52 protein-coding genes and 1 riboswitch (1 of these 53 running past the window's edge) are annotated in these 57,671 nt (G+C 57.4%); of the genes, 28 read left to right on the top strand and 24 right to left on the bottom strand.

Annotated elements, in window-relative coordinates:
- Positions 1–166: 166 nt before the first annotated feature.
- Together murI and btuB are read right to left on the bottom strand one after the other, a co-directional pair.
- The gene (murI, locus tag QLG07_RS17915; protein ID WP_282469820.1) at positions 167–1,018 is read right to left on the bottom strand and encodes a glutamate racemase; all 852 of its coding nucleotides are present in this window, start codon (positions 1,016–1,018) and stop codon (positions 167–169) included.
- Positions 963–2,852: a TonB-dependent vitamin B12 receptor BtuB gene (btuB, locus tag QLG07_RS17920; protein WP_282469821.1), complete on the bottom strand. Its 1,890-nt coding sequence runs from the start codon at positions 2,850–2,852 to the stop codon at positions 963–965. Before btuB ends, murI begins: the two co-directional genes overlap by 56 nt.
- Positions 2,853–2,918: 66 nt before the next feature.
- Positions 2,919–3,225, bottom strand: a riboswitch (cobalamin riboswitch).
- A 123-nt stretch (positions 3,226–3,348) separates the two neighbouring features.
- Here btuB and trmA point away from each other — a divergent pair.
- On the top strand, positions 3,349–4,449 hold the full coding sequence (gene trmA, locus QLG07_RS17925) for a tRNA (uridine(54)-C5)-methyltransferase TrmA (protein WP_282469822.1): 1,101 nt from the start codon (positions 3,349–3,351) through the stop codon (positions 4,447–4,449).
- A 38-nt stretch (positions 4,450–4,487) separates the two neighbouring features.
- On the opposite strand, the gene QLG07_RS17930 is transcribed toward trmA, so the two are convergent.
- Both QLG07_RS17930 and fabR read right to left on the bottom strand, forming a co-directional pair.
- The gene (locus QLG07_RS17930) at positions 4,488–4,841 is read right to left on the bottom strand and encodes a YijD family membrane protein (RefSeq protein ID WP_048914300.1); all 354 of its coding nucleotides are present in this window, start codon (positions 4,839–4,841) and stop codon (positions 4,488–4,490) included.
- Positions 4,842–4,853: 12 nt separating this feature from the next.
- Positions 4,854–5,495, bottom strand: coding sequence for an HTH-type transcriptional repressor FabR (fabR, locus tag QLG07_RS17935; protein ID WP_048914299.1), 642 nt, complete (start codon positions 5,493–5,495; stop codon positions 4,854–4,856).
- Positions 5,496–5,686: 191 nt separating this feature from the next.
- Between fabR and sthA the strand changes: the two genes are divergently transcribed.
- Positions 5,687–7,087 carry a Si-specific NAD(P)(+) transhydrogenase gene (gene sthA / locus QLG07_RS17940; RefSeq protein ID WP_048914295.1) on the top strand — a complete coding sequence of 467 codons (1,401 nt, stop codon included), beginning with the start codon at positions 5,687–5,689 and terminating at the stop codon, positions 7,085–7,087.
- On the opposite strand, the gene oxyR is transcribed toward sthA, so the two are convergent.
- A complete protein-coding gene (gene oxyR, locus QLG07_RS17945; RefSeq protein WP_048914294.1) occupies positions 7,070–7,990 on the bottom strand; it encodes a DNA-binding transcriptional regulator OxyR in 921 nt (306 codons plus the stop codon). The two genes, sthA and oxyR, sit on opposite strands and share 18 nt — an antisense overlap.
- Before the next feature lie 135 nt (positions 7,991–8,125).
- Between oxyR and QLG07_RS17950 the strand changes: the two genes are divergently transcribed.
- Positions 8,126–8,857, top strand: coding sequence for a glutathione peroxidase (locus QLG07_RS17950; protein WP_048914293.1), 732 nt, complete (start codon positions 8,126–8,128; stop codon positions 8,855–8,857).
- Between the two features lie 73 nt (positions 8,858–8,930).
- Here the strand turns inward: QLG07_RS17950 and argH are convergent, their stop codons facing one another.
- The 3 genes from argH to argB all read right to left on the bottom strand — a co-directional run bounded on the left by argH (position 8,931) and on the right by argB (position 12,412).
- Positions 8,931–10,304, bottom strand: a complete 1,374-nt coding sequence (argH, locus tag QLG07_RS17955) for an argininosuccinate lyase (protein ID WP_048914292.1) — start codon at positions 10,302–10,304, stop codon at positions 8,931–8,933.
- 90 nt (positions 10,305–10,394) lie between these two features.
- Positions 10,395–11,609: an argininosuccinate synthase gene (locus tag QLG07_RS17960; protein WP_282469823.1), complete on the bottom strand. Its 1,215-nt coding sequence runs from the start codon at positions 11,607–11,609 to the stop codon at positions 10,395–10,397.
- Between the two features lie 26 nt (positions 11,610–11,635).
- A complete protein-coding gene (argB, locus tag QLG07_RS17965; protein WP_282469824.1) occupies positions 11,636–12,412 on the bottom strand; it encodes an acetylglutamate kinase in 777 nt (258 codons plus the stop codon).
- Between the two features lie 122 nt (positions 12,413–12,534).
- Here argB and argE point away from each other — a divergent pair, with 122 nt between their 5' ends.
- Together argE and ppc are read left to right on the top strand one after the other, a co-directional pair.
- Positions 12,535–13,686 carry an acetylornithine deacetylase gene (argE, locus tag QLG07_RS17970; RefSeq protein WP_048914290.1) on the top strand — a complete coding sequence of 384 codons (1,152 nt, stop codon included), beginning with the start codon at positions 12,535–12,537 and terminating at the stop codon, positions 13,684–13,686.
- Between the two features lie 245 nt (positions 13,687–13,931).
- Positions 13,932–16,583 (top strand): phosphoenolpyruvate carboxylase, encoded by a 2,652-nt coding sequence (gene ppc / locus QLG07_RS17975; protein WP_282469825.1) that lies wholly within the window; start codon positions 13,932–13,934, stop codon positions 16,581–16,583.
- 198 nt (positions 16,584–16,781) lie between these two features.
- On the opposite strand, the gene metF is transcribed toward ppc, so the two are convergent.
- The 3 genes from metF to metB form a co-directional block, all read right to left on the bottom strand.
- Positions 16,782–17,684 (bottom strand): methylenetetrahydrofolate reductase, encoded by a 903-nt coding sequence (metF, locus tag QLG07_RS17980; RefSeq protein WP_048914288.1) that lies wholly within the window; start codon positions 17,682–17,684, stop codon positions 16,782–16,784.
- Positions 17,685–17,960: 276 nt separating this feature from the next.
- Positions 17,961–20,396: a bifunctional aspartate kinase/homoserine dehydrogenase II gene (locus QLG07_RS17985; RefSeq protein WP_133622282.1), complete on the bottom strand. Its 2,436-nt coding sequence runs from the start codon at positions 20,394–20,396 to the stop codon at positions 17,961–17,963.
- 2 nt (positions 20,397–20,398) lie between these two features.
- A complete protein-coding gene (gene metB / locus QLG07_RS17990) occupies positions 20,399–21,559 on the bottom strand; it encodes a cystathionine gamma-synthase (protein ID WP_282469826.1) in 1,161 nt (386 codons plus the stop codon).
- 241 nt (positions 21,560–21,800) lie between these two features.
- On the opposite strand from metB, the gene metJ reads away from it, so the two are divergent.
- Complete coding sequence (metJ, locus tag QLG07_RS17995; RefSeq protein WP_013200201.1) at positions 21,801–22,118, top strand: met regulon transcriptional regulator MetJ; 318 nt, start codon at positions 21,801–21,803, stop codon at positions 22,116–22,118.
- Between the two features lie 120 nt (positions 22,119–22,238).
- On the opposite strand, the gene rpmE is transcribed toward metJ, so the two are convergent.
- Positions 22,239–22,451, bottom strand: coding sequence for a 50S ribosomal protein L31 (gene rpmE, locus QLG07_RS18000; protein ID WP_048914285.1), 213 nt, complete (start codon positions 22,449–22,451; stop codon positions 22,239–22,241).
- Between the two features lie 217 nt (positions 22,452–22,668).
- Here rpmE and priA point away from each other — a divergent pair, with 217 nt between their 5' ends.
- From priA to rraA, 7 genes are all read left to right on the top strand, one after another.
- Entirely contained in the window at positions 22,669–24,870 is a 2,202-nt protein-coding gene (gene priA, locus QLG07_RS18005; RefSeq protein WP_048914284.1) for a primosomal protein N', read from the top strand.
- A 208-nt stretch (positions 24,871–25,078) separates the two neighbouring features.
- The gene (gene cytR, locus QLG07_RS18010; protein ID WP_187497028.1) at positions 25,079–26,116 is read left to right on the top strand and encodes a DNA-binding transcriptional regulator CytR; all 1,038 of its coding nucleotides are present in this window, start codon (positions 25,079–25,081) and stop codon (positions 26,114–26,116) included.
- 154 nt (positions 26,117–26,270) lie between these two features.
- Positions 26,271–27,188, top strand: a complete 918-nt coding sequence (gene ftsN, locus QLG07_RS18015) for a cell division protein FtsN (protein WP_133622284.1) — start codon at positions 26,271–26,273, stop codon at positions 27,186–27,188.
- Positions 27,189–27,278: 90 nt separating this feature from the next.
- On the top strand, positions 27,279–27,809 hold the full coding sequence (hslV, locus tag QLG07_RS18020; RefSeq protein ID WP_048914281.1) for an ATP-dependent protease subunit HslV: 531 nt from the start codon (positions 27,279–27,281) through the stop codon (positions 27,807–27,809).
- 12 nt (positions 27,810–27,821) lie between these two features.
- The gene (gene hslU / locus QLG07_RS18025) at positions 27,822–29,156 is read left to right on the top strand and encodes an HslU--HslV peptidase ATPase subunit (protein WP_048914280.1); all 1,335 of its coding nucleotides are present in this window, start codon (positions 27,822–27,824) and stop codon (positions 29,154–29,156) included.
- Positions 29,157–29,317: 161 nt separating this feature from the next.
- Positions 29,318–30,244, top strand: coding sequence for a 1,4-dihydroxy-2-naphthoate polyprenyltransferase (locus QLG07_RS18030; RefSeq protein ID WP_282469827.1), 927 nt, complete (start codon positions 29,318–29,320; stop codon positions 30,242–30,244).
- A 106-nt stretch (positions 30,245–30,350) separates the two neighbouring features.
- The gene (gene rraA, locus QLG07_RS18035) at positions 30,351–30,836 is read left to right on the top strand and encodes a ribonuclease E activity regulator RraA (RefSeq protein WP_048914278.1); all 486 of its coding nucleotides are present in this window, start codon (positions 30,351–30,353) and stop codon (positions 30,834–30,836) included.
- 65 nt (positions 30,837–30,901) lie between these two features.
- On the opposite strand, the gene zapB is transcribed toward rraA, so the two are convergent.
- Positions 30,902–31,141: a cell division protein ZapB gene (gene zapB, locus QLG07_RS18040; RefSeq protein WP_282469828.1), complete on the bottom strand. Its 240-nt coding sequence runs from the start codon at positions 31,139–31,141 to the stop codon at positions 30,902–30,904.
- Between the two features lie 445 nt (positions 31,142–31,586).
- On the opposite strand from zapB, the gene QLG07_RS18045 reads away from it, so the two are divergent.
- The 3 genes from QLG07_RS18045 to glpX all read left to right on the top strand — a co-directional run bounded on the left by QLG07_RS18045 (position 31,587) and on the right by glpX (position 35,084).
- The gene (locus QLG07_RS18045; protein ID WP_048914276.1) at positions 31,587–32,426 is read left to right on the top strand and encodes an MIP/aquaporin family protein; all 840 of its coding nucleotides are present in this window, start codon (positions 31,587–31,589) and stop codon (positions 32,424–32,426) included.
- A 34-nt stretch (positions 32,427–32,460) separates the two neighbouring features.
- The gene (glpK, locus tag QLG07_RS18050; RefSeq protein WP_048914275.1) at positions 32,461–33,975 is read left to right on the top strand and encodes a glycerol kinase GlpK; all 1,515 of its coding nucleotides are present in this window, start codon (positions 32,461–32,463) and stop codon (positions 33,973–33,975) included.
- A gap of 98 nt (positions 33,976–34,073) precedes the next feature.
- Positions 34,074–35,084, top strand: a complete 1,011-nt coding sequence (gene glpX / locus QLG07_RS18055) for a class II fructose-bisphosphatase (protein ID WP_282469829.1) — start codon at positions 34,074–34,076, stop codon at positions 35,082–35,084.
- Positions 35,085–35,151: 67 nt separating this feature from the next.
- Here the strand turns inward: glpX and emrD are convergent, their stop codons facing one another.
- Positions 35,152–36,330 carry a multidrug efflux MFS transporter EmrD gene (emrD, locus tag QLG07_RS18060; RefSeq protein WP_048914273.1) on the bottom strand — a complete coding sequence of 393 codons (1,179 nt, stop codon included), beginning with the start codon at positions 36,328–36,330 and terminating at the stop codon, positions 35,152–35,154.
- A 310-nt stretch (positions 36,331–36,640) separates the two neighbouring features.
- On the opposite strand from emrD, the gene fpr reads away from it, so the two are divergent.
- Entirely contained in the window at positions 36,641–37,387 is a 747-nt protein-coding gene (fpr, locus tag QLG07_RS18065) for a ferredoxin--NADP(+) reductase (protein WP_048914272.1), read from the top strand.
- On the opposite strand, the gene QLG07_RS18070 is transcribed toward fpr, so the two are convergent.
- Positions 37,378–37,821: a DUF805 domain-containing protein gene (locus tag QLG07_RS18070; protein WP_048914297.1), complete on the bottom strand. Its 444-nt coding sequence runs from the start codon at positions 37,819–37,821 to the stop codon at positions 37,378–37,380. The two genes, fpr and QLG07_RS18070, sit on opposite strands and share 10 nt — an antisense overlap.
- 91 nt (positions 37,822–37,912) lie before the next feature.
- Between QLG07_RS18070 and QLG07_RS18075 the strand changes: the two genes are divergently transcribed.
- Positions 37,913–38,506: a DUF1454 family protein gene (locus QLG07_RS18075; protein WP_048914296.1), complete on the top strand. Its 594-nt coding sequence runs from the start codon at positions 37,913–37,915 to the stop codon at positions 38,504–38,506.
- Between the two features lie 118 nt (positions 38,507–38,624).
- Positions 38,625–39,392, top strand: a complete 768-nt coding sequence (gene tpiA / locus QLG07_RS18080; RefSeq protein WP_048914271.1) for a triose-phosphate isomerase — start codon at positions 38,625–38,627, stop codon at positions 39,390–39,392.
- A gap of 31 nt (positions 39,393–39,423) precedes the next feature.
- Here tpiA and QLG07_RS18085 read toward each other — a convergent pair whose 3' ends face one another.
- The gene (locus tag QLG07_RS18085) at positions 39,424–40,860 is read right to left on the bottom strand and encodes a PLP-dependent aminotransferase family protein (RefSeq protein ID WP_133622289.1); all 1,437 of its coding nucleotides are present in this window, start codon (positions 40,858–40,860) and stop codon (positions 39,424–39,426) included.
- A 59-nt stretch (positions 40,861–40,919) separates the two neighbouring features.
- Between QLG07_RS18085 and QLG07_RS18090 the strand changes: the two genes are divergently transcribed.
- Complete coding sequence (locus QLG07_RS18090; protein WP_099753989.1) at positions 40,920–41,375, top strand: carboxymuconolactone decarboxylase family protein; 456 nt, start codon at positions 40,920–40,922, stop codon at positions 41,373–41,375.
- A gap of 286 nt (positions 41,376–41,661) precedes the next feature.
- Positions 41,662–43,257 carry a malate dehydrogenase (quinone) gene (mqo, locus tag QLG07_RS18095; protein ID WP_282469830.1) on the top strand — a complete coding sequence of 532 codons (1,596 nt, stop codon included), beginning with the start codon at positions 41,662–41,664 and terminating at the stop codon, positions 43,255–43,257.
- Between the two features lie 72 nt (positions 43,258–43,329).
- Here the strand turns inward: mqo and QLG07_RS18100 are convergent, their stop codons facing one another.
- Positions 43,330–43,917 carry a LysE family translocator gene (locus QLG07_RS18100; protein ID WP_048914266.1) on the bottom strand — a complete coding sequence of 196 codons (588 nt, stop codon included), beginning with the start codon at positions 43,915–43,917 and terminating at the stop codon, positions 43,330–43,332.
- 136 nt (positions 43,918–44,053) lie between these two features.
- On the opposite strand from QLG07_RS18100, the gene QLG07_RS18105 reads away from it, so the two are divergent.
- The gene (locus QLG07_RS18105) at positions 44,054–45,505 is read left to right on the top strand and encodes a PLP-dependent aminotransferase family protein (protein ID WP_282469831.1); all 1,452 of its coding nucleotides are present in this window, start codon (positions 44,054–44,056) and stop codon (positions 45,503–45,505) included.
- Between the two features lie 54 nt (positions 45,506–45,559).
- Here the strand turns inward: QLG07_RS18105 and QLG07_RS18110 are convergent, their stop codons facing one another.
- Complete coding sequence (locus tag QLG07_RS18110; RefSeq protein ID WP_048914264.1) at positions 45,560–46,183, bottom strand: glutathione S-transferase; 624 nt, start codon at positions 46,181–46,183, stop codon at positions 45,560–45,562.
- A gap of 111 nt (positions 46,184–46,294) precedes the next feature.
- Here QLG07_RS18110 and QLG07_RS18115 point away from each other — a divergent pair, with 111 nt between their 5' ends.
- Positions 46,295–47,146 carry a PhzF family phenazine biosynthesis protein gene (locus tag QLG07_RS18115; RefSeq protein ID WP_282469832.1) on the top strand — a complete coding sequence of 284 codons (852 nt, stop codon included), beginning with the start codon at positions 46,295–46,297 and terminating at the stop codon, positions 47,144–47,146.
- 228 nt (positions 47,147–47,374) lie between these two features.
- On the opposite strand, the gene QLG07_RS18120 is transcribed toward QLG07_RS18115, so the two are convergent.
- Positions 47,375–48,133, bottom strand: a complete 759-nt coding sequence (locus tag QLG07_RS18120) for an SDR family oxidoreductase (protein ID WP_282469833.1) — start codon at positions 48,131–48,133, stop codon at positions 47,375–47,377.
- A gap of 115 nt (positions 48,134–48,248) precedes the next feature.
- Between QLG07_RS18120 and QLG07_RS18125 the strand changes: the two genes are divergently transcribed.
- Both QLG07_RS18125 and yhjD read left to right on the top strand, forming a co-directional pair.
- Positions 48,249–49,148, top strand: coding sequence for a LysR family transcriptional regulator (locus QLG07_RS18125; RefSeq protein ID WP_048914261.1), 900 nt, complete (start codon positions 48,249–48,251; stop codon positions 49,146–49,148).
- Between the two features lie 53 nt (positions 49,149–49,201).
- Positions 49,202–50,215, top strand: a complete 1,014-nt coding sequence (yhjD, locus tag QLG07_RS18130; protein WP_048914260.1) for an inner membrane protein YhjD — start codon at positions 49,202–49,204, stop codon at positions 50,213–50,215.
- A 129-nt stretch (positions 50,216–50,344) separates the two neighbouring features.
- Here yhjD and QLG07_RS18135 read toward each other — a convergent pair whose 3' ends face one another.
- The 5 genes from QLG07_RS18135 to cpxP all read right to left on the bottom strand — a co-directional run bounded on the left by QLG07_RS18135 (position 50,345) and on the right by cpxP (position 55,143).
- Entirely contained in the window at positions 50,345–51,100 is a 756-nt protein-coding gene (locus QLG07_RS18135) for a CDP-diacylglycerol diphosphatase (protein WP_187497871.1), read from the bottom strand.
- 181 nt (positions 51,101–51,281) lie between these two features.
- On the bottom strand, positions 51,282–52,271 hold the full coding sequence (locus tag QLG07_RS18140; RefSeq protein WP_048914258.1) for a sulfate ABC transporter substrate-binding protein: 990 nt from the start codon (positions 52,269–52,271) through the stop codon (positions 51,282–51,284).
- Between the two features lie 153 nt (positions 52,272–52,424).
- Positions 52,425–53,387 (bottom strand): 6-phosphofructokinase, encoded by a 963-nt coding sequence (gene pfkA, locus QLG07_RS18145; RefSeq protein WP_048914257.1) that lies wholly within the window; start codon positions 53,385–53,387, stop codon positions 52,425–52,427.
- A gap of 210 nt (positions 53,388–53,597) precedes the next feature.
- Positions 53,598–54,500 (bottom strand): CDF family cation-efflux transporter FieF, encoded by a 903-nt coding sequence (gene fieF, locus QLG07_RS18150; protein ID WP_048914256.1) that lies wholly within the window; start codon positions 54,498–54,500, stop codon positions 53,598–53,600.
- 130 nt (positions 54,501–54,630) lie between these two features.
- The gene (gene cpxP / locus QLG07_RS18155) at positions 54,631–55,143 is read right to left on the bottom strand and encodes a cell-envelope stress modulator CpxP (RefSeq protein ID WP_048914255.1); all 513 of its coding nucleotides are present in this window, start codon (positions 55,141–55,143) and stop codon (positions 54,631–54,633) included.
- Between the two features lie 152 nt (positions 55,144–55,295).
- On the opposite strand from cpxP, the gene cpxR reads away from it, so the two are divergent.
- The 3 genes in view from cpxR to trmL are tightly spaced (at most 39 nt apart) and all read left to right on the top strand, a layout consistent with a single transcriptional unit that may run on beyond the window.
- Positions 55,296–55,994: an envelope stress response regulator transcription factor CpxR gene (cpxR, locus tag QLG07_RS18160; protein ID WP_048914254.1), complete on the top strand. Its 699-nt coding sequence runs from the start codon at positions 55,296–55,298 to the stop codon at positions 55,992–55,994.
- Positions 55,991–57,370, top strand: a complete 1,380-nt coding sequence (cpxA, locus tag QLG07_RS18165) for an envelope stress sensor histidine kinase CpxA (RefSeq protein ID WP_048914253.1) — start codon at positions 55,991–55,993, stop codon at positions 57,368–57,370. The genes cpxR and cpxA overlap by 4 nt, the downstream gene beginning before the upstream one ends.
- A 39-nt stretch (positions 57,371–57,409) precedes the next feature.
- Positions 57,410–57,671: the 5' portion of a tRNA (uridine(34)/cytosine(34)/5-carboxymethylaminomethyluridine(34)-2'-O)-methyltransferase TrmL gene (gene trmL / locus QLG07_RS18170; protein WP_099754397.1), read on the top strand. It continues 212 nt past the right edge of the window; the window shows 262 of its 474 coding nt (coding positions 1–262); it begins with the start codon at positions 57,410–57,412; its stop codon lies off the right edge, out of view.

A 57,671-nucleotide genomic window follows, 5' to 3' on the forward strand; every position in this document is an offset into this window, starting at 1 on the left:
TTTGAGAAGTTTTTCCGGCGGTTCAGAACTTCCTGAACCTCTTAACACGCTGGCCTGTAAGCCGTTGTTCCGTGTCAGTGGAGGCGCATTATAGGGAATTTCTGGAGGCTGACAAGGGCAAATCGCAAAAAACTTTTTGAGTGTTGTTTTTTTGCTCTAAACACCCTTAAACAGCCAGTTTTTCGAGCTTTTCGAAGCCATAACGCTGTAAAACGGGCATTAATTGCACAGCTTGTTCAGTAATATCCATACAAAAAGCGATATTGGCATCCGCGGAAACGGCATGCGGGGATACATTTTCCAGTAACCAGACGGTGCGTCGCGCAATCGCCGCACCAGAATCTATTAAACGCGTCCCTTCCGGCAGCACCTGTTGCAGCTCTTCACTAATAAGAGGGAAGTGGGTACAGCCCAGCACCACCGTATCCGGTGGCTCCTGCATCCGCAGCCACGGCTGCAGAACGCGCTTCACTTCTTCTATTGCTACCGGTTGCCCATGCAGTTTTGCTTCCGCCAGCGCCACCAGTTCTGACGAACCGATCATCTCCGTTTTACATTCGCTACCGAAGCGCGCCACCAGCTCATGAGTATAAGGGCGTTTAACGGTGCCGCGCGTTGCCAGCAGGCCAACGACACCGTTACGCGTCAGGCGTGCGGCAGGTTTAATGGCAGGTACGACGCCCACCACCGGAAATTCAAAGCGTGCGCGCAGGGCCGGCAGCGTCACGGTACTTGCCGAGTTACAGGCGATAACCACTAACGCAAGAGGATAGAGGCGGGTGACCGCTTCAACGATAGCGAGCACGCGCTCAACGATAAACTCTTCCGACTTCTCGCCATAAGGAAAGGCAACGTTGTCGAAAGCGTAGAGATAATGGAGGTCCGGCAGCAATTTGCGGATCTCATCATAGACTGAAAGCCCACCGACGCCGGAGTCAAACACCAGCACGGTGTGGCGTTCTTTAGAAGTTGTAGCTGCCGCTGAGGTAGTATTCCCGTCCAGGGGTTTCATAACCATACGCTGTCTCGTAATCTTTATCGAACAGGTTGGCAATTCTACCACGAACGGTGAGATGGGATGTGACCGGATACGAAACTGCAAGATCCCACAGGCTTACGCCGCCCATTTTTACACGCGGGCTTGGAGAAACGCTGTAGTCGGTATCATAGCGCTGACCGAGATACTGATAGCTCAGGGACCAGTCAAACTTCGCCACGGCCCAGTCCAGCTGATATTTAACCTGCTGTTTAGCACGGCGCGCAAGCACTTCATTGGTCACGGCATTACGCGGGTCAAGATAGTCGTAAGATAGGGTATGCGCCAGTGGACCGGTATCAAAGGACGCCGTCGCCTCCACACCTTTAATTCGCGCTTTCTTAATATTGCTGTAATGCGAGGTGGAATCGAAATCGATCAAATCATCGATATCGTTACGATAGCCGGAAAAACGCCAGTTTACCGGCCCGGTTAACCCTTCAAAGCCCCCTTCCCACTGCTTGCTTTTCTCAGGCTGCAGATCGCGATTACCGTAGCTTTCGCTGTAAACCTGATTGAGGTTAGGAGCCTTAAAAGCAGTACCGTAGGAAGCAAACACGCTGTAGCCATCGACAAACTCCCAGGCCGCGCTGCTCTGCCAGGTGTTATGCCAGCCAAAAGCATTATTGTCATCGCCGCGCACCGCGCCTTCCAGCGTCACGCTACCCAGTTTCTGCTGCGTGGTGGCGTAGATGCCGGTGTTACGCTGCTCCTGTCCCGCCGCAACATAATTAGTGCCAGGTTCTGATGTCTGCTTCTGCCAGTCAACGCCGCCGCTAACCGTACCATAACCGGCCGCCAGCGTATTACCCCACTGCAAGTTGTATTGCTGCACATCATCTAACGTCGAGGCCGGGCCATAGCGCCCTTTTGACGGGTCAAAGTTGAGATCTTTCGTGTGGCTGTAGCTGGCAATCAGCTGTGAGGAGTAAATCCCGCGGTTGAAACGCAGCCCGGTATCCCAGCTTTGGCTATAGAGCTGGCGGGTATCCGGCATGCCCAATAGAGCGAAGGAGGAACTGTCGTAGACCAGTGAACCATCATAGTCAGAGCGGTTGTCAAAGCCATAACCACGGAAAAATCCGCTGAACTCATCATTAAACTGATGCTCCACGTTCCCGTACAGGGATTTACTCATAAAGCCATCGCGATCCGGCTGGGCAGGGTCACCGAATGCATTCGGGTATCCAGCCACCACATCGTAGCCTTTGGTATAGGTGTAGCTGCCGGCCAGCGTCACCAGGGTATTTTCCCCCAGACGTTGCTGCGTGGAACCGTCATAGGACTGATAGCCATTTGAACCGATACCGGCGTTCAGCGTGGTACCCGGCTTGTCACGTCCGGTAATGATATTAATCACGCCACCAATCGCGTCCGAACCATAGACCGCTGAGCGCGCCCCGCGCACATATTCAATGCGCTGAACCAGAGAAACCGGGATCTGGCTAAGATCGGACGCACCGCTAATGCCCGCCTGATTCAGGCGAATACCATCAATCAGCACCAGCACGTGGTTAGAGTTGGTTCCGCGAATAAACAGCGAGCTTTGCTGGCCCATTCCGCCGTTTTGAGCGATATCAACGCCGGGCAAGCGGCGCATCACATCCGTCAGCGTTTTCGACTGCCAGCGGTCGATCTGCTCTTTTGTGACGACCGTCGTGGGTGCCAGCACGGAAGAGACGGGTTGCGCAAAACGATTCGCCGTCACCACCTGCGTCTCTTCATTACTGACTTGTGCAAAGCCGTTTTGCGCCCAGAGGGAAATCGCCGTAGCGCTAAACGCCAGCAGCGTGTTTTTGTTTTTTGTTGTAAACATGACCAAGCATCCAAAAGAAGTGCAGGATGCCGCAGGCATACGATCGATAGCACGCGATGATCGTAAGAAATGCGACGTTATTCCGGCAGGTCTTCGGGCTCAGAATCGGTTGCTCGTCATACTCCACGTTACATGTGCGTTGGCTTCACTCATTCACCCGAATCACTTACTACTGTAAGCTCATTGGGACTCACTTATTTGCCGCCTTCCTGTAACGCGAATTATTTTGAGCATTGGTGGCAATGACTTCCCGTCCTGAGACAGTGTCTGCGTTACGCTATTGTCACGACATTCTTTACCGCTGCGCGTCAGCTCCAGATTTGCACTGGATTCCCTTTTAACTCGCGGGGAGGCCGGAGCCGCAGTTTAAGTTCAATAAAATTAGAAATCCAGATATCCGGACATCCATAAATGATGATTTTTGCACAATGCTGGACATGAGTTAAAGAATCCCTACAATCGCCCGGCTATCACCGCCAAATATTCAGGAATAACCATGACGCCCGAACAGCTGCCTATTGAACAATACGATGACCAACTCGCCGAGAAAGTGACACGACTGACGTCGATGATGTCCGTGTTTAACGCTCCCGAGGTCGAGGTCTTCCGTTCACCGGTGAGCCACTATCGGATGCGCGCCGAATTCCGCGTCTGGCATGACGGTGATGACCTCTACCACATCATTTTCGATCAGGAGACGCGCGACCGCATTCGCGTCGACAGCTTCCCGGCAGCCAGCGAGCTGATTAACCGCCTGATGCCGCGTCTGATTGCCGCTGCCCGAGAGCAGCACGTTCTGCGCTATAAGCTGTTCCAGATTGACTATCTGTCAACGGTCAGCGGCCAGATCGTGGTCTCCCTGCTGTATCACCGCAAGCTGGATGAAGAGTGGCAGCAGGCCGCCAGCGCTCTGCGCGACGCGCTGCGTGCCGAAGGGTTTGATCTGCATCTGATTGGCCGCGCCACCAAAACTAAGATCTGCCTCGACCGCGACTATGTCGACGAGTGTCTGACTATCGACGGGCGGGAGATGATCTACCGCCAGGTGGAGAACAGCTTCACTCAGCCGAATGCGGCAATGAATGTGCAGATGCTGGAGTGGGCGCTGGATACCACGCGCAATTCAAGCGGTGACCTGCTGGAGCTGTACTGCGGCAACGGTAACTTCTCACTGGCGCTGGCGCGCAATTTCCGTCGGGTGCTGGCGACCGAGATCGCCAAGCCTTCCGTTGCCTCTGCGCAGTACAATATCGCGGTGAACCAGATCGATAACGTGCAGATCATTCGCATGGCGGCAGAAGAGTTTACCCAGGCGATGAACGGCGAAAGGAGCTTCAGAAGGTTGGAAGGGATCGATCTGACCAGCTACGAGTGCGAAACCATCTTCGTCGACCCACCTCGCAGCGGTCTGGATGAGGAAACGGTGAAGATGGTGCAGGCTTATCCACGCATCCTTTATATCTCCTGCAACCCGCAGACGCTGTGCGATAACCTCGCCACGCTGTCGGCTACGCATGAGGTTACGCGCCTGGCGCTGTTCGACCAGTTCCCGTATACCCATCATATGGAGTGCGGCGCGCTATTGACTCGCCGCTGATGAATGATTGTCGGGCGACGCCTGTCGCCCGGCTGTATTCAGCTAACTTTACGTGCTCGCCACTTCATCGCGATCCAGAACACCACTACCACCATCAGCACGGTCGGAACAAAATTCGAACCGATATCAGGGTATTCCGCCCGCACCATTGCGCTATACAGCAGAATACCAAGCAGGAAAAACGCAGCGGCCAGCGAAGGCATCCCGTCCGGCATTGCACGGTTCAGATAGCGCTGATGCAGGCACCAGGCAGCAAGGCACAGCGTGATGAGCGGGAAGATAGAAAATGGTACCAGTGAGCTGAACAGTACCGAAAATGAACCGTTGAGTGAAAGCCCGGCAATAAAGGTCAGCAGTAGCGTTCCCTTGTCCCGGCTCGTAGCTAAATTCATGTCACCACCCTTTTAGTCTTTGGATTCCAGCGTCACCGCCAGCCTCTCCTGTTCACGACGATACCAGTAGTACGCCCCTTTCGAGATCATCCGCAGCTGCAGCACCAGTCGTTCTTCCAGCTGGCGGCGCTGTTCAGCGTCAATATCCAGCGCTTCCGCACCGGCATTAAACACAATAATGACCATCGCTTCCGCCTGCGCTTCAGTAAAGCTGCGCGGCATGCGGTTTTCTATTTCCAGATAGTCGGCCAGTTCGGCGATAAAGTGCTGAATTTCACGCGCCACCGCAGCACGAAATGCAGCGGAGGTTCCTGAACGTTCACGCAGTAACAGGCGAAAGGCATTCGGGTTATCGCCGATAAATTCCATAAAGGTGGAGACGGAAGTGCGGATCACGCTGCCACCTTTGGCAATACGCTGACGCGCCTGACGCATCAACTGACGCAGCATCAGGCCGCTCTCATCCACCATGGTCAGCCCTAATTCATCTACATCACGAAAGTGACGATAAAATGACGTTGGGGCGATACCGGCTTCGCGGGCAACTTCCCTCAGGCTAAGGCTGGCGAAACTCCGCTCGGCGCTTAATTGACTAAACGCCGCTTCGATAAGTGTACGCCGTGTACGTTCTTTTTGCTGCGCTCTGACGCCCATATTAGTGCCTGTTTTGCCTGCAAGGGGGCACTATAGCAAAAATTTCAGCGTACAGTGGGTCAAACTTTGTGAACGCCTGTTAACCCTGTAATTTGGCAATTGATGGCAAAAAATACGGTTACAATTGGGAACTGCGCGCTGAGATGTTAGAATCTCGTTGTAAAATTGTATAAGAAATAGGACGTATTGGTATGCAACAGTCTTATGATTACGACGCCATTGTTATTGGTTCCGGTCCGGGCGGTGAAGGTGCCGCAATGGGGCTGGTGAAACAGGGAGCGCGCATAGCCGTTATCGAGCGCTACCACAATATCGGCGGCGGGTGTACACACTGGGGAACCATCCCTTCGAAAGCGCTGCGCCACGCCGTCAGCCGCATTATCGAGTTTAACCAGAACCCACTGTATAGCGACCACACACGTCTTCTGCGTTCTTCTTTTGCCGACATTCTGAATCACACCGAAAACGTTATCAGCCAGCAAACCCGCATGCGTCAGGGTTTCTACGAGCGTAATCACTGTGAGCTGTTCCAGGGTGATGCACGTTTTGTTGATGCCAACACCATCGAAGTTGAAAGCCATGACGGCACGATTGAACGCCTGACCGCCAGCAAATTCGTTATCGCCTGCGGTTCACGCCCTTATCATCCGCCGGATGTCGACTTTGCCCATCCACGCATCTACGACAGCGACTCTATCCTCAACCTGCACCACGAACCGGACCATGTGATTATCTATGGGGCCGGGGTGATCGGCTGTGAGTACGCGTCAATTTTCCGTGGCCTGTCGGTCAAGGTTGACCTGATCAACACCCGCGACCGCCTGCTGGCGTTCCTCGATCAGGAAATGTCAGACTCGCTTTCCTACCACTTCTGGAACAATGGCGTAGTTATTCGTCATAACGAAGAGTTTGAGAAAATTGAAGGGGTGGCAGATGGCGTGATTATGCATCTGAAATCCGGCAAAAAATTGAAAGCCGACTGCCTGCTTTACGCCAATGGCCGTACCGGTAACACCGACTCACTGTCGCTGGAAAACGTCGGTCTGGAGGCGGATGGTCGTGGTCTGTTGAAGGTTAACAGCATGTACCAGACGGCACAGCCGCATATCTACGCGGTGGGGGATGTGATTGGTTACCCAAGCCTGGCGTCTGCCGCCTACGATCAGGGCCGTATTGCTGCCCAGGCAATGGTAAAAGGCGAAGCGACCGCACACCTGATTGAAGATATCCCAACCGGTATCTATACCATCCCGGAAATCAGCTCCGTTGGTAAAACCGAGCAGCAGCTGACGGCGATGAAGGTGCCTTACGAAGTGGGCCGTGCGCAGTTTAAACACCTGGCGCGTGCGCAGATCGTTGGCATGAACGTCGGTAGCCTGAAAATCCTGTTCCACCGCGAGACCAAAGAGATCCTCGGCATTCACTGCTTCGGCGAGCGTGCTGCGGAGATCATTCACATCGGTCAGGCGATTATGGAGCAGAAAAACGGTGGCAACACGATTGAGTACTTCGTGAATACCACCTTTAACTACCCGACAATGGCGGAAGCCTACCGGGTGGCGGCGCTAAACGGCTTAAACCGCCTGTTTTAACGCGCCGCTGCTCATCACGCCCTGCATATGTTCACGGATCGCCTCAGCCAGCTGCTCATAGCGGCCGCGCAGAGGTGAACCGGGGCGATACACTAACGCGATGGTGCGCTGTGGAACCGGCTTATAACAGTCGAGATAACACACCCCATCGCGTACTCTCTCCTTAGGCACCGCCAGCGATGGCAACAGCGTAATCCCGCTGCCTGCCGCCACCATATTACGCAGCGTTTCCAGACTGGTTGCGCGGAAGTGCGTATCTTCATCGGCACCCGCCTGGAAGCAGAAGCCCATCGCCTGATCGCGCAGACAGTGTCCGTCTTCCAGCATCAGCAGCTTCTCACCGGCCAGATCCGACATCGGCACGCGATCGCGCTCATGCCATGGATGATCGGCATAGATTGCCAGCTTCATCGGTTCGTCAAACAGCGGGACTTCAATAAACGCTTCCGACTCTTTCACCAGCGCCAGAATGGCACAGTCCAGCTTGCCGCTATCGAGCTGCGCCAGCAGCTGCTGAGTCTGCGCTTCGTGCAGATACATCTCCAGCTTCGGGAAGGTCCGATGCAGCGAAGGAATAATCTGCGGCAGCAGATACGGGCCAACGGTTGGGATTAGGCCGATATGCAGCGGGCCGGACATCGCCTCGCCCTGCTGGCTGGCCATCTCTTTCAGCACTTTCACTTCGCGCAGCACGGTACGCGCCTGATCCACCAGCAGCAGCCCGGCTTGGGTGAATAACACTTTGCGGCTGGTGCGCTCCAGCAGCATCACGCCCAGCTCATCTTCCAGCTTGCGGATCTGCCCGCTCAGCGTTGGCTGGCTGACGTGGCAGGCATCGGCGGCACGGCGAAAATGGCGATGTTCCGCCAGCGAAACCAGATACTCCAGATCACGAATGTTCATCTCAATCCTCTATTCCACGATAGCCCGTGACGATAGATAGCATAGCAACCAACGATTATCCCTATCAAGCCTGAATGACAATAATGTGCCCCTGCAGAAATACAGCAGCCTTATCCGTTTATTAAGAGGTCTTTTATGTTTGCAAGTCAGGAAGGTAAATCAATCCCGCAGGTCACTTTTCACACGCGTCAGGGCGATAGCTGGGTCGACGTCACCACTGATGAGCTGTTTAAAGATAAAACGGTGATCGTCTTTTCACTGCCGGGCGCATTTACCCCAACCTGCTCCTCCAGCCATCTGCCGCGCTACAACGAGCTGTCCGACGTGTTCAAAAAACATGGCGTGGACAGCATCCTGTGCGTGTCGGTCAATGACACCTTTGTGATGAACGCCTGGAAAGCCGATCAGCGCGCCGGGAACATCACCTTTATTCCCGATGGCAACGGGGATTTCACCCGCGGTATGGAGATGCTGGTTGAGAAAGCCGACCTTGGCTTTGGTCCGCGCTCATGGCGCTACTCAATGCTGGTGCGCAACGGCGTGGTAGAGAAAATGTTTGTCGAACCAAACAAGCCGGGCGACCCGTTTGAAGTGTCCGATGCGGATACCATGCTGCGCTATGTTGCGCCGGAATATAAGGTGCAGGAGTCCGTTTCCCTGTTCAGCAAGCCGGGCTGCCCGTTCTGCGCCAAGGCAAAACAGATGCTGATTGACCGTGGGATTCAGTTTGAAGAGATCGTGCTGGGCCAGGATGCGACCACCGTCAGCCTGCGTGCCGTTAGCGGCCGCTCCACCGTGCCACAGGTGTTTATCGGCGGGCGCCACATCGGCGGCAGCGATGATTTAGAGCAGTTCTTCGCGGCGTAAAACAAAAAGGGGATGGGCATGCTCATCCCCTACAACTTTACCCAGGGGTCGGACTTGCCGACCCACAACGCGATTACGCCAGACGCTGCTTCGCTGCGGTAATCGCTTTCGATACCTGATGCGGTGAGACGCCGCCTTGCGCATTACGCTTGTCGAGGCAGGATTGCAGCGACAGGATCGGGTAAACATCCTCGCCAATCACGCTGCTGAACTTCTGCAAATCAGATAACTTCAGTGCTTCCAGCGCCACGCCCTGCTTGATCGCTTCCACCACGGTTTCACCGACAATATGGTGCGCTTCACGGAACGGTACGCCTTTGGCGACCAGATAATCCGCCAGCTCGGTGGAGTTAGCATAGCCCTGCTCGGCCGCTTCCTGGCAGCGCGGACGTTTCACCTGAATGCCATCCAGCACCAGTGCCGCCATATGCAGACAGTCAGACCAGGTATCGAGCGCGTCGAACAGCCCTTCTTTGTCTTCCTGCATATCTTTGTTGTACGCCAGCGGCAGGCCTTTCAGCGTCATGCTCATCGCGGTCAGGGCACCCTGTACGCGGCCCACTTTGCCACGGATCAACTCCAGCGCGTCCGGATTTTTCTTCTGCGGCATCAGGGAAGAGCCGGAAGTCACTTTATCAGACAGCTCAACAAAGCCCGCCTCACCGGTATTGAAGAAGATCAGATCTTCGGCAAAGCGCGACAGGTGCACCATACCGATAGACGCATCGGACAGCAGCTCCAGCACATGATCGCGGTCAGAAACGGTATCAAGGCTGTTGCGGGTGGCAGAGGCAAAGCCTAACCAGCCGGCCAGCTGCTCGCGGTCGATTTCATAGGCGGTTCCTGCCAGTGCGCCACAGCCCAGCGGGCTGACGTCAAGGCGCTTCAGCGTGTCCTGCAGGCGGCTTTCGTCGCGCGCCAGCATCTCAACATAGGCAAGGCACCAGTGTGCAAACGTCACCGGCTGGGCGCGCTGCAGGTGGGTATAACCCGGCATCACCGCGTCCTGATTAGCTTCCGCGGTGGCGATCAGCGCCTGCTGGAACTGACGTGTGGCGATCAGCAGCTCGCTGACCTGCGCCTTACACCACAGTTTCAGGTCGGTCGCGACCTGATCGTTACGGCTACGGCCGGTATGGAGCTTTTTGCCCAGCGAACCGACTTTGTCGATCAGCTTGCCTTCCACCCAGCTGTGAATATCTTCGGCGTCACTTTCCAAAATCTGCTGTGGATTCGCGCGCACTTCTTCCAAAAGAACATTCAGCGCGCCTTCCAGCTGCTGCTGCTCATCGGAGGTTAAAACATTGACGGTCACCAGCGCTTTGGACCAGGCAACGGAACCGGTGATGTCCTGCTCTGCCAGACGATAGTCGAAGCGCAGTGAGTCATTGAATAACTTGAAACGTTGATCTGCAGCCTGCGTAAACCGTCCACCCCAAAGTGCCATGATGCGTACTCCCTTCAAATAATGTAATAAGGGCGGCACATGTGCCGCCCCTACGAATGCCTGTAGGGGCGAGTTACCTCGCCCAAAATATTACTTCTTCTCGTTCAGCGCGCGGATGCGTGAAGAGAGCGAGAACAGACGGATAAAGCCGCCCGCGTGACGGTGATCGTACACTTCGTCTTCGCCGAAGGTGGCGAACTCTTCAGAATAGAGGCTGTTGGCCGATTTCTTCTGGATAGCGGTCACCTGGCCTTTGTACAGCTGCAGCACCACTTCGCCGTTCACATCTTCCGCCAGTGCAGCGGCAGAAGCCTGAATGGATTTACGCAGCGGTGCGAACCAGCGACCGTCATAAACGACATAGGACATTTCCAGGCCCAGCTGCTCACGCCATTTGAAGCTGTCACGGTCCAGAACCAGCTGCTCAACCGCGCGCAGCGCGTTAACCATGATGGTGCCGCCAGGCGTTTCGTAGCAGCCGCGGGACTTGATGCCCACCAGACGGTTTTCCACGATGTCGATACGGCCCACGCCGTGACGCGCACCAATGACATTCAGTTTGTCCAGGCAGCCGAACGGGCTAAGCGCTTCACCATTGACGGCAACCACGCGGCCTTTCTCTACGGAGACGGTAACCTGCTCAGGCTGATCCGGTGCTTCCAGCGGATCGACGGTCCACACCCAGCAATCTTTGTTCGGGGCATTCCACGGGCTTTCCAGCACGCCGCCTTCGGTAGAGATGTGCCACGCATTTTCGTCACGGCTGTAGATTTTCTCCAGCGACGCGGTGGTCGGGATATTACGCTCTTTCAGATAGTCCAGCAGCGCTTCACGGGAACGCAGGTTCCACTCACGCCATGGCGCGACCACTTTCAGCTGGGGAGCCAGCGCAGTGTAGGTGGTTTCGAAACGTACCTGGTCGTTACCTTTACCGGTTGCGCCGTGGCACAGGGCATCAGCCCCCACTTTCAGCGCCAGCTCAACCTGCGCTTTAGCAATGATTGGGCGCGCCATCGACGTCCCCAGCAGGTAAGTGCCTTCATACAGCGCACCGGTCTGCAGCACCGGATAAACGTACTCGCTGATGAACTCTTCACGCAGGTCCACCACGTGACATTCTGACGCACCGGACTGTAACGCTTTCTGCTCAACGCCTTCCAGATCGCCACGCTCCTGACCGATATCCGCCACGAACGCCACCACTTCACAACCGCCGTAGTTCTCTTTCAGCCATGGAATGATGGCCGAAGTGTCCAGACCGCCGGAGTAAGCCAGTACGATTTTTTTGATGCTTTTGTCTTGCATTGTCTTTTCCTTGAAAACGTTTCTGTTTAAGCGAGGATACGGGTGCCGATGGACACGCCGTTAAATAGGGTCGGCAGCTGTTCGGCATGGCGCCAGCTAGCGATGTCCACCGGGCGGCCCAGAGTACGGGCGGCTTCCAGTGCGGCATTCACTTTAACGATCATACCGTCGGTAATCACCCCGTCAGCGATCAGCTGCCCGGCTTTTTCCGCCGTCATCTCTTCGATGCGCTGCTTGTTAGCATCGAGAATACCGCTAACGTCCGAGAGCAGGACCAGATCGGCACCCAGCGTCGCGGCCAGTGCCGTCGCCGCCTGGTCAGCGTTGACGTTCATCAGCAGGCCATCAGCGGTGATGCCGATTGAGCTGACCACGGGCAGATAGTCCGCGCCCAGCAGCGTATTAATCAGGCGTGGGGAACCCGGCGTTGCCAGCCCCACGTGACCCAGTTCATCATCAAACTGTGCCACCTCAACACTGCCGCCGTCGCCGAGACACAGGCCAACGGCATCAATGCCATGTTTTTTCGACCAGGCCAGCAGGGTTTTGTTCGCTGTACCCGCCAGCGCCCCGGTGATAATGTCGATCTGATCGGCGGGAGTGACGCGCAAACCGTTTTTCTTCTTCACCGGCAGCGACAGCTTGCTCATCAGTTCATCGACCAGGCAGCCGCCACCGTGAACGATCAGCAGCGGTCGCTGATGCGTGGTACGGTAGCTAACCAGTGCAGTAAACAGACGCTCAAGCGCCTCTTCGCTGTCCAGCAGCACACCGCCTAACTTGATAATTAACGGATTGGTCATCAACTCAACTCGCTCTCTGTGATAGATAGAATTATCGGTTTCCATCTGGTCGCTGATATTGTATTTTTATTCACTATTAGTGCATGAATATTGATACTATCCTAACCCAAGGACTGTCAACAGTGAAGACAAAATTACCCCCTTTTATTGAGATTTACCGCCAACTGATTGCAACGCCATCAATCAGCGCCACCGACAGCGCGCTCGACCAGAGTAATGAAACTTTAATCAGTTTGCTGGCCGGCTGGTTCCGCGATCTGGGCTTCAGCGTGGAAGTGCAGCCGGTGCCCGGCACGCGCAATAAATTCAATATGCTGGCGAAGAGCGGCGAAGGCGCAGGTGGCCTGCTGTTGGCCGGTCACACCGACACGGTGCCGTTTGACGATGGCCGCTGGACGCGCGACCCGTTCACTCTGACCGAGCACGACAACAAACTTTACGGCCTCGGCACCGCCGACATGAAAGGTTTCTTCGCCTTTATTTTAGACACCCTGCGTGATATTGACGTGTCAGTGCTGAAAAAGCCGCTGTATATCCTCGCCACCGCCGATGAAGAGACCACCATGGCCGGGGCGAAATTCTTTTCTGAATCCACCACGCTACGCCCGGACTGCGCGATAATCGGTGAGCCTACCTCGCTGAAACCGGTGCGGGCGCATAAAGGCCATCTGTCTAACGTGATCCGCATTCAGGGCCAGTCCGGCCACTCCAGCGATCCGGGGCGCGGCGTCAATGCCATTGAGCTGATGCATGAGTCAATCACCCAGCTGATGGAGCTGCGCAACACGCTGAAGACACGCTTCCACCACGACGGCTTCGCCATTCCTTATCCGACCATGAACTTCGGCCACATCAGCGGCGGTGATGCGGCCAACCGTATCTGCGCCTGCTGCGAGCTGCATATGGATATCCGCCCGCTGCCGGGGCTGACGTTAAGCGATCTCGATGAGCTGCTGAATGACGCGCTGGCCCCGGTCAGTGCGCGCTGGCCGGGTCGACTGACCGTGGGTGAACTGCACCCGCCAATCCCGGGCTACGAATGCCCGCGTGAGCACCAGCTGGTGCAGGTGGTGGAGAAACTGCTGGGGACCGAAACCGAAGTGGTGAACTACTGCACCGAAGCACCGTTTATTCAGGAAATCTGCCCGACGCTGGTTTTAGGCCCGGGATCGATCAATCAGGCACACCAGCCGGATGAATTTATCGATACCGCATTTATTAAGCCGACTCGCGAACTGATCGCCCAGGTGGTGCATCATTTTTGCTATCACTAAGTGAAAATCGGGGCAATTGACTGTGAAAACAGCCGTTTGCCCCTGATTTCAATTATTCGGGATGATAAGAATAACTTATCTCACTCCGTCGCCATTAAATTTCATAAATTCCCGCAAGTTAGCACCACAATGGGGCAGATTTAAGTCAATTGACGAATGGTTCTTAACGTGGCTAGATAAAAGGCTGCGTTATGCCCATAAGGGTGAAATAAAGTAACAAATACAAGAAGGGTGTCAGGGGTCATATGAACGAACAATATTCCGCAATGCGAAGTAATGTCAGTATGCTCGGCAAACTGCTCGGGGATACAATTAAGGATGCTCTGGGAGAGAACATTCTCGATCGGGTTGAAACAATCCGTAAGCTCTCCAAGTCATCACGTGCGGGAAATGATGCCCACCGTCAGGAACTGCTGACCACGCTGCAAAATTTGTCCAACGATGAACTGCTGCCGGTCGCCCGCGCGTTCAGTCAGTTCCTCAATCTGACCAACGTGGCCGAGCAGTACCACACCATTTCACCAAAGGGCGAAGGCCCGAATCAGACAGAGCTGCTGGCGAAGACCTTTGAACGCCTGAAGCAGCAGCCGGACCTGACCGAAGCCGCCGTTCGTGAGGCCATTGAATCCCTGTCGCTGGAACTTGTTCTTACCGCGCACCCGACTGAAATTACCCGCCGTACCCTGATCCACAAACTGGTGGAAGTGAACAGCTGCCTCAAACAGTTGGATCACAACGACCTGTCTGACTATGACCGTGGGCAGATCATGCGCCGCCTGCGCCAGCTGGTCGCCCAGGCCTGGCACACCGATGAAATTCGCAAATACCGCCCTTCCCCGATTGATGAAGCGAAATGGGGCTTTGCTGTGGTTGAAAACAGCCTGTGGGAAGGGGTGCCTAACTTCCTGCGCGAGCTGAACGAGCAGGTTGAAGAGTCCTTTGGCTATCAGCTGCCGGTCGATTTTGTCCCGGTACAGTTCACCTCGTGGATGGGCGGCGACCGTGACGGCAACCCGAACGTCACCGCCGACATTACCCGCCATGTGCTGCAGCTCAGCCGCTGGAAAGCCACCGATCTGTTCCTGCGTGATATCGCCGTGCTGGTCTCTGAGCTGTCGATGTCGGAATGTACGCCAGAAGTGCGCGAGCTGTGCGGCAATCCGGAAGCGCTGGAGCCGTACCGCGAGATCATGAAAAACCTGCGCGGCCAGCTGATGAGCACCCAGGCCTATCTGGAGCGCCGTCTGAAGGGCGAGCGCCTGCCGCGTCCGGCCAACCTGCTGATCTCCAACGACCAGCTGTGGGACCCGCTCTATACCTGCTATCAGTCACTGCAAGCCTGTGGCATGGGCATTATCGCCAACGGCCAGCTGCTCGATACCCTGCGCCGCGTGAAGTGCTTCGGCGTACCGCTGGTGCGTATCGATATCCGTCAGGAGAGCACCCGCCACACCGAAGCCATTGCCGAAATTACCCGCTACCTTGGCCTTGGTGATTATGAGAGCTGGTCAGAAGCCGACAAACAGGCCTTCCTGATCCGCGAGCTAAGCTCTAAACGTCCGCTGCTGCCGCGCCAGTGGGAGCCAAGCGCCGACACCAAAGAGGTGCTGGAAACCTGCCGCGTGGCGGCAGAAGTGCCGAAAGGCTCGATCGCGGCCTACGTGATCTCCATGGCGAAAACGCCGTCGGACGTGCTGGCGGTTCACCTGCTGCTGAAAGAGTCCGGGATAAATTACGCGATGCCGGTAGCGCCGCTGTTTGAAACCCTCGATGACCTGAACAACGCCAACGACGTGATGAGCCAGCTGCTGAATATCGACTGGTATCGCGGCCTGATTCAGGGCAAACAGATGGTGATGATTGGCTATTCCGATTCGGCGAAAGATGCCGGGGTGATGGCAGCCAGCTGGGCGCAGTATCAGGCTCAGGATGCGCTGATCAAAACCTGCGAGAAAGCCGGTATCACCCTGACGCTGTTCCACGGGCGCGGCGGTTCTATTGGCCGTGGCGGCGCACCGGCACACGCCGCGCTGCTGTCGCAGCCTCCGGGCAGCCTGAAGGGCGGCCTGCGCGTCACCGAGCAGGGCGAGATGATCCGCTTTAAGTACGGCCTGCCGGAAGTGACCATCAGCAGCCTGTCGCTCTACACCGGGGCGATCCTCGAAGCCAACCTGCTGCCGCCACCGGAGCCAAAAGCGGAGTGGCGCGAGATCATGGACCAGCTGTCCGATGTCTCCTGCAGCATGTACCGCGGCTACGTGCGCGAGCATGCGGACTTCGTGCCGTACTTCCGCTCGGCAACGCCGGAGCTGGAGCTGGCCAAGCTGCCGCTGGGTTCACGCCCTGCCAAGCGCCGTCCGACCGGCGGCGTCGAGTCGCTGCGTGCTATCCCGTGGATCTTTGCCTGGACGCAGAACCGCCTGATGCTGCCCGCCTGGCTGGGTGCCGGTGCCGGCCTGCAGAAAGCAATGGAAGATGGCCACCAGGCAACGCTGGAAGCCATGTGTCGCGACTGGCCGTTCTTCTCTACTCGCCTCGGCATGCTGGAAATGGTGTTCTCGAAGGCTGACCTGTGGCTGGCGGAATATTACGATCAGCGCCTGGTCGACAAATCCCTGTGGTCGCTGGGTAAACAGCTGCGCGACCAGCTGGATTCCGATATTAAAGCGGTGCTGACCATCGCCAATGACTCGCATCTGATGGCCGACCAGCCGTGGATTGCCGAGTCGATTGCGCTGCGTAACGTCTATACCGACCCGCTGAACGTGCTGCAGGCAGAGCTGCTGCACCGTTCACGCCAGCAGGAAGCAGAAGGCGGCGAGCCGGATGCCCGCGTCGAGCAGGCGCTGATGGTCACTATCGCCGGGGTGGCGGCGGGGATGCGCAATACCGGTTAAGCCGGTAACGCGGGCCGATCGGAAAAAATCATCGTCATCGTGGCCGGTGGAAATCATCGGCACGGGCCGATCGGAAAAATGATCGTCATCCTGGCCGGTGGAAATCATCGGCACGGGCCGATCGGAAAAAATGATCGGCCCCTACGGGTTTTGTAGGGGCGGACCTTCTTTTTCGGTCCGCCCTGAAACGTTTAAACCTCAGGCATTTACCACCGTTTCCGGGCGCACGCCCAGCGTGTGGCAGATGGCGTAGCTCAGTTCGGCGCGGTTCAGGGTATAGAAATGGAAGTCCTTCACGCCTTCGCGGCTGAGGATCTTCACCATATCCATCGCCACGTTGGCACCGACCATTTTGCGGGTTTCCGGGTCGTTATCCAGCCCTTCAAACATGCTGGTCATCCAGCCCGGTACGCGCACGTTAGTCATGGCGGCGAAACGCTGCAGCTGCCTGAAGTTCGATACCGGCAGGATGCCAGGCACGATCTCGACATCAATGCCGGTCGACACGCAGCGGTCGCGAAAGCGCAGATAGCTCTCCACATCGAAGAAGAACTGGGTGATGGCACGGTTGGCGCCCGCATCGATTTTACGCTTGAGGTTAATCAGATCCGCCTGGGCGCTTTTCGCCTCCGGATGCACCTCCGGGTAAGCCGCCACGGAAATATCGAAATCACCCACCTCTTTCAGCAGCGCAACCAGATCCGCCCCGTACATTTCAGGCTTGCCAGCGCCAGGCGGCAGGTCACCGCGCAGCGCGACGATATGGCGAATCCCATTGTTCCAGTAATCCTGAGCAATATTGCGCAGCTCATCGCGGCTGGCATCGATGCAGGTCAGGTGCGGAGCGGCTTCCAGACCGGTGCGGTCCTTAATGCCTTTAATGATGCTGTGCGTACGGTCGCGCTCGCCGGAATTGGCCCCATAAGTCACCGAAACGAATTTCGGCTTCAGGCTGCTGAGGCGATCGATAGAGCTCCACAGGGTCTCTTCCATTTCACTGGTGCGCGGCGGAAAGAACTCGAATGAGACATTAATCTGCCCGTTAATCTCGGCCAGACTCTGATTCAGTGCTTCGCGCTGATTTGCATGGAAAAAACTCATACCCGCTTACCTCATCGATCGCTTTGGCTTATTTCTTCGCCGTCACACGTCTATCCGTTTAGACGTCCAGACATTCAAAATGACGGAATTTGCCTGGTCAGTCAACAGAAAAATCACGACCTGCGCTGACAGATACGCCATAAAGGTGAGGGAAATTCATACAGAGATTGTGCAGGGGCCAGGCATGCAGAGATGGTGTAGGGGCCAGGCATGTCTGGCCCAAATCAGCAGAGATAGTGTAGGGGCCAGGCATGCCTGGCCCAAATCAGGAAGGGATTACAGCAGCTGTGCCAGGCGATTCAGGTCAGACTGGATTGCCCCGGCAGTGACATCGCGCCCGGCGCCCGGGCCGCGGATCACCAGCGGATTATCGCGATACCAGCGGCTCTCAATGGCGAAGACGTTATCGCACGGCAGCAGCGCCGCCAGCGGATGATCGGGGCGCACCGCTTCCACGCCGACACGCGCTTTACCGTTGGCATCGAAACGCGCCACGTGGCGCAGCACCAGCCCCAGCTCCTGCGCCGCTTCAAAGCGCTGCACCATCTGCTCATTCAGCTCGTCGGCATTCTCAAAGAAGTCATCCACCGAGCCGGACTGATAGCTGGCAGGCACCAGCGACTCGACGCGCACCTGATCGGGTTCGATGTCATAGCCCGCTTCACGCGCGAGGATCACCAGCTTGCGCATCACATCCTGGCCGGAGAGATCGACGCGCGGATCGGGTTCCGTCAGCCCCTGCTGCCAAGCCTGATCCACCAGTTCGGTAAACGGCACGGTGCCGTCAAACTGCAGAAACAGCCAGGAGAGCGTTCCGGAGAAGACGCCGCTGATCGACAGAATGCTGTCGCCGCTTTCGCGCAGGTCGCGCACGGTGTGGTTAACCGGCAGTCCGGCACCGACGGTCGCGTTATACAGCCAGTGACGCCCGGTTTTAGCGAAGGCATCACGGATCTGGCGATAGCTGCCGCTGGTTGCCGCCCCCGCCACTTTGTTCGCGCCAATCACGTGGAAACCGTAGCTGGCGAAATCGAGGTACTGGGCGGCAAGGGTTTCGCTGGCGGTCACATCCAGCACCACCAGGTCATCAAACGGGTGCTCGCGCATCCACAGGAACAGCGACTCCTGATCCTGCTCAACCGCTTCATCCTCGAAGAACGCCAGCGCCCGGCTGGCATCCAGACCGTCATAGCTCAGCAGGCTGCGGCGGCTGTCCACCACCCCGGCCAGGATATATTCAAAACCGGTGCGCGCAGAAAGGGTCTTCTGCTCGCGCGCGAACAGCTCAAGCCAGCGTGAACCGATATTGCCTTTGCCAAACAGCACCAGGCCAATCTGCTTCTCAGCGCGGAACAGCGTCTGGTGCAGACCACGGATCAGATGTTCGGTTGGCCCCACGCGCAGCACCGCCACCAGGCTGATGCCCTCCTGCGACTGGCAGATAAACTCCACCGGCTGATCTTTCATCTGCTGCCAGAAACGATGGCTGTGCAGCGGGTTACGGCAGACGCCTGCGCCGACCATCGCCACCATTGCCATGCCATCGCGCAGCTGTAAACGACCCGGCAGCGCCGAATCCTCCAGCAGGGTCAGCGCGCTGTTCACGACTTCCGAGGTGTAGCAGAGCTGCAGCAGATTACGGTCCGGATGCACGCCGGTTGCCAGCGGGCGCATCTGCGCGCGCTTCAGCAAATGGTCGATCTCTTTGTGCATCGCGGCAAAATCATGCTGCGCCGGGACCTGGAACTCAATCAGGCAGACATCATCGTGGCTGGTAACAATACGCGCGCCGGTGCCGGAAGCCAGCACGCGTTCAATGCGGGTAGAGCCTTCGTCTGGCGTATAGCTGCAGCGCAGCTGTAGGTCGATATCGCTGCCGGAAACCGGCTGTAGCGTGCGGGTGTGCAGCACCGGGGCAGCAAGGCGCGCCAGCTCGCTGGCTTCATCCAGGCGCAGCAACGGCAGCAGGCAGGCATCTTTCACTTTGCGCGGGTCCGCGCTGTAAACCCCGGCGACATCGCTCCAGATGGTGACGCGCGACACGCCCGCCAGCGCACCGATCTGCGTGGCGGAGTAGTCACTGCCGTTGCGCCCCAACAGCACCGTTTCTCCGGCGTCATTGGCGCAGATAAATCCGGTAACGACCAGGCGCTGCGCTGCGCGTGGCGCCATCAGCTGTTGCAGCAGCGGGGCGGATTTCTCTTCATCCACCTGCGGCTGTGCGCCACGTTCAGCGCGCAGGAACTGGCGTGCATCCAGCCAGCTGGCGTCGATATCACGCCGGGCAAGGACGGCAGCCATCAGGCGCGCCGACCAGATCTCACCGTGCCCCACCACTTCAGCATAAACCGCCTCGGTGATGGGACCGTCCAGCAGCGCGGCCAGTTTTTCCAGGTCATGAATAAATTCAGCAATCATCGGGGCAGCCGTCTCGGGCGGCAGCAGGCTGCTAATCAGTTCGCTCTGATAGCGACGCAGCGCCTGCTGCACCTGATGCGCAGATAACCGGTCGCTCTGGCTAAGCTTCAGCCAGCTGATCAGCTGGTTAGTGGTGCTGCCCGCTGCCGAGACCACCATCAGGTCGCCCGGCTGGCTGTACTCCGCCATAATCCCGGCAACGCGCTGGTAGCATTTGGCATCGGCCAGACTACTGCCACCAAATTTATGCAACTGCCGTGTCCCCAATGCCCCTGCCACTGCTGAATAACTCATGCTTACCTCTTGGCCGCTACCTGGAATGCATTATCCAGATCGGCGATTAAATCTTCGTGATCTTCAATTCCCACCGAGATACGCAGCAGCGTTTCGGAAATGCCTGCCGCCGCACGCGCCTCTGCCGACATGCCCGCATGGGTCATGGTAGCCGTGTGGGAAATCAAGCTTTCCACGCCGCCCAGCGATTCCGCCAGGGTAAATAATTCCAGCGCTTTCAGGAAACGACGCAGCGTGGCTTCGTCACCGTCAAACTCAAAACTTAACATCGCGCCGAAACCTTTTTGCTGACGTACCGCAAACTGATGGCCTGCATTTTCCGGCAGTGACGGATGATACAACTTTTTCACCAGCGGTTGTTGCTTCAGATAATCAACAATCGCCAGCGCGTTACGCTGTGCGGCTGCCATGCGCGGTGCCAGAGTACGCAGACCGCGCAGCAGCAGATAGCTGTCAAAAGCCGCTCCGGTGACGCCAATATTGTTAGCCCACCAGGCGAGTTCGGTCACGTGCTGCGGATCTTTCGCAATGACCGCACCAGCCACCACATCCGAGTGGCCGTTAAGGTATTTGGTACAGGAGTGGATCACCAGATCCGCACCCAGCGCCAGCGGGTTCTGCAACGCCGGGCTGAGGAAGGTGTTATCCACGACACTCACCGCGCCCGCCGCAGAGGCAGCCTGACAGATAGCGGCAATATCCACCACGCGCAGCAGCGGGTTGCTTGGGCTTTCAATCAGCACCAGCTTTGGCTTCTCATCCAGTGCCGCCTGCAGCGCCGCTTCGTCCCCCTGGTCGACAAACTTCACCCGGTACGCGCCGCGCTTGCTCAGGCTGTCGAACAGGCGATAGCTGCCGCCGTAGCAGTCGTGCGGAGCCACCAGCAGGTCACCCGGCTTCAGGAACACGGTACACACCAGGTGGATCGCCGACATCCCGGTATTGGTCATCACCGCCCCGGCACCGCCTTCCAGCTCCGCCAGCGCACGCTGCACCACATCGCGGGTCGGATTGCCGCGCCGCGAGTAGTCATGCGCACGCGGCTCGTTGAAATCGGTAAAGTTATAGGTGCTGGAAAGGTGGATTGGGGGGACAACGCAGCCATATTGCTCGTCATCATTCAAACCGCTGCGTACTGCGATGGTTGCCTGTTTACGCGTCATGGTGCACAAGTTCCTGCTGGATAATAAGAGAAGTGCTATAGAGTAAAGCGGGTGGATATAGACGTCAATACATCTGGACATCTAAATGTCTTTGCGTATAGATTGAGCAATGCGGCAATAACCGTTAGAATTATGTCGATATCCCCCAGAGAAAGTTGTGCCATCTCTATGTGATGGCGACAAACTTCGGGCATAATTAGCCGAATTTCGGCATTTCCAATTTAATTGATTAAGGTAGCCCATGGCTGAGTGGAACGGCGAATATATCAGCCCTTACGCTGAACACGGTAAGAAGAGCGAGCAGGTCAAAAAAATTACGGTATCCATCCCGCTGAAGGTTCTGAAGATTTTGACCGATGAGCGCACGCGCCGTCAGGTTAATAACTTGCGTCACGCCACCAACAGCGAACTGCTGTGCGAGGCGTTTCTGCATGCGTTTACCGGACAGCCACTGCCGGATGATGTCGACCTGCGCAAAGAGCGCAGCGACGAAATTCCCGAAGAAGCGAAAGCCATCATGCGGGAAATGGGCGTCGATCCCGATACCTGGGAATACTAAGCGCCTGCAAGTTAATTAAAAAGCGGGCTGCCTTGAGTTGAAACACGTCAGCGCGGCCCGATCGTCAGGCACAAAAAAACCCAGCCGAAGCTGGGTTTTTTCTTACATCTTACCGGGTGCTTATTTAGCGCCTGGGATGCTGAAACGCTTGTTGAAGCGGTCAACACGACCACCGGTAGCAACATCACGCTGCTTGCCAGTGTAGAACGGGTGGCAGTTACCACACACGTCCAGGTTCAGGTCGTGACCCACGGTAGAGCGGGTTTTGATTTCGTTACCGCAAGAACATTTAGCAGTAACTTCAGCGTAATTAGGGTGAATACCTTTTTTCATGGGAAAACCTCAGTTAAGGCCGTGTCGCTCTCCCGCGCCAGGATAACTCCTGCACCGGCACCACACGAAGATTAATGTTTCAAGTGAAGTTGATACCAAAATGCCGTACCAACGGCGGCGAACTATACAGAAATTAACCACACACCGCAATCGGATCCGCACATTGAGGAAGACTCAGTGTACACTAACTGGCTTAATTTTTCACCCGGATGAATTCATGCCCGTTGTTCAGGTCGCGCTACCCGTTCCGCTTGCCCGCAACTTTGACTATCTGTTGCCACCTCACCTTATCAGCCACGCCGTGGTGGGTGGGCGAGTGACTGTGCCGTTCGGCAAGCGCAAAGCAACCGGCGTGGTGGTGGCGATTGTCGAACAGAGCGACTTCCCGCTCGACCAGATGAAGAACGTCATAGAGGTGCTGGACAGCGAATCGCTCTACCCGGCTTCGCTGTGGCGCATCCTACTGTGGGCGGCCGACTACTATCACTTTCCGCTGGGAGAGGTGCTGTTCCACGCCATGCCGGTGCTGCTGCGCCAGGGTAAAGCGGCGGAAGAAGCGCCGCTGTGGCAGTGGGTGATGACCGAAGAAGGCAAGGCCACCGCGCCGGAAAGCCTGAAGCGCGCGCCAAAGCAGCAGCAGGCACTGGCCGCCCTGCGCAACCGCCCGCTGTATCGTCACGAAGTCAGCCAGCACGACATCACCGAAGCGACGCTACAGGCGCTGCGTGCCAAAGGGCTGTGTGAACTGCGTCCGCAGCAGCGTGCCCGCGAGGACTGGCGCACCGGCTATGCCGTCAATGGCGAGCGCCTGCGCCTGAATACCGAGCAGGCCACGGCGGTCGGGGCGATTCGCAGCGCCGACGACTGCTTCTCCGCGTGGCTGCTGGCAGGCATCACCGGCTCCGGCAAAACCGAAGTCTACCTCAGCATGCTGGAAAATATTCTGGCCAGCGGCCGCCAGGCGCTGGTGATGGTGCCGGAAATCGGCCTGACGCCCCAGACTATTGCCCGCTTTCGTGAGCGCTTTAATGCCCCGGTCGACGTGCTGCACTCCGGCTTAAATGACAGCGAGCGCCTGGCCGTCTGGCTGCGCGCGCGCAGCGGCGAGACGGCGATCGTCATCGGCACCCGCTCATCGCTGTTCACGCCGTTTGCCCGCCTCGGCGCAATCATTATTGATGAGGAGCACGACAGCTCCTATAAGCAGCAGGAGGGCTGGCGCTACCATGCCCGTGACCTGGCGGTATTTCGCGCGCGTCAGGAAAATATTCCGATTGTGATGGGTTCCGCCACCCCGGCACTGGAAACCCTGCATAACGTTCAGCTGGGGAAATATCGCCAGCTTAGCCTCAGCAAGCGCGCCGGGAACGCCACCAAAGCCACTCAGCTTCTGGTCGACCTGAAGGGCGTGAAGCTGCAGGGTGGGCTGTCACCGATGCTGATCAAAAAAATCGGCCAGCATCTGAAAGCGGATAATCAGGTGCTGCTGTTCCTCAACCGGCGCGGCTTTTCCCCCACCCTGCTGTGCCACGAGTGCGGCTGGATAGCCGAATGCCAGCGCTGCGATCGCTATTACACTCTTCACCAGCATCAGCGCCAGCTGCGCTGCCACCACTGCGACAGCCAGCGCCCGGTGCCGCATCAGTGCCCACAGTGCGGCTCCACCCATCTGGTGCCGGTCGGATTAGGCACGGAACAGCTGGAGCATAATATCGGGGCGCTGTTCCCCGACGTGCCGCTGACGCGTATCGACCGCGACACCACCAGTCGTAAAGGTGCGCTGGAGCAGCAGCTGGCGGAGGTGCACCGCGGCGGTGCGCGTATTCTGGTCGGCACCCAGATGCTGGCGAAAGGCCACCACTTCCCGGACGTCACGCTGGTGTCGCTGCTCGACGTCGACGGCGCGCTGTTTTCCGCCGATTTCCGCTCGGCGGAGCGCTTCGCCCAGCTTTACGTGCAGGTCGCTGGCCGTGCCGGGCGCGCAGGCAAGCAGGGGGAGGTGCTGTTGCAGACCCACCACCCTGAGCACCCGCTGCTGCAAACCCTGCTGCATCAGGGCTACGATGCCTTTGCCCATCAGGCGCTGAGCGAGCGCAGCAGCGTGTTCCTGCCACCCTTTACCAGCCATGCGCTGTTCCGTGCTGAAGACCACGATAATCAGCAGGCCAGCCTGTTCCTCCAGCAGCTGCGTAACCTGCTGGAAGCCAGCCCGCTGAATGATGAATCGTTCTGGGTCATGGGCCCGGTGCCGGCACTGCAGGCAAAACGCAGCGGTCGCTACCGCTGGCAGCTGCTGTTACAACACCCTTCCCGCGCCGTATTGCAGCGGCTAATCAAATCCAGCCTGCCGCTGATTAACACCCTGCCGCAAGCGCGCAAAGTCAAATGGACGCTGGATATCGACCCGAGCGAAAGCTGAGAACGTAACCGGTTGCGTGGCAAAGTTATGCGGCAGATCGAAAAAAGTCGCACAAGTCACAATTTTTATGCAAATTAAGTAACAGCACGTCGTTAGATCTGTTAAGAATGCGGAGTTATCCGCTCGGCTCGCGGTAAACGTCATTATTGCCATAAAAAATCGTCATCAGTTGGTCAGGTCAGCTCAGGCTGGCGTGAGGAGAAAAGCGTTGGGGCACAATCAAGAGACAACAGCGGCGACCATGAAGGACGTGGCTGAACACGCAGGCGTATCGACGGCAACCGTCTCCCGCGCGCTGATGAATCCGGAAAAGGTCTCTGCGGCGACGCGTTATAAAGTAGAACAGGCAGTGATCGCCGTGGGTTACTCCCCCCACTCAATGACGCGCAGTTCGCGACGTAGCGAGTCACGTACCGTACTGGTGATCGTACCGGACATCTGCGACCCGTTCTTTAGTGAAATCATTCGCGGCATCGAAGTCGTGGCGGCTTCCGAAGGCTATCTGGTGCTGATTGGCGACTGCGCACACCAGAATCAGCAGGAAAAATCCTTCCTTAACCTGATGCTGACCCGGCAGATTGACGGCATGGTGCTGCTCGGTTCCAACGTGCCGTTTGAAACGGGCGTCGAGGAGCAGCGCAACCTGCCGCCGATGGTGATGGCCAACGAGTTCGCCCCGGAGCTGGAGCTGCCAACGGTACATATCGACAACCTTACCGCCGCCTTTGAAGCCGTCAACCATCTGCAAAAACTTGGCCATCGCCGTATCGCCTGCATTGCCGGGCCGGATGATATGCCGCTCTGCCAGTATCGCCTGCAGGGCTACATCCAGGCGCTGCGCCGTCACGGCATCCCGGTCGATCCGCAATATATCGTGCGCGGTGAATTCAGTTTCGACGCGGGTTCACAGGCGATGAAACATCTGATGAGCCTGCCGAAACCGCCCGACGCGCTGTTCTGCCACAGCGATATTATTGCGCTTGGCGCCATGGCGCAGGCGAAAACGATGGGCCTGCGCGTGCCGCAGGATATTTCTCTGATTGGCTTTGATGATATCGAACTGTCGCGCTACAGCGACCCGCAGCTCACTACCGTCGCGCAGCCACGCTTCAACATTGGTCGCGAAGCAATGCTACTGTTGCTGGAACAGTTACAGGGCAGAATGGTGAGCAATGGCTCGCGCCTGCTGGATTTTGAGCTGAAAATTCGCGGCAGCACCGCACCCTCACTGCGCGATGAGGAGTAACCCTGGTGCGGCGGGAGTAGAATCAGCATATTCTTAGACATATCGCTGCTGGTCAAACTTCCGACCCTTGAGTAACATGGCGGGCTATAACCGGGCGCCCGACCCCCCTGCTTTCTGCCCGGCCTTACCTTCATTGATTATTAGCGGAACGATAGTGGCACAAAAAGATTATGTAGGCCGCGGGCGTTCGACAGGGACGCGTCGCAAAAAGACCAACAGTCGCAGCAAGAAGCGCAGCAGTGGATCCGGTGTATCAAAAATCATGGTAGTGCTGGCAGTTGCCGTTCTGGTCACCTTTATTGGTGGGCTGTGGTTTATTGCACATCATAAAAAAGAAGATGTGCCGGTGATCCCCGATCATAAAGCCACCGGCAACGGCCTGCCGCCGAAGCCGGAAGAGCGCTGGCGCTATATCAAAGAGCTGGAAAATCGTCAGCTCGGTGTCCCGACGCCGACCGAGCCAACCTCCGGCGGCGAAGCGCACTCGCAAACGCAGTTAACCGACGAACAGCGCCAGCTGCTGGACCAGATGCAGGCCGATATGCGCCAGCAGCCGACCCAGCTCAACGAAGTGCCGTGGAATGAGCAAACCCCGGCGCAGCGCCAGCAGACGCTACAGCGCCAGCAGCAGCAAACCCAGCTGCAGCAGCAGTCGCGCATGCCACAGCAGCAAACTCAGCAGCCGGTTCGCACTCAGCCGCAGCAGGCACAGCAGCCCGCCACGCCGCGCCCGGCACCCATCACGCCGGTCACGCGTGAGCCGGTGCGCCAGCAGCCGAAGCAGGAAACTGCCGCCGCCGCGCCGAAAGTGGAAACTAAGCCGAAAGAGGCCGAAAAAACCAACGGTCAGCGCTGGATGGTGCAGTGTGGATCGTTCAAAGGGACCGACCAGGCGGAATCCATCCGCGCCCAGCTGGCCTTCGAAGGTTTTGAAAGCCGCATCACTACCGGCGGCGGCTGGAATCGCGTGGTGATTGGTCCGTATAACAACCGCAGCGGAGCCGACAGTACCCTGAAACGCCTGCGCGGTTCCGGCCACTCAAATTGTATTCCTCTCTCTGTGGGGGGTTGAAACCCTCTAATCTCGCCCCATATCTGATTGCATCAGTGCCCCGCACAAAGCGTGCGGGGTCATCTTCCGACTGCAACAAGGGGTCTGCCCGTGACAACAATAGTAAGTGTACGACGCAACGGCCAGGTAGTAATTGGCGGTGATGGCCAGGCTACCCTCGGCAATACCGTAATGAAAGGCAACGTCAAAAAAGTGCGTCGTCTCTACAATGACAAAGTCATTGCCGGTTTTGCTGGCGGTACCGCAGATGCCTTCACCCTGTTTGAACTTTTTGAACGCAAACTGGAAATGCACCAGGGCCACCTGGTGAAAGCAGCCGTTGAGCTGGCAAAAGACTGGCGCACCGACCGTATGCTGCGCAAGCTCGAAGCGCTGCTGGCCGTAGCCGACGAAAACGCCTCGCTGATCATTACCGGCAACGGTGACGTTATCCAGCCAGAAAATGACCTCATTGCCATCGGTTCGGGCGGTCCTTACGCTCAGGCAGCAGCCCGTGCGCTGCTGGAAAACACCGACATCGGCGCGCAGGATATTGTGGAAAAAGCGCTCGGTATTGCAGGTGATATCTGCATCTATACCAACCACAATCTCACCATCGAATCACTACCGTCTAAAGCGTAAGGATCCTAATTTATGTCTGCTATGACTCCGCGCGAGATTGTCAGCGAACTCAACAGATTTATCATCGGCCAGGATGGCGCAAAGCGTGCCGTGGCTATCGCCCTGCGTAACCGCTGGCGCCGCATGCAGCTTGATGAAGAGCTGCGTCATGAAGTGACCCCAAAAAACATTCTGATGATCGGCCCGACCGGCGTCGGTAAAACCGAAATTGCCCGCCGCCTGGCGAAGCTGGCTAACGCGCCGTTCATCAAGGTTGAAGCCACCAAGTTCACTGAAGTGGGCTATGTCGGTAAAGAAGTGGATTCGATTATCCGCGATTTGACTGACTCTGCGCTGAAAATGGTGCGTTCTCAGGCTATTGAGAAAAACCGCTACCGCGCCGAAGAGATGGCGGAAGAGCGTATTCTTGACGTGCTGATCCCACCGGCTAAAAACAACTGGGGCCAGAACGAAACGTCGGCGGAACCGTCTGCTGCTCGCCAGTCATTCCGCAAAAAGCTGCGCGAAGGCCAGCTGGATGACAAAGAGATTGAAATCGACCTGGCCGCCGTCTCCGCCAATGGCGTGGAGATCATGGCGCCTCCCGGTATGGAGGAGATGACCAGCCAGCTGCAGTCGATGTTCCAGAACCTCGGCGGCCAGAAGCAGAAACCGCGCAAGCTGAAAATCAAAGAGGCGATGAAGCTGCTGATTGAAGAAGAAGCGGCGAAGCTGGTCAACCCGGAAGAGCTGAAGCAGGAAGCCATCGATGCGGTCGAGCAGCACGGTATCGTGTTTATTGATGAGATCGATAAAGTCTGTAAGCGCGGCGAATCCTCCGGCCCGGACGTCTCTCGCGAAGGCGTACAGCGCGACCTGCTGCCGCTGGTAGAAGGCTGTACCGTATCGACCAAGCACGGCATGGTGAAAACTGACCATATTCTGTTTATCGCCTCCGGCGCATTCCAGGTAGCCAGCCCGTCTGACCTGATCCCTGAGCTGCAGGGCCGTCTGCCAATCCGCGTTGAGCTGCAGGCGCTGACCACGCACGATTTCGAGCGTATCCTCACCGAGCCAAGCGCCTCAATCACCGTGCAGTACAAAGCGCTGATGAATACCGAAGGCGTAGAGATTAACTTCACCGAAGACGGCATCAGCAAAATCGCCGCCGCCGCGTGGCAGGTTAATGAAACCGCTGAGAACATCGGTGCGCGCCGCCTGCACACCGTGCTGGAGCGTCTGATGGAGGAGATCTCCTATGACGCCAGCGACCTGACCGGGCAGTCGTTCACTATCGATGCCGAGTACGTCAGCAAGCACCTGGATGAACTGGTGGCCGACGAAGACCTCAGCCGCTTTATCCTGTAATCCCTGCTCCCCTCATCCCGGCACCTGCCGGGATTTTTTTATCCTGCCTGCACCTTGACCTGGATTAACACTTCCCGGCGCCGTCGCGCGTAAACTGCCCGCTGAACCCGCTCTGGCATTCGCCGGACTCGACCTGTCGCGGATCGGAGGCGCAACCCCCTATGGAAAACAGCCAACTGGCCCCCTTAATCAGTCAGCCACAGGCCTGGCTGGAGAGTTTGCGCCTGCGCACGCTGCCGCTGGCCTGCGCCTCCATTATTACTGGCAGTGCGCTGGCGTGGTGGCAGGGGCACTTCGACCTCACCACCGCGCTGCTGGCGCTGCTGACCACCGTACTGCTGCAGATCCTCTCTAATCTCGCCAATGATTATGGGGATACCGGGAAAGGCAGTGACAGTGCCGATCGCATCGGGCCGCTGCGCGGGATGCAGAAAGGGGCCATCAGCCGCTATCAGATGCGTATTGCGCTGGTCTTCACCGTGCTGCTGACGATGGCGAGCGGCATCGTACTGCTGTCACGCGCCTGCCGCTCGCTCAGCGATATGCTGGGCTTCCTTGCCCTGGGCGCGCTGGCGATCGTCGCGGCGATCGCCTATACCGTCGGGCGCAAGCCTTATGGATACCTGGGCCTTGGCGATCTCTCCGTGATGATATTTTTTGGCTGGCTGGGGGTGATTGGTAGCTGGTATCTGCAAACCCAGCAGCTCAGCACGCTGCCGCTGCTGCCTGCCAGCGCCTGCGGGCTGCTGGCGACCGCAGTGCTGAATATCAACAACCTGCGCGATATTGACAGCGACCGGCTGAACGGTAAATTCACCCTGGCCGTGCGCCTGGGCCCGCTGCGGGCGCGGCACTACCACCGGCTACTGCTCGCCGCAGCCTCACTCTGCCTGGCATGCTTCACGCTGCGGTATAACCCCCATCCCGCCGGCTGGCTGTTCCTGCTGAGCGTCCCGCTGTTGTGGCAGCAGGGCAGCAGGGTGCTGCGCGAAACCAGCCCCGCAGCGATGCGCCCGATGCTGGAAAAAACGGTGAAAATGGCCCTGCTGGTGAACGTGCTGTTTGCCGTTGGATTGCTGCTCAGCTAATTGCGATGTGCTTGACCCATCGCAATTTTTAACAATTGATGATTTTGCCAACAGCCGGGTTTAAGCGATATACTTACCCCCCCTGTAGCAAACAGACGAAAACCCTATGAAATACGATACTTCAGAACTGTGCGACATCTATCACGAGGACGTGAATGTCGTTGAACCGCTCTTCTCAAACTTTGGTGGGCGCACCTCGTTTGGCGGGCAAATCATCACGGTAAAATGTTTCGAGGACAACGGTCTGCTCTATGATTTGCTGGAGGAAAACGGTCGTGGCCGCATTCTGCTGGTTGATGGCGGCGGCTCGGTACGCCGGGCGCTGGTTGATGCTGCTCTTGCAAGGCTGGCAGTGGAAAACGAGTGGGAAGGCATCGTGGTGTACGGCTCGGTGCGCCAGGTCGACGACCTGGAAGAGCTGGATATCGGCATTCAGGCGATTGCGGCGATCCCGGCGGGTGCCGCGGGTGAAGGCATTGGTGAAAGCGACGTGCGGGTTAACTTCGGCGGCGTCACCTTCTTCTCCGGTGACCATCTGTACGCTGATAATACCGGTATGATCCTCTCGGAAGACCCGCTCGATATCGAATAAGCGAAAACGGGTGCCTGCGGCACCCGTTTCTCTCTACAGCTCTCTGTTTTAACGAGGGAGCAGCATTACACCTCTTCCATTTTTCCCAGCAGTGCACGCAGACGTTCCTGCCACACATGCTGCTCTTCCTTCAGGTGCTGGTTTTCGCACACCAGCGCATCAGTATTACCCGACGCCTGCTGAACCTGCTGGTTCAGATTACCGTTCTGCTCTTTCAGCTCTTCGATTTCCATCTGCAACAGCGTGATGGTATCAATCGCCTGCTGCACTTTCGCTTCCAGTTTCTCAAACACTTCAAATGACATTTCTTAACCTCTCCTATTCGCAGGGCGTTGATGATGCTAGCCGCAGGGGTGAGGAATGAACCGGCATTCCGCGGATAACAACGATGCCCCGATTGTAAGTAGAGCGGCACCCCAAGTCCAGCAGCGAACCCGCACGGGGCGCAGTCTGTAACAATTTTCGGTCTAGACCTGGTTTGTGCAACAACTCCCCAAGGGAAATGTAAGGTCAGGGTTAATTATTTGCGCATTTCACGCGCGATCAAACGCGCATCCAGGCGTTTCTGGAAAGGAAAAAGACGCGAAAACGCTCATTTTTATGACGCGCTACACAATTTTTGATTTCGCTATTTCTCGTTTATGCTCGTTAACGATAAATTCACAACAGCCCTACATAAGATTTGGGTGGTTCACGGATGAAGCAAAACTAAGATGGTAAACATTTAACCTCGCCTTCAGGAATTTCATCATGAGTCATACAAGCACACTTAAAGGGCAGTGCATCGCCGAGTTCCTTGGTACTGCTACGATCATCTTCTTTGGTGCTGGCTGTGTCGCAGCTATGAAACTCGCAGGTGCCAGTTTTGGCCAGTGGGAAATCAGCATCATCTGGGGTATTGCCGTTTCAATGGCGGTCTACCTTAGCGCCGGTATCTCCGGGGCGCACCTCAACCCTGCCGTCACCGTCGCACTGTGGTTATTCGCCAATTTCGAAGGCCGTAAAGTCATTCCCTACACCCTTGCGCAGGTCGCCGGAGCGTTTTGCTCTGCTGCACTGGTTTACGGTCTTTACTACAATTTATTCCTCGACTACGAACAGACGCATCAGATGGTACGCGGCAGCGTTGAAAGCCTCGACCTCGCGGGCATCTTCTCCACCTATCCCAACCCGCATATTGGCGTCGGCCAGGCCTTCCTGGTTGAGATGGTGATCACCGCGGTGATGATGGGGCTGATTATGGCGCTGACCGATGATGGCAACGGCCTGCCGCGTGGCCCAATGGCGCCGCTACTGATTGGCCTGCTGATCGCCGTTATCGGTGGTGCGATGGGTCCACTGACCGGATTTGCACTGAACCCGGCACGTGATTTCGGACCAAAACTGTTCGCCTGGGTTGCTGGCTGGGGTAATGTTGCCTTCACCGGCGCCCGTGATATCCCTTATTTCCTTGTTCCGATCTTTGGCCCACTGGTCGGCGCAAGTCTCGGTGCCTTTGGTTACCGCGCCCTGATTGCCAACAACCTGCCAGGCAAGGTTGCTGAAAAACAGGAAAAACCGGTGCCACGCGCTGCACAGCGTAAAGCATAATCCTGCTAACTGCCTACACCATCAGGAAATTATTATGACCGTAGAAAAAAAATACATTGTCGCGCTCGATCAGGGAACCACCAGTTCCCGTGCCGTGATTCTGGACCACGATTCCAACATCGTCGCCGTGTCGCAGCGTGAATTCCAGCAAATTTACCCGAAAGCGGGCTGGGTTGAGCATGACCCAATGGATATCTGGGCATCGCAGAGCTCTACGCTGGTTGAAGTGCTGGCACACGCAGACATTAACTCCGATGAGATTGCCGCCATTGGTATCACCAACCAGCGCGAAACCACCATCGTCTGGGAAAAAGAGACCGGCAAGCCGATCTACAACGCTATCGTCTGGCAGGACCCGCGTACCGCCGACTACTGCGCCAAACTGAAACGCGAAGGTCTGGAAGAGTACATCCGTCATACCACGGGCCTGGTGATTAACCCGTACTTCTCCGGGACCAAAGTGAAATGGATCCTCGACCACGTAGAGGGCTCACGCGAGCGCGCGCGCCGTGGCGAACTGCTGTTCGGTACCGTCGACTCCTGGCTGGTATGGAAAATGACGCAGGGACGGGTTCACATTACCGACTACACCAACGCCTCACGCACCATGATGTTCAACATTCACAAGCTGGAGTGGGATCAGCGCATGCTGGAGATCCTCGATATCCCGCGTGAGATGCTGCCGGAAGTGAAGTCCTCCTCCGAAGTTTACGGCCAGACCAACATTGGTGGTAAAGGCGGTACGCGTATTCCTATCGCCGGTATCGCCGGTGACCAGCAGGCAGCACTGTACGGCCAGCTGTGCGTACAGCCGGGCATGGCGAAAAATACCTACGGCACCGGCTGCTTTATGCTGATGAACACCGGTACCGAAGCGGTGACCTCTACCCACGGCCTGCTGACCACCATCGCCTGCGGCCCGCGCGGCGAGGTTAACTACGCGCTGGAAGGCGCCGTGTTTATCGGTGGCGCATCCATTCAGTGGCTGCGCGATGAGATGAAGCTGATTAACGACTCCACCGACTCCGAATACTTCGCCACCAAGGTAAACGACACCAACGGCGTGTATATGGTGCCTGCATTTACCGGTCTGGGCGCGCCCTACTGGGACCCGTATGCCCGTGGCGCGATCTTCGGCCTGACGCGCGGTGCCAACGCTAACCACATTATCCGCGCGACCCTGGAGTCGATTGCCTATCAGACCCGTGATGTACTGGAAGCGATGCAGAACGACGCCAACACCCGCCTGCAGTCGCTGCGCGTGGATGGGGGTGCCGTAGCCAACAACTTCCTGATGCAGTTCCAGTCCGATATTCTCGGCGCGCGCGTTGAGCGCCCGGAAGTGCGCGAAGTCACCGCGCTCGGCTCGGCTTACCTGGCCGGACTGGCGGTCGGGTTCTGGAAGGATCTGGACGAAGTGCGCGCCAAGTCAGTGATTGAACGTGAGTTCCGCCCAAGTATCGAAACCACCCAGCGTAACGTGCTGTACGCAGGCTGGAAGAAAGCGGTCGCCCGTGCGCAGGCATGGGAAGAGGCTGACGATAAGTAACTCCCCCTGCCCGCGGTCGCCAGATCGCGGGCATCCTCCTTCCCCTCCCTCTTCCCTGTGATAAACTTCCCGCCTCATTTGTTTCCTTAAGGCATGTCATGAAACGAGAACTGGCGATTGAATTTTCCCGCGTCACCGAAGCGGCAGCACTGGCTGGCTATAAGTGGCTGGGGCGCGGCGACAAGAACGCAGCCGATGGCGCTGCGGTACACGCGATGCGCATTATGCTCAATAAAGTCGATATCGATGGTCAGATCGTGATTGGCGAAGGGGAAATAGATGAAGCGCCGATGCTCTACATCGGTGAGAAAGTCGGTACTGGCCATGGCGATGCGGTGGATATCGCCGTCGATCCCATTGAAGGTACCCGCATGACCGCGCTTGGCCAGGCCAATGCGCTGGCGGTGATGGCGGTGGGTGACAAAGGCACCTTCCTGCACGCCCCGGATATGTACATGGAGAAACTGGTGGTCGGTCCCGGCGCCAAAGGTGCTATCAACCTCGATCTGCCGCTGGAAGAGAACCTGCGGCGCATTGCGCAGGCTCTGAAGAAACCGCTGGCAGAGCTGACCGTTACGCTGCTGGCGAAGCCGCGCCACGATGCGGTGATTGCCCGTCTGCAGCAGCTTGGCGTGCGCGTGTTTACCTTCCCGGATGGCGATGTCGCCGCGTCGATTCTGACCTGTATGCCGGACAGCGAAGTGGATGTGATGTACGGCATCGGCGGCGCGCCGGAGGGTGTGGTCTCAGCCGCGGTGATCCGCGCACTGGACGGCGATATGCAGGGCCGCCTGCTGGCACGTCACGACGTTAAGGGTGACACGCCAGAGAACCGCCGCCTGGGTGAAGAGGAGCTGGAGCGCTGCCGTGCGATGGGGATTGAAGCAGGCCAGGTGCTGGCGCTGGACCAAATGGCGCGCAACGATAACGTGGTGTTTTCCGCCACCGGCATCACCAGCGGCGATCTGCTAAAAGGCATCACGCGCAACGGCAATATGGCGACCACTGAAACCCTGCTGATCCGCGGTAAATCACGCACCATTCGCCGCATCCAGTCGATTCATTACCTCGACCTGAAAGACGAAAGTTTGCATCAGTATATTTTGTAAAACCCGGGGCGGGCATGCCCGCCCCCTACACGATCCTGCAGGGGCGACGGCATGCCTCGCCCTGCATTTACGCCGCATGCGGCTGCGGATGCTTCGACAGCGGCAGCCAGCACAGCAGGATCAGCAGCGCGGTGCCAAACATCAGCATCCCCAGGCTAAACTGACCGTTCTGCGGCAGCAGCGCCGACAGCCAGGCGGTGATGCCGGACCCCAGATTCTGTAACCCCCCCACCAGCGCCCCGGCGGTACCTGCCATATAGGGCCACGGCTCCATCGCACCGGTGGTCGCCAGCGGAAACAGCATCCCGGCACCAAAGAAGAACAGCGATGCCGGCACGATCAGCGTCCACAGATTCATCACCCCGAGCCAGCCCGGGATCCACATCATCACCCCCGCCAGCAGGCAGCTATTCACCGCGTACCACATCACGGTGGTAAACGAACGCTCGCTGCGCCCGGCAAACCACGCGCCGAAAAAGGCAGCGGGCAGCGGCAGAATAAACAGAACGCTCACCGCCAGGCTGCTGTAACCCAGTACGCCGCCCATCAGCACGCCGCAGCTGGCCTCAAATACCGCAATCCCAGACAGAGCACCGATCAGGATCAGCAGATAGCGCACAAAGCTGCTGTCACCGAGCAAGGGCCGGTAGCGCGAGAAGAACGGGCGAGGCGGTAGGCCACTCGGGCGGGTTTCCGGCAGCCAGCGCAGCATGACGGCAGCGACCATCAGGCACAGCAGCAGCAGGAAAGCAAAGCAGGCCTGCCAGCCAAACAGGTGCGTCAGCCCGGCCCCGATTACCGGCGCAATGAGCGGGCTGACCAGAATGCCCATGTTGAGCAGGCTGTTGGCATGGCGCAGCGCGCTGCCCGAATAGAGGTCGCGCGGCATAGTACGCGCCATCACGCCCGCCACGCCGGTGCCCATGCCCTGGATCGCCGCCCCCAGCACCAGTCCGTTCAGGCTGTGCGCCAGCAGCGCGGTCAGCGAACCGGCAATAAATACCGCCATGCCAAACAGGATCACCGGACGGCGGCCGATATTATCCGACAGCGGCCCGTAAAACAGCTGGGACGCGCCGTAGGTCATCAGGTAAGCCGCCATCACTCGCTGCACCGCGCCGTCGCCCACGTGAAACGCCTCGGCAATGGTCGACATCGCCGGAACGTAGATGGTTTGCGCCATCTGTCCCACGGCCAGCAGCGCTATCAGCATCACTAACAGATGCCCGTTTTCTAATTTTTTCATCGCTTAGCGTCATTATAAAGAGGGGAAAAGTTCACTCAGTGAAGAGTGATCTGCCAGATATCCCGGCATAATGGCGCTGAAAATATCAGGATTGCGTGACAAAGCGAGGGGTCAGCAGCAAATAGCGCACGCCGCGCTGTCAGCAAAAGCAGGCGCAGCTGTAAATCATTTTTTACGCTACGTTTATAGAGTGCTCATACTTTGTCGATACGAGCTTTCGCATCGGCCAGCGGCTGGAAAAAGTCGCGACAGCTGGCGAAGATAGCCGCAGAGACGCCAATGATGTCGCAAATGAATTAAGGAGTTTTTTATGGCCGTTTGGGTCAATGCCCGCGTCAGTAAAGTGATCGACTGGACCGACAGTTTATTTAGCCTGATCGTCAACGCCCCCATCGACCCCTTCACCGCCGGTCAGTACGCAAAACTGTCGCTGGAGATTGACGGTGAACGCGTGGTGCGCGCTTACTCCTTCGTCAATGCTCCCAGCAATGAGAACCTGGAGTTCTACCTGGTGACGGTGCCGGAAGGAAAGCTCAGCCCGCGTCTGCACGCGCTGAAACCGGGCGATGAAGTGATGATTACCCAGGACGCACAGGGCTTCTTCGTCATCGACGAAATTCCCGAGTGTAAGAACCTGTGGATGCTGGCAACCGGCACCGCTATCGGCCCGTATCTGTCAATTCTGGAGGAGGGTAAAGGGCTTGAGCGCTTCGAGAATATTGTGCTGCTGCACGCGGCACGCTATGCGCAGGACCTGAGCTATCTGCCGCAGATGCAGGAGCTGCAGCAGCGCTACAACGGCCAGCTGCAGATCCAGACCGTGGTCAGCCGCGAGGAGAGCCCGGGCTCACTGACCGGCCGCGTCCCGGCCCTGATTGAGAGCGGCCAGCTGGAAGCCGCTACCGGGCTGACCATTGATGCCGAAACCTGCCACGTCATGCTGTGCGGCAACCCGCAAATGGTGCGCGACACTCAGCTGGTGCTGAAGGAGACGCGCGGCATGCGTAAACATCTCAAGCGCAAGCCGGGCCATATGACCAGCGAGCACTACTGGTAATCAACCGCCCGCCGGCGCAGAAATGCCACCGACTGCGCCGGTTTGCCAAAGCGGTTATCGCCGGGCGTGCCGGCAAGGGCTCCCAGCTCCACCAGCATACTGACGAGGATCAGCGTCGGGATAAAGCGCCCCACCAGCCACTGCGCCTCACCGGGCAGCATGGCCCAGTGCCCGGCCATCAGCATCCAGCCCAGCACCAGCAGCAGCGCCCACTGCCCGCCTTTATTGCGGTCATGCAGCCGCTTGACCAGCACCGCACTGCTCGGCCACAGCAGCGCCACCACGCAGAACGCGGCGGTCTGCGTGTCGACCAGGCCTTGACCGGCAATCGTAAACAGCAATACCAGAAGCAGCAGCCAGGTGGCCTGCCATATCCAGAAGTCGCGCCGCCCCAGCCGGCCACGAAAAGAGAAACACCACTGTTGTAAGGTCATTATTTTTATCTCTGAGTTCCAGGTGCCTTTGACTTTACCGGTCATTGTCCGTTTTAATCTTGAGCTGAGTTTACTGGTTAGGGCCGATGAAATGAAGAATGCACGATGGGCAGGGATTGCACTGCTAACCACCATGACCTTCGCGGTGGCTCACGCAGCGCCTGAGCCCCAGGCGCGAACCGAACATCTGCCGGCAGCCCCGTATTTGCAGGCGGGTTCTCCCACCTTTGATATGACTATCGGCCAGTTTCGCGAAAAGTATAATGCTGCCAACACAACGTTACCGTTAAGTGAATATCGCGCCATTGACAGTAGCGGCGACAAAAGCAATTTGACGCGTGCTGCCAGCAAGATCAACGAAAATCTTTACTCCTCAACGGCACTGGAGCACGGCACCGGCAAAGTCAAAACGCTGCAGATCACCTGGCTACCGATCCCCGGGCCGGAGCAAAAAGCCTCGCGCGATAAAGCCCTGGCGTATATGGCCGCGTTTGTGCGCTATTTTGAACCGATGTTGAGCAATGAACAGTCCCTGAAGCGCGTCAATGACCTGCTGGCAAAGGGTAAAGGCTCCCGATATTTCCAGCAAACCGAAGGCGCACTGCGCTATATCGTTGCTGATAATGGCGAAAAAGGGCTGACGTTTGCCGTCGAGCCGCTGAAACTGGCGCTGGCTGCCCCCTGAGAGCGGATGCGCAAAGGATGACGAAAAGCAAAGCCTTTGCGATGTTTGATCTCTATACTGTCTGGCAGACAATGCTGCCCGTTGGCAGCTTTAATACTCTCAAAGCGTGGAGGATAGAATGCGACATCCATTAGTTATGGGTAACTGGAAACTGAACGGTAACAAACAGATGGTCAACGAGCTGATCGCCGGTCTGCGTACCGAGCTGAGCGGCGTTGATGGTTGTGGCGTAGCGATTGCTCCGCCTGTGATGTATCTGGATCAGGCTAAACACGCCATTTCCGGTAGCCACATCACTCTGGGTGCGCAGAACGTCGACGTTAACCTGTCTGGCGCCTTCACCGGTGAAGTTTCTGCTGACATGCTGAAAGATCTTGGCGCAGAGTACATCATCATTGGTCACTCTGAGCGCCGTACCTACCACGCGGAAAGCGACGAGCTGATCGCCAAAAAATTCGCCGTGCTGAAAGCGGCTGGCCTGACCCCGGTGCTGTGCATCGGCGAAACCGAAGCTGAAAACGAAGCGGGCAAAACCGAAGAAGTTTGCGCACGTCAGATCGACGCCGTGCTGAACAGCCAGGGCGCTGAGGCGTTCAACGGCGTGGTTGTGGCTTACGAGCCAGTCTGGGCCATCGGAACCGGTAAATCAGCGACTCCAGCGCAGGCTCAGGCCGTGCACAAGTTTATCCGCGACCATATCGCGAAGAAAGATGCTGCTGTGGCCGCTCAGGTCATCATCCAGTACGGCGGTTCCGTCAACGACAAAAACGCGGCAGAGCTGTTTGCTCAGCCAGATATCGACGGTGCCCTGGTGGGCGGCGCATCGCTGAAAGCTGACGCTTTCGCGGTGATCGTTAAAGCAGCTGCCGCTGCGAAAAAAGCCTGATGATCTCCCCCTGCCCCTCCCGGGGCAGGGTTTAAGCAAACGCGTCAACCAGCGCTTTCAGCCGCTCTGCACTCTGTACAAACCCCTCTCGTGGCATATTGGTCACGCTCAGCACCAGTCCGTTTTGACAGCGCGAACCTGCCTGATACCACACCGACAGCGGTGAGGGAGCCATACCGTATGCCAGCGCCTCGCGCGCGATGCGCGTATCCCGGCTGCCCGGCGGCAGTACAATCACCACGGCCAGCCCCGCTCGCTGCACCTGCGGGAACAGCGGCAGCAGTGCCGCCAGCATCAGCGCCAGCCGCTCGCTGTAGAGCCGCTTCATGCGGCGCAGATGGCGCATAAAGTGACCTTCGTGCATAAACTCCGCGACGGCATTGTGCAGCACGAACGAGGATGCCGGCGCCATCAGCGCCGCCGCCTCAGAGAAATGCGCCGCCTGCGCTGCCGGCACCACCAGATAGCCCAGCCGCAGCGCCGGGCTAAGGTTTTTACTAAAGGTGCCAATATGCAGCACCCGGCCGCCGTCCAGCGCAGCCAGCGCGGGGGCAGCACGCCCCTGCAGCTGTAACTCACCAAGGTAGTCATCCTCGATAATCCAGCTGTTATACTGCTGCGCCCAGCTCAGCAGCGCGCTGCGGCGCGCCAGCGACAGCGTCATTCCCAGCGGCGCCTGCTGTCCGGCCGTCACCAGCGCCGCCGCGGCATCGGGTGCCAGCCGCAGCCCCTCCGCCACTAAGATCCCCTGTTCATCCACCGGCAGCGGCACGTTCTCGACCCCGGCCAGCGTCAGCGCCTTACGCGCCAGCAGATAGCCCGGATCTTCCGTCCACACGCGCTGCCCGCGCAGCCCGAGGGCGAGAAAAATCAGCCCGAGCGCCCCGGCATAGCCATTGGTGATAATGATTTGCGCCGTATCGCAGCGGATGCCGCGCGCCATCGACAGATAGCTGACCAGCTGCTGGCGCAGCGCCAGGCTACCGCGCGGATCCGCATAGCCTGTCGGCTTACTGGCCATTTCACGCGCGTGGCGCGTCACAATGCGCGACCAGACCTTGGCCGGAAACGCATCATCGGCCGGCACGCCCATCTGAAAGGTCAGCGGCACGCTGTCGAAGGCATGCACGATATCCGCCAGCGGCGGCAGCACCGCCGATTCAGGCTGCGGGCTACGGGTTGCCAGCGGGCGCGTGACCTCCGCCACCCAGGTGCCCGCGGCGCCTTTCGCCACCAGCAGCTGGCTGTCGACCAGCATGTCATACGCCGCACGCACGGTGCCGCGCGCCACGCCAAGCTGCGCCGCCAGGTCACGACAGGAAGGCACCCGTGCGCCGGGCGTCAGCCGCCCCTCTTCCACCGCCTGGCCGATCGCATTGCGGATCTGCTCGCTGAGCGAGTGGGTAGAATCGCGCGTTAACGCAATATCCAGCCCCGATGGACCACTGTTTTTGTCAATTCCTGGCACTTTCGGCTACCCATAAAACCGGTAAAAATAACGCCCTGACCCGCTAAGAGGAAAAGACAATGAGTGAACGTATCGACTTTAATGCCACATCACCTGCAGGAATGAAAGCGCTGGCCGGCGTCTACGGCTACGTCGCACAGAGCGGCCTTTCACAAGAACTGATCGAGCTTATCTTCCTGCGCGTCTCGCAGATTAACGGCTGTGCTTACTGTATCGATATGCACACCAAAGCGTTACATAAAGCGGGCATGCCGTGGGACAAAATTGTGCTCACCCAGGTGTGGGAAGAGGCGGGGAACTGGTTCTCTAAGCGTGAAGGTGCCGCGCTGGCCTGGGCCGAATCTCTGACGCTGATTGCCACCACTCACGCGCCGGATGCGGTTTTTGCCGCAGTGCAAGCGGAATTTAGCGACAAAGAAATTAGCGACATGGTGATCGCCATAGGTTTGATGAATGCTTACAACCGGCTGGCCATCAGCCTGCGCAAATTACCTGACAGCGCCCCACGCGACTAACCCCTTCCTGTTCAGAGAGTTACCCCTCAAATTCCTGTGGAATTTTCAACATTGCAGCGGGCCGTTCAACGGCCCGTATAAATGTTACTTATTTTATTTTCCCTATCATTCTCATTTTTAATCTTTAAACACTTTTTTAATTAGCCCGTAACAATGGTATATTTCTGACGCTTTTGCATCGCGATTAAACCTGCATCAGATCGGTGGTTTTTCGCTATCTGCAATCCTGAAAGGGCGAGGCAGTCCGACTGATTCCAGAAGATTCAGCGCTGTTACTCTACTTAACATGTTGATTTCCTTCAATACACGGAGATGTCGTCTCATGCGCAAACTGGCAGTAGAGAAACACGTCGATGTATTACTAATCGGTGGTGGCGTCATGAGCGCCACGTTAGGTACCTACCTGCAAGAGCTGGAGCCACAGTGGCATATCAGCATGGTAGAGCGTCTGGACAGTGTGGCGGAAGAGAGCTCGAACGGCTGGAACAATGCCGGTACCGGGCACTCCGCGCTGATGGAGCTGAACTACACGCCAGAAAATGCCGACGGTTCGGTCGAGATCAAAAAAGCGGTGGAAATTAACGAAGCCTTCCAGATTTCCCGCCGTTTCTGGGCACACCAGGTGCAGCGTAACGTGCTGCGCAACCCAAAAAGCTTTGTTACCAGCGTCTCGCATATGAGCTTCGTCTGGGGCGAAGAGAACGTGAAGTTCCTGAAAAACCGCTACAGCGCCCTGCAAAACAGCACGCTGTTCCGCGGCATGGAATTTTCTGAGGACCCGGACCTGATCCGCCAGTGGGTGCCGCTGGTGATGGAAGGGCGCGACGTCAGCCAGAAAGTGGCGGCTACGCGCATCCCGACCGGTACCGACGTCAACTTCGGCGAGATTACCCGCCAGCTGATCGCCTCACTGCAAAAAAGCGAGTGCTTCGAGCGCCAGACCAGCCATGAAGTGCGGGCGATCAAACGCGCCGCCGACAATAGCTGGACGGTCAGCGTCTACGACCTGAAAAGCGGTGAGCAGCAGACGATCCATGCAAAATACGTGTTTATCGGTGCCGGCGGCGCAGCCCTGACGCTGCTGCAGGAATCCGGTATTCCGGAAGCGAAAAACTACGCGGGTTTCCCGGTGGGCGGCGAGTTTCTCGTCACCGACAATCCGGAAATTGTCGCCCGTCATCAGGCGAAGGTTTACGGCAAAGCGTCCGTGGGCGCGCCACCGATGTCGGTGCCGCACCTCGACAGCCGCACGCTGGACGGCAAGCAGGTGCTGCTGTTCGGGCCGTTCGCCACCTTCTCCACCAAATTCCTCAAGCAGGGTTCGCTGTGGGATATGTTCGGCTCCATCACCCCGTCGAATCTTTTGCCGATGATGCGCGTGGGGCTGGATAACTTTGACCTGGTGAAATACCTGGTCGGCCAGGTGATGCTGAGCGCGGACGACCGCATCAGCGCGCTGCGCGAATACTTCCCGGAGGCAGAGAAAGCCGACTGGCGCCTGGTGAAAGCCGGGCAGCGCGTGCAGATCATTCAGAAAGATGCCGATAAAGGCGGCGTGCTGAAGCTGGGTACTGAAGTGGTCACCTCCGAGGATGGCACCATCTCTGCCCTGCTGGGCGCATCTCCTGGCGCCTCAACGGCAGCGCCGATCATGCTGGATTTGATGAGCAAAGTGTTTAAGCAGCAGATGGCAACGCCTGAATGGCAGAGCAAGCTGAAGGCGATTATTCCTTTCTACGGACAGCGCCTGAACGGTAACGTCGCGGCGACCGAGAAAGAGCTGGCCGAGACCAGCCGCATTCTGCAGCTGGACTACACGCCAATGGCGCCAGCCGCTAACGACGAACCGGTCACTGCGGTAGATTCGGTAATCGGCAAGTAATCGGTTTACGGGCGCGGTATGCCACGCCCGTACGTAGGGGTCGGGCATGCCCGACCCGCTGCGCATTGATGATTACGCCATCTGAAACGCTTCGACTAACATCCACAGGGTCGTCACCAGCAGCGACAGCGCCATCAGGCTGTTAAACAGCTGCAATTTCCACGCTACCTGCAAATGCTTGCCCAGGCGATCGCCCATCGCTGCCCACAGTAAAATGCACGGCAGGTTCAGCGCCATAAAGCCGAGCATTACCGTCAGGATGGTGCTGTTAACGGTGTACATCAGCGCCACATTTATCGCCATCAGCCACGCTTTCGGGTTCACTGCCTGAAATAACACCCCGCCAATAAACGTCATCGGCCGCGCTTTCTCACGCATCTCCGGCGCGCCGGAGCGGTAGATTTTCCACGACAGCCACAGCAGGTAGACGCAGCCGACCAGCGTCAGCGGCAGGCGAATCGCCGACATCCACTGCAACAGTACCTCCAGTAGCCCTCCGGCCAGCGCCGTTTGCAGCGCACAGCCGACCAGAATGCCGCTGACCATTGGCAGCGTGCGGCGCATGCCGAAGTTAACCCCGGAAGTCGCCAGCAGCATATTGTTCGGGCCTGGCGTAATCGACATCACGGTGACGTAGCTGATAAATGAGGGATCGAGCATGTTAGGTATCCTGCTGTTCAGATGAGGAGACCAGTGTAATCAGCGTCTGGCAATGGTAACAGATGCAGAAACCCGCTATTGTAATGAGTACAAATTACAATATTTGCAACTGTACCCATTCCGCGAGGAGCATACTGTGTCCATTATCGAGCCGCAGGCCACGCTGTACCATCAGCTGGCGGAAACGCTTGCCGAGGCGATTCGTCAGGGCACCTTTATGCCGGGCAGCCGCCTGCCTGCCATTCGCCGCTGCGCCAGCATCCATCAGGTCAGCGTCAATACCGTACTCACCGCTTATGGCATCCTCGAAGATCGCGGTCTGATTGAAGCGCGCCCCCAGTCCGGCTACTACGTGCGCGATGCGCTACCGGCCCTGACGCGGCAATCCTTTCAGCACAGCAGCGTGCGTTCGCCAGGCCGTGAGAAGCTCGATCTGATCGATGCCGTGTTTGCCGCGCAGAATCACAGTGACTACACCAATATTTCGCTGGCCTGCCCGCAGAGCGGCGATTTCTTCCCGACGGCGAAAATCAGCCGCATTATGGCCTCGCTGCTGCGCCGGGAGCCGCAGCTGATTGGCCGCTATGCCCTGCCGCCCGGCAGCGTGCGCCTGCGCCGTGAGATAGCCCGGCGCTCGATGGACCTCGGCATCACCATCAGCGCGGAAGACGTCACGCTGACGCACGGCTGTATGGAGGCGCTGCAGCTCAGCCTGCGTGCCGTGACTCAGCCGGGCGACTGCGTCGGGGTGGAAACACCCACCTATTTTTATCTGTTTCCACTGCTGGCCAGCCTCGGGCTGAAGGTACTGGAGATCCCCACCGACCCGCAGTACGGGCTGTCGCTCGATGCGCTGGAGCTGCTGCTGCAGGAGAAGCGGATAAAGGCGCTGATTGCCATGCCGAATGCGCAGAACCCGCTCGGCAGCAGCATGACGCTGGCCGGGAAAAAACGCCTGGCGCGGCTGGTGAATCAGTATCAGGTGCCGCTGCTGGAAGACGGGCTGTATGCGGAGCTGCAGTTCTGCTGGCCGCTAACCCCGGCGGTAAAAGCCTTCGACGAAGGCGGCTGGGTGATGTACTGCACCAGCTTTACTAAAACCGTCGCGCCGGACTTCCACCTCGGCTGGATTGCCGCCGGGCGCTTTGCTCAGCAGCTGGCGCGCCTGAAGGCGGTCTCGTCGCTGGCCGAATCGCGCCTGCTGTCGGAAACGCTGGGGCACTTTCTGGAATCGGGTGGCTACGACCATCATCTGCGCTCGCTGCGCCGCCGCTATGCTGCGCAGCTGGAAGAGGCGCGTGGCATTATCGCCCGCCATTTCCCCCAGGGCACCCGCGCCACGCGGCCCAGCGGCGGGTTTGTTTTCTGGGTAGAGTTACCGGGCAATGTCGACAGCGTGGAGCTGTTCCACCGCCTGCTGCAGGAGAAGATCTGCCTGACGCCAGGCGCGCTCTACACGCTGTCCGAGCGCTGTAACCACGCGCTGCGCCTCTCCTGCTGCTATCCGTTTGACGAGCGTTATACCTGGGCTCTGAAACGTACCGGTGCGCTGGCCTGTGAGATGAGCGGGATTGCCGCCGGGATTTAACCGCGGGTCGACCGAAGAAGAAGGTCGACCCCTGCAGGATAAGGACGGTGCTGCCTATGGCGTACCGTTGCGGCCCCAGGTGGCATAGCCTTTGCGCGCCGTCAGCCGTTCGTAGTAGGCACGCACCGCAGGCAGCTCGGCGTGTTCGAGCGGGGTTTCATACCAGCGGTTGACCGACAGCCCAATGGGGATATCAGCCAGCGAGAATGACTCCCCGGCAACATAGGCGCCGGTGCGCTCCAGCTGCTGGTTAAGGATGCCCATGGTGTACGACCAGCCTTTACAGGCGGCGGCCAGCAGGCGCGGGTCCTGATGCGCCGCAGAGTGGCGTACCAGCGACATAAATGCGTAGCGCCAGGCGGTATTCAGCTCGGTGGCCTGCCAGTCAATCCACTGGTCAACGCGGGCGCGCTGCTGCGGATGCGTCGGGTAAAGCGCTTCGCCACCGTAGGCATTCGCCAGGTAGCGGATAATGGTGTTGGACTCCCACAGGATAAAGTCTCCGTCCATCACCACCGGGATCAGCGCGTTAGGGTTAAGCGCCTTAAATTCGGCCTCCTGTGGCGACTTGAAGCCTTCGCCCCACTCTTCGCGGCGAAAACTGATACCCAGTTCGTCGCAAACCCACAGCACTTTTCTGACGTTAATCGATGAGGCACGTCCCAGTATTTTAAGCATAAAATGGTCACTTTTTTAGCCAGCGTGCTTTATTAATACCATAATAACCGGCACTGACAACCGCCACCCGAATCGCAGACCCACGGTCTGAGAACTTGAACAGGTACAGTTATGACGCAATTACGCGCTTTTAAACAGGTTGATGTTTTTACTTCCTCTCCCTATAACGGCAACCCGCTGGCGGTAATCATGGAAGCCAGCGATCTCAGCGATGAGCAGATGCAAACCATCGCCCGCTGGACTCATCTCTCCGAAACCACCTTTGTTCTGCCGGCCACCGACCCAGCTGCCGACTACCGGGTGCGAATTTTTACCCCGGATTACGAACTGCCGTTTGCCGGGCACCCTACGCTGGGTACGGCTCACGCGCTGCTGGAAGCCGGCATCACGCTAAAAAATGCGGGTGAGATTGTGCAGCAGTGCGGGCTTGGGCGGGTGAAGGTAAAGATTAGCGACGACGGCGCGCTGGCCTTTGCCGCCCCGGAAGCCATTCTTACCCCGTTCAGCGATGCGCCCATCAGCAGCGCGCTGAACAGCGACAGCCTGGAGGATCAGCTGCCGGTCACCATCGCCGATATGGGTATTCGCTGGCTGCTGGTGCCGATGACCTCAGCAGACGCGGTGCTGGCGATTAAACCGGATGCGGTGGAGCTTGCCCGCTTGATAAAAAAGGCGCGGGTCAATGGCGTGATGCCGTTTGGCCCCATTCAGGGAGCAGAAGAGCAGTATGAAGTGCGCGGCCTGCTGATTGAACAGGGTGCAGTGACGGAAGATCCGGTTACCGGCAGCGCCAACGCCTGCCTTGCCCGCTATTTCCAGCAGCGCGGCGTGGAGCTGGACTACCGCGTGCGTCAGGGGACCGCGATGCAGCGTGCTGGCCGCCTGAGCGTCAGCTACGGCGCCGACGGCATCTGGATTGGTGGCCAGACCGTCACGGTGATTGATGGCACCATCCGCATATAACGGAACGACCAGTGCATCACTGCACACCCCGTAGTGGCTGACCCTCTTTTTCGGTCAGCCCGTTTAGCAGAGCGATCCGTGTATCACTGTACACCCCGTAGTGGCTGACCCTCTTTTTCGGTCAGCCAGTTTAGCAAAGCGATACGTCTATCACTGCACACCCAGTAGTGGCTGACCCTCTTTTTCGGTCAGCCAGATGGCGTTTTGCTCAGCCAGCCATTTCAGCAATTACAGGTACATCCCGCCCGACGCTTCAATACGCTGGCCGTTTATCCAGCGGCACTCTTCGCTGAACAGCGCGGCAACGGCATAACCGATATCATCCGGCAGCCCGGCGCGGCCCAGTGCGGTTTGCGAAGCGATCAAGGCGTTAATCTCCGCGTTATCCCGTACCCGGCCGCCGCCGAAGTCGGTTTCAATCGCTCCCGGTGCCAGCACATTAACGGCAATGCCGCGTGCACCCAGCTCTTTTGCCTGGTAGCGCGTCAGCACCTCAATCGCCCCTTTCACCGCCGCATAAGCAGCGGATCCCGGATGGGTAAAGCGCGCCAGGCCGCTCGACACATTGAGAATGCGCCCGCCGTCGGCGATCAGCGGCAGCAGCTTCTGCGTCAGGAAGAACGGCCCTTTAAAATGGATATCCACCAGCTGGTCAAACTGCTGTTCCGTGGTGTCGACAAACGGCTGGTAGAGCGCGGTTCCGGCATTGTTTAATAAATAATCAAAATTTTTACGCTGCCACACCGTTGCCAGCTGTTTTTCCACTTCTGCTGCAAAAGTTACGAACGTCGCGCTGTCGCCCACGTTCAGCGGCAGCGCCACCGCACGCGCTCCCAGCGCGCTGATGCGCTCAACAACCCCCTGCGCCTCCTGCTGCTGGTTGCGATACGTCAGAATGATATCAACACCTTTTTCCGCCAATTTCAGCGCCGCATTTTGGCCTAAACCGCGGCTACCGCCGGTGATCAATGCAATTTTATGGCTCATTTTCTTCTCCAGGGAGTTGGCTGTGGACAAAAAAGAGGATATTACCTGCTGGCTGATCTATAAATGTCCTGAGATACGCTTCACTGTTCCATTACTAACAACAATGAGCGCCACAATGGATAAAATTCACGCAATGCAGGTGTTTGTCAGAGTCGCAGAGATGCAGAGTTTTACCCGCGCTGCCGACAGCCTGGGCTTGCCGAAAGGCAGCCTGTCGCGCCAGATCCAGGCGCTGGAAAACAGCCTCGGTTCACGCCTGCTGCACCGCACCACGCGCCGGGTGCAGCTGACGCAGGATGGCCAGGTCTATTTCGAGCGCTGTCGCGACGTGCTGGCAACGCTGGAGGAGATGGATTCACTGTTTCAGCACGATCCAGCGACTCTGAGCGGCCGCCTGCGCGTGGATATGCCGGTCAGCCTTGCCAGTAATTACCTGATCCCACTGCTGCCTGAGTTTTTGCAGCACTATCCGGGCATTGAGCTGGAGCTGAGCAGCAGCGACCGCCGGGTGGATGTGATCCGCGAGGGATTTGACTGCGTGGTGCGCGTCGGGACGCTGGAGGACTCCGGCCTGATAGCGCGCCAGCTGGGGCATCTGCCGCTGATTAACTGCGCCAGCCCGGATTACCTGGCACGTTTCGGCACGCCAAATACGCTGGAGGCGCTATCCCAACACGCCATGGTGCACTACAGTCAACAGCTGGGCAGCCAGCCGGAAGGATTTGAGTATTTCGATGGCAAAACCGCCAGGCTGATTAAGACCGGCGGGGTGATCACCGTTAACAGCACCGAAACCTACCGTTCGGCCTGCATTGCCGGGCTGGGGATCATTCAGGTGCCGCGCGTGGGGGTGACTCAGGCGCTGAAGGAGAAAAAGCTGGTCGAAATCCTGCCGTATTTTCCGGCAAGGCCAATGCCGCTGTCGCTGCTTTACCCGCATCGCCGCAACCTGGCGCGCCGCGTACAGGTTTTCATTGAATGGCTTAGCCAGGTCCTGAAACGCTACGTTGCCTGATCAGCAGGCTATAATTCACTACGTCAGTTCATTAAAAGGATAGAGAAGAAGTTATGACGGATAATCAACAACGCGATCCCCGGAAGCCAGAGCAGCCTGCACAAAAGCCGCTGATCAACATTAAAACCGGCAATCACACGGTCGATAAATCCATTTCCCACGTTTCAAGACTGGTTAGCTGGTTCCAGGCTATTCCGGCGGTGGCGCACTTTATTCGCGCCGGTGAGCGCTTTAACGATCGTCTCGGCAGTCAGTTTGGCGCGGCAATCACCTATTTTTCCTTTCTCTCGCTGATCCCGATCCTGATGGTGTCATTTGCCGCCGTCGGTTTCGTGCTGGCCTCAAACCCGGATCTGCTGACCGGGCTGATCAACAAGATCGTCGGCAGCATCAGCGATCCCGCGCTGGCCGCCACGCTGAAAAGTACCGTTAATACCGCAATTCAGCAGCGCACCACCGTCGGGCTGACGGGTTTACTGGTGGCGCTCTACTCCGGGATTAGCTGGATGGGCAATCTGCGTGAAGCGATCCGCGCGCAGTCGCGTGACGTCTGGGAACGTACGCCACAGGATCAGGAGAAAATCTGGTTTAAATATACCCGTGACTTTATCTCGCTGACCGGGCTGGTTTTTGCGCTGATTATCACGCTGTCGCTGACCTCAATTGCCGGTTCAGCGCAGGCGTCGATTGTGCGGGCGCTGGGGCTGGAAGGTATCGAGTGGCTGCGTCCGGCGATGACGCTGATCGCCCTGTCGATCTCTATCTTCGCCAACTATCTGCTGTTTCTGTGGATTTTCTGGATACTGCCGCGCCATAAGCCGCGTAAAAAAGCGCTGTTTCGCGGCACGCTGCTGGCTGCGATCGGGTTTGAGGTGATTAAATTCATTATGACCCTGACGCTGCCGAAGCTGGCATCCTCACCTTCCGGTGCGGCGTTCGGTTCGGTGCTGGGGCTGATGGCGTTCTTCTATTTCTTTGCACGCCTGACGCTGTTCTGCGCCGCGTGGATTGCCACCGCGCAGTATAAAAATGACCCGGAACCGGAGCAGAATAAGCGGGTAGCCTGAATCGGAGCAGATAGCGGGTCGACCGCAAAAAGGTCGACCCTTGAAGTATACCCACAAAAATTGATGTGAATATTGACATCATTTCTGGGGATCCCTCAGCGGTCCCCACCTACAGAAAACCGCCAGAAGTTATTTCAATATCGCGCAGCTGTGATCCTGCAACTCTTCGGCAGAAGCGCGATTCAGCAGCAGCAGATTGCGCTTCACCACCATCAGCACCCTCTTACCATCGCCCAGTGCGGCAATCGCTACACCGTAGCTACCCATCTCTTCCCGGGCGCCAGGCAGCTCATTGGCAATGCGGATAAACGGGCTGGTGCGCTTAAACTCATCGCGGGTGATGATGCGCAGCTGGTACTGATGCTCCCCAAGCTGCTGGCTCTGCCACTGGGCGGTCAGCGTTTTACCCAGCGCGTCCAGCCGCTGCCGGATATCCGGGCGCAGGCAGGAGATGTGAATATGCAGCTGGTTCTGCGTGCGGCCCCAGCGTGAGTTGACCGTCAGCGCATAATTGCGGTCATCAATTATTGCGCCGCGCTTCTCCTCCATAAAATGCCGCGCCCGCCAGGCCTCGGCAAAATAGTTTGGCGTGGCGGGATTGAGTAATTTCTGGCTCTCTATACCACTCACTTTCGCCACCGGTATCAGCAAAAATTGCAGCGGGCCGTTGCGGTCTTTCAGCACCACATAGCCGTCCTGAATATTCACCTGTCGGCAGGGAGCCGGGTTATTTTTTTGTTCCTGACCGGGGACACACTGCTGGCTGACGATTTTCCATAACGCATCCGAATTTTTATGAAAATTCAGCGCCATAGAAGCACACCCGACGGTTACCAGTACCCCTAAAGCCACCAGCATAATTACAAGCCGCCTTCGTCCCGACATCTCTCTCACACCTCTGACCACTCATCGCTCACAATGTATTCTAAGCGGGGCAGGAAATCATGCGAATTTAATTGTAGAGCGCCGGTTAACTGAAATTATTTAATACCGTTAATGCCGTAAAACAAATAGAGAAAAAAAAGGGCCGACAATGTCGGCCCTCGTGGAATCGCGGTAATTACGCTTAGCGCTTCATCACCTGGTCATAAGTCCCACCTTCAGCAAAGTGGGTCTTCTGTGCCTGCGTCCAGCCACCAAACTTATTATCAATGGTAAACAGTTTCACCGGCTGGAAGGTGCTGGCATATTTCTTCGCCACGGCGGCATCGCGGGGACGGTAGAAGTTCTGCGCGGCGATATCCTGGCCTTCCGTAGAGTAGAGGTACTTCAGATATTCATCGGCCACTTTACGCGTATCGCGCTCATCCACCACTTTGTCGACCACGGAAACGGTCGGCTCGGCGAGGATCGATTCGCTTGGTGTGACAATTTCAAACTGGTCTTTGCCAAGCTTATTGACGGCCAGATAGGCTTCGTTTTCCCACGCAATCAGCACATCGCCAATGCCGCGCTCCACGAAAGTATTCGTCGCGCCGCGCGCGCCGGAATCCTGAACTTCTACGTTTTTAAACAGCGCCTTGACGTAATCCTGTGCTTTTGCCTGGTCGCCTTTGTTCTGATCCAGCGCCCAGCCCCAGGCCGCCAGATAGTTCCAGCGCGCACCGCCGGACGTTTTCGGGTTCGGGGTGATCACCGACACGCCAGGTTTGATTAAATCTGGCCAGTCGTGAATTTGTTTTGGGTTACCTTTGCGCACCAGGAAAACAATGGTGGAAGTGTAAGGCGCGGAGTTATCCGGCAGGCGTTTGATCCAGTTTTTATCAATGCGGCCGCGTTCGGCAATGGCATCCACGTCGGAGGCCAGCGCCAGCGTCACCACATCGGCCTTAATCCCGTTGATGACCGAGGTCGCCTGCTTACCTGAACCGCCGTGCGACTGGCGGATCACCACATTATCGCCGGTTTCCTGCTTGTAGTGCGCGCTAAAGGCTTTGTTGTACTGCTCGTAAAGCTCACGGGTCGGATCGTACGACACATTCAGCAGCTGAATATCCTTCGCCAGCACGCTGGTTGAGGCCAGTAACAGGGTAATTCCCACACTCCACTTATTCATTGCACGCACTCCCAAAGGTTTTTATCTGCGTGAAGCGTGACACAAAGCGAAGTATGTATTAAAGAATTAAAAATTAGCTGTAATAACTTTATGGAATAACGCTACGCATAAGAAAGGCGCTGACCTGCAGCGCCCTGCTTTGATACGGGAAAATCAGTAAAGCTTCTTGGCGGTTTCCAGCCAGTCGCCTTTAAACGGACGCTTCATATTCTCAATCGCATCGATAATGTCGTGATGCACCATCTTCTCATTCTGAATACCGACGCAGCGGCCACCGTAGCCCTGCAGCAGCAGCTCGATAGAGTAAGCGCCCATGCGGGAAGCCAGAATGCGGTCATAGGCAACCGGCGCACCGCCGCGCTGAATGTGGCCCAGCACCGTGGCACGGGTTTCGCGCTTGGTCTCTTCTTCGATATATTTCGCCAGTTCGTCGATATCGCAGATGTGCTCGGTAATCGCGACGATAGCGTGTTTTTTACCTTTAGCGATACCCGCTTTAATTTCGCTCACCAGCTCTTCACGGGTGTACGGATATTCCGGCAGCACGATGAACTCACAGCCACCGGCAATCGCCGCCGCCAGCGTCAGATCACCACAGTAGCGGCCCATAACTTCAACGATAGAGATACGCTGGTGTGATGAAGAGGTATCGCGCAGGCGGTCAATCGCTTCGACCACGGTTTCCAGCGCGGTAAAGTAACCGATGGTGTAGTCGGTACCGGCCACGTCATTGTCGATGGTGCCCGGCAGACCGATGCACGGGAAGCCCATCTCTGTCAGGCGCTTGGCACCCATGTAGGAGCCATCGCCGCCGATTACCACCAGCGCATCAATACCGCGCTTTTTCATGTTCTCAATTGCTACGGTACGCACGTCTTCATTACGGAATTCCGGGAAGCGTGCAGAGCCGAGGAAAGTGCCGCCGCGGTTGATCATATCGGACACGCTGTAGCGGTCGAGATTGATCATACGGTCTTCATACAAGCCCAGATAGCCGTCATAAATGCCACAAACTTCCAGTCCTTCACTGAGCGCGGCGCGAACCACACCGCGGATTGCAGCGTTCATCCCTGGGGCGTCACCGCCGCTTGTCAGTACACCGATTTTCTTAATCATGACAACCTCTGAACTTGTAGATGCAAATGTTAAATTCTGGACGCCGGAGCATAACGACGTACGCGAGCGAGATAAGCGACTCAATTAATGGCAATAGTATATCAAACCCTGCCAGCTGAATTGATTCAGGTCAGGCAACATTCGGCTATTTTTTTTGCGTTACGTCACGTTTTACGCAGTGCAGGCAGCAACTATTTCATTTAAAAAGTTTTATAGCTGAAAACTTCCCTGACGCCCTTCGGGCACCACGGAGCAGGGATCCTGATGAATAATCACGTCAGAACCTGGAAATTTTTGTAAAATCGCCTGTTCAACCTGTTCGGCTACCTGATGAGCCTGGTACAGTGGCAGGTGATCGTCCATTTCCAAATGCAGCTGAATAAAACGGGTGGGGCCAGACTGACGGGTGCGGATATCGTGGGCGCCCTGCACGCCAGGCCACGCGGCAACGATATCAATAATCGCCTGATGCTCTTCCTCGGGCAGCGCGCGATCGAGCAGCGCCTGCACGGCTTCATAACCCATGCGCAGAGCACTATACAAAATCCACACGCCAATCCCTAACGCAAAGAGCGCATCGGCGCGGTGGAAGCCGTACCAGCTCAATCCCAACGCCAGCAGGATCGCGCCATTCATCACTACGTCAGACTGGTAGTGCAGCATATCGGCACGGATCGCCTGGCTGCGGGTACGCCGCACCACCCAGCGCTGGAAAGTGACCAGCACCAGCGTCGAAAACAGGGCAATAAGCGTCACAATGATGCCGATAATCGGGGCTTTCATCGGTTCAGGAGAAGCGAGATGTTGCAGACCGGTGAGAAAAAGGAACAGGGCAGAACCGGAGATAAACATGCTTTGCGCCAGCGCCGCGAGAGATTCGGCTTTGCCGTGCCCGAAGGTATGCTCCGCATCGGCAGGCTGGAGCGAGTAGCGCACCACCAGCAGATTGGTGAGCGAAGCGGCGATATCCACCAGCGAGTCCACCAGCGCGGCCAATAAGCTGACCGATCCTGTGTACCACCAGGCAAAGATTTTAATCAGCAGCAGTAGCGAAGCCAACGCTGTGGCTGCCAGCGCCGCCGAGTTAACTAAGCGCGCATAGTTTGCATTCATAGCGTTTACCCACCCGATTCAGTGCCTTTGAGTATACTGGTTTTCGGGCAAAAAAAACCCCCACCATCATGGTGGGGGAAGACAGGGATATTGTCTATGGCAAGGAAAAACAGGGATACTATGTTACTGGTTACTGCGGGTTACTACCGGTACTGCTTGCTGCCTGCAGCGGTGATGACAGCTGCATATTCGTTAGCCTGCGCAATTCTTGAAGGCGCTGCTGATGTTTCTGTTGCAAAACGGCCTGCTGCTGTGGCGTTAACAGGTGGTACATCTGATTGCGTATCCGGGCCATCTCGACCTGGCGCGCCACTTCCGCCTGTGCAATCTTTTCCGCCTGAGCCTGGTAAGCCGCTTCGTCAAATTTTTCTGCAATAATCAGTTCGTGCAGTTGCTCTAAATCGTTAATACTTATGGGAGAACGATCGTGACGCGCTTGCTGCATCAGATCGCGCAGTTGCTGGCGCTGCTGCTCCGTCAAGTTGATGCCATCAAACATGTGACTTTGTGGAACCTGCCTCACTGGGCGGTTAGCCTGGTCATCCTGATGCATCTCGTCAGTCGTCGTGGCGTTGACAGACCAGGCAGCTGAGAGGCTAAGCATCAGTGCCGGAACGACAACGACGGCGGTAACTTTGCGCATCGTTTACTCCCGTGTTGGTTTCCGTATTTCGATTCAACGAGATTGAGTCTACGGGGACAGCTGCAAACATGCGTCAGGGGGTGTAAAACTACGTAAAGCCATGGAATGAGCGCATAAGTTCACGGTATTTTGCCTGCGGAGGGCAATAAAAAATGAATAAAATCCTGTTGGTTGACGATGACCGCGAATTGACTTCGCTGCTGAAAGAATTGCTTGAAATGGAAGGATTCAATGTGCTGGTTGCCGGTGACGGCGAGCAGGCACTGGCGCTACTGGACAGCTCTGTTGATCTGTTATTACTTGATGTGATGATGCCGAAGAAAAATGGCATCGATACTCTGAAGGAGCTGCGTCAACAACATCAGACGCCGGTAATCATGTTAACCGCACGCGGTAGCGAGCTGGACCGTGTTCTGGGCCTCGAACTGGGTGCTGATGATTATCTGCCGAAACCCTTTAACGACCGCGAACTGGTGGCACGTATTCGCGCCATCCTGCGTCGTTCCAACTGGAGCGAACAGCAGCAACAGCACGACAACAGCTCACCGACGCTGGAAGTGGACATGCTACGCCTGAACCCAGGCCGCCAGGAGGCTAGCTTTGAAGATATCACGCTGGATCTGACCGGCACGGAATTTACGCTGCTGTATCTGCTGGCCCAGCACCTCGGCCAGGTGGTATCGCGTGAGCACCTGAGCCAGGAAGTGCTTGGCAAGCGTCTGACACCGTTTGACCGGGCAATTGATATGCATATCTCCAACCTGCGGCGCAAGCTGCCGGAGCGCAAGGACGGCCATCCGTGGTTTAAAACCCTGCGTGGGCGCGGCTATCTGATGGTGTCCGCGACATGATATCCAGCCTGACCACCCGCATCTTTGCCATTTTCTGGCTGACCCTGGCACTGGTACTGATGCTGGTGTTAATGCTGCCCAAGCTTGATTCCCGTCAGATGACGCCGCTGCTGGATAACGAGCAGCGGCAGGGAACGATGATTGAGCAGCACGTTGAGGCGGAGCTGAGTCAGGACCCGCCCAATGATTTAATGTGGTGGCGCAGGCTATTCCGCGCCATCGATAAATGGGCGCCGCCCGGTCAACGCCTGCTGCTGGTGACCAGCGAAGGGCGCGTGATTGGCGCGCAGCATAACGAAATGCAGGTGATCCGTAACTTTATCGGCCAGTCCGATAACTCCGATCATCCGCAGAAGAAAAAGTACGGTCGGCTGGAGATGGTTGGCCCATTTTCGGTGCGCGATGGCGAAGATAACTATCAGCTGTATCTGATCCGTCCTGCGGGCAGTTCCCAGCTCGATTTTATCAACCTGCTGTTTGACCGCCCGCTGCTGCTGCTGATTGTTACCATGCTAATCAGCTCACCGCTGCTGCTGTGGCTGGCGTGGAGCCTGGCAAAACCGGCGCGCAAGCTGAAACATGCGGCGGATGACGTGGCGGCCGGTAATCTTCGCCAGCGGCCGGAGCTGGAATCGGGGCCGCAGGAGTTTCTTGCCGCCGGGGCCAGCTTCAACCAGATGGTCAGTGCGCTGGAACGAATGATGACCGGTCAGCAACGACTGCTGTCCGACATCTCTCACGAGTTGCGCACCCCGCTGACGCGCCTGCAGCTGGCGACCGCGCTGATGCGCCGCCGTCACGGAGAAGGTAAAGAGCTGGGGCGTATTGAGATGGAAGCACAGCGGCTGGACGGCATGATCAACGATCTGCTGGTGCTGTCGCGCACTCAGCATAAGAACGCGCTGGTGAGCGAAGCGATTAAGGCCAATCATCTGTGGTCCGACGTACTGGAAGATGCGCGCTTTGAAGCCGAGCAGATGGGCAAAACGCTGGAAGTGCCTTACCCACCGGGACCGTGGCCGCTTTACGGCAACCCGAACGCGCTGGAAAGTGCCTTTGAGAACATCGTGCGTAATGCCCTGCGCTACTCCCACAGCAAGATTGCCGTCAGCTTCGCGGTGGATAAAAAAGGCATCACTATCCACGTTGATGACGATGGCCCGGGCGTCAGCGCGGAAGATCGTGAGCAAATTTTCCGCCCGTTCTACCGCACCGATGAGGCGCGCGACAGGGAGTCCGGCGGCACGGGGCTGGGGCTGGCGATTGTCGATAACGCCATTCAGCAGCACCGCGGCTGGGCAAAAGCTGATGACAGCCCGCTCGGTGGCCTGCGCCTGACGATATGGCTGCCGCTGTATACCACCCACAGCGAATAATTTGCTATCCTTCGGCCCTCGTTCCTGAGGGCCGCTTTCATGCTTAATATCGTCTTGTTTGAACCCGAAATCCCGCCGAACACCGGCAATATCATTCGCCTGTGCGCCAATACCGGCTTTCAACTGCACTTAATCAAACCGCTCGGTTTCGCGTGGGATGATAAACGGCTGCGCCGCGCCGGGCTGGACTACCATGAATTCACCGCGATTAAGCATCACGATAGCTATGACGCTTTCGCCGCCTCAGAGGCCCCACAGCGGCTTTTTGCACTCACCACCAAGGGAACCCCTGCCCACAGCG

It is taken from the genome of Erwinia sp. V90_4, assembly GCF_029967685.1.
GTDB classification, from domain to species: Bacteria; Pseudomonadota; Gammaproteobacteria; order Enterobacterales; family Enterobacteriaceae; genus Erwinia; species Erwinia aphidicola.

Coding starts and splice junctions, on each gene's coding strand:
- murI (WP_282469820.1), bottom strand. CDS start 1,018: ATGGTTATGAAACCCCTGGACGGGAATACTACCTCAGCGGCAGCTACA.
- btuB (WP_282469821.1), bottom strand. CDS start 2,852: ATGTTTACAACAAAAAACAAAAACACGCTGCTGGCGTTTAGCGCTACG.
- trmA (WP_282469822.1), top strand. CDS start 3,349: ATGACGCCCGAACAGCTGCCTATTGAACAATACGATGACCAACTCGCC.
- QLG07_RS17930 (WP_048914300.1), bottom strand. CDS start 4,841: ATGAATTTAGCTACGAGCCGGGACAAGGGAACGCTACTGCTGACCTTT.
- fabR (WP_048914299.1), bottom strand. CDS start 5,495: ATGGGCGTCAGAGCGCAGCAAAAAGAACGTACACGGCGTACACTTATC.
- sthA (WP_048914295.1), top strand. CDS start 5,687: ATGCAACAGTCTTATGATTACGACGCCATTGTTATTGGTTCCGGTCCG.
- oxyR (WP_048914294.1), bottom strand. CDS start 7,990: ATGAACATTCGTGATCTGGAGTATCTGGTTTCGCTGGCGGAACATCGC.
- QLG07_RS17950 (WP_048914293.1), top strand. CDS start 8,126: ATGTTTGCAAGTCAGGAAGGTAAATCAATCCCGCAGGTCACTTTTCAC.
- argH (WP_048914292.1), bottom strand. CDS start 10,304: ATGGCACTTTGGGGTGGACGGTTTACGCAGGCTGCAGATCAACGTTTC.
- QLG07_RS17960 (WP_282469823.1), bottom strand. CDS start 11,609: ATGCAAGACAAAAGCATCAAAAAAATCGTACTGGCTTACTCCGGCGGT.
- argB (WP_282469824.1), bottom strand. CDS start 12,412: ATGACCAATCCGTTAATTATCAAGTTAGGCGGTGTGCTGCTGGACAGC.
- ppc (WP_282469825.1), top strand. CDS start 13,932: ATGAACGAACAATATTCCGCAATGCGAAGTAATGTCAGTATGCTCGGC.
- metF (WP_048914288.1), bottom strand. CDS start 17,684: ATGAGTTTTTTCCATGCAAATCAGCGCGAAGCACTGAATCAGAGTCTG.
- QLG07_RS17985 (WP_133622282.1), bottom strand. CDS start 20,396: ATGAGTTATTCAGCAGTGGCAGGGGCATTGGGGACACGGCAGTTGCAT.
- metB (WP_282469826.1), bottom strand. CDS start 21,559: ATGACGCGTAAACAGGCAACCATCGCAGTACGCAGCGGTTTGAATGAT.
- metJ (WP_013200201.1), top strand. CDS start 21,801: ATGGCTGAGTGGAACGGCGAATATATCAGCCCTTACGCTGAACACGGT.
- rpmE (WP_048914285.1), bottom strand. CDS start 22,451: ATGAAAAAAGGTATTCACCCTAATTACGCTGAAGTTACTGCTAAATGT.
- priA (WP_048914284.1), top strand. CDS start 22,669: ATGCCCGTTGTTCAGGTCGCGCTACCCGTTCCGCTTGCCCGCAACTTT.
- hslU (WP_048914280.1), top strand. CDS start 27,822: ATGTCTGCTATGACTCCGCGCGAGATTGTCAGCGAACTCAACAGATTT.
- QLG07_RS18030 (WP_282469827.1), top strand. CDS start 29,318: ATGGAAAACAGCCAACTGGCCCCCTTAATCAGTCAGCCACAGGCCTGG.
- rraA (WP_048914278.1), top strand. CDS start 30,351: ATGAAATACGATACTTCAGAACTGTGCGACATCTATCACGAGGACGTG.
- zapB (WP_282469828.1), bottom strand. CDS start 31,141: ATGTCATTTGAAGTGTTTGAGAAACTGGAAGCGAAAGTGCAGCAGGCG.
- QLG07_RS18045 (WP_048914276.1), top strand. CDS start 31,587: ATGAGTCATACAAGCACACTTAAAGGGCAGTGCATCGCCGAGTTCCTT.
- glpK (WP_048914275.1), top strand. CDS start 32,461: ATGACCGTAGAAAAAAAATACATTGTCGCGCTCGATCAGGGAACCACC.
- glpX (WP_282469829.1), top strand. CDS start 34,074: ATGAAACGAGAACTGGCGATTGAATTTTCCCGCGTCACCGAAGCGGCA.
- emrD (WP_048914273.1), bottom strand. CDS start 36,330: ATGAAAAAATTAGAAAACGGGCATCTGTTAGTGATGCTGATAGCGCTG.
- fpr (WP_048914272.1), top strand. CDS start 36,641: ATGGCCGTTTGGGTCAATGCCCGCGTCAGTAAAGTGATCGACTGGACC.
- QLG07_RS18070 (WP_048914297.1), bottom strand. CDS start 37,821: ATGACCTTACAACAGTGGTGTTTCTCTTTTCGTGGCCGGCTGGGGCGG.
- QLG07_RS18075 (WP_048914296.1), top strand. CDS start 37,913: ATGAAGAATGCACGATGGGCAGGGATTGCACTGCTAACCACCATGACC.
- tpiA (WP_048914271.1), top strand. CDS start 38,625: ATGCGACATCCATTAGTTATGGGTAACTGGAAACTGAACGGTAACAAA.
- QLG07_RS18090 (WP_099753989.1), top strand. CDS start 40,920: ATGAGTGAACGTATCGACTTTAATGCCACATCACCTGCAGGAATGAAA.
- mqo (WP_282469830.1), top strand. CDS start 41,662: ATGTTGATTTCCTTCAATACACGGAGATGTCGTCTCATGCGCAAACTG.
- QLG07_RS18100 (WP_048914266.1), bottom strand. CDS start 43,917: ATGCTCGATCCCTCATTTATCAGCTACGTCACCGTGATGTCGATTACG.
- QLG07_RS18110 (WP_048914264.1), bottom strand. CDS start 46,183: ATGCTTAAAATACTGGGACGTGCCTCATCGATTAACGTCAGAAAAGTG.
- QLG07_RS18115 (WP_282469832.1), top strand. CDS start 46,295: ATGACGCAATTACGCGCTTTTAAACAGGTTGATGTTTTTACTTCCTCT.
- QLG07_RS18120 (WP_282469833.1), bottom strand. CDS start 48,133: ATGAGCCATAAAATTGCATTGATCACCGGCGGTAGCCGCGGTTTAGGC.
- QLG07_RS18125 (WP_048914261.1), top strand. CDS start 48,249: ATGGATAAAATTCACGCAATGCAGGTGTTTGTCAGAGTCGCAGAGATG.
- yhjD (WP_048914260.1), top strand. CDS start 49,202: ATGACGGATAATCAACAACGCGATCCCCGGAAGCCAGAGCAGCCTGCA.
- QLG07_RS18135 (WP_187497871.1), bottom strand. CDS start 51,100: ATGTCGGGACGAAGGCGGCTTGTAATTATGCTGGTGGCTTTAGGGGTA.
- QLG07_RS18140 (WP_048914258.1), bottom strand. CDS start 52,271: ATGAATAAGTGGAGTGTGGGAATTACCCTGTTACTGGCCTCAACCAGC.
- pfkA (WP_048914257.1), bottom strand. CDS start 53,387: ATGATTAAGAAAATCGGTGTACTGACAAGCGGCGGTGACGCCCCAGGG.
- fieF (WP_048914256.1), bottom strand. CDS start 54,500: ATGAATGCAAACTATGCGCGCTTAGTTAACTCGGCGGCGCTGGCAGCC.
- cpxP (WP_048914255.1), bottom strand. CDS start 55,143: ATGCGCAAAGTTACCGCCGTCGTTGTCGTTCCGGCACTGATGCTTAGC.
- cpxR (WP_048914254.1), top strand. CDS start 55,296: ATGAATAAAATCCTGTTGGTTGACGATGACCGCGAATTGACTTCGCTG.
- cpxA (WP_048914253.1), top strand. CDS start 55,991: ATGATATCCAGCCTGACCACCCGCATCTTTGCCATTTTCTGGCTGACC.